The organism is Chryseobacterium sp. CCNWLW53 (assembly GCF_037083525.1).
GTDB classification, from domain to species: Bacteria; Bacteroidota; Bacteroidia; order Flavobacteriales; family Weeksellaceae; genus Chryseobacterium; species Chryseobacterium lathyri.
In genome coordinates, this window is sequence record NZ_JBAOJR010000004.1 from 576,717 (window position 1) to 634,387 (window position 57,671).

Consider the following 57,671-nt stretch of genomic DNA (forward strand, 5'->3'; position numbering starts at 1 on the left):
AGGTTATTGATGGCAATCTCCGAAGCAGATGCCGTACTGGTCGAGGTAAGAATATAAACTTTGCCCAATCCGAGGGCATTCGCACGCAGGGTATTGAAATCAAGCGCATTGGAATCATAACTTATCTGCTGGGCAAATGTCCGTTTGACTTCACCTCCGTTTTTGTTTCCTTTGTAAATAATAAATGGGGAGGACGAGGAAATTCCGGAAGGGATCAATGAGCACAGTGCCGCTGCTGAAGCGACTGATCCTCCATAATTGTAGCGGATATCTATGATGAGCTCCTGTATTCCGGCTGCTTTGAATGCGGCAAACTTCTGATTCAAAGCAGAAGTCATTCCGTCCGGGAAATCATAGATATAAAGATAGCCTGTCTTTTTACCGTTTTTTTCAAATATTTTAGATTCCAGAGGCTGTTCAAAAGAATACCCGTAATAGACCGTAATGTTTTTTTCATTTGCAACAGTGCCATTTTCCCACTTCCCAACCGTTAATTCTATGACCGTCTGCTCTTTAATTGATGACGTCAATTCTTCGGCATTGGCTGCAGTAATCGCTTTACCGTTGATCTTCGTGATCATCATCCCTCTTTCCAAACCGGAATTGAATGCCGGGGAGTTCTTCATAACAAGTTTTACGGTGGTTACAACGCTTCCATTAGCCAACTGTATGACGGCATAATCGAAGCCATACATATTCCGGACAGAACGCGGATAAGAAGAAGGGTCCTGAGTATCTACAGCAAATGAAAAACGGTCTTGTGAAGATAAAAGGCTCTTAAAAAAGTCCTTCACCGGTAGGTGGTAATCCGGTTTGGCAGGCATCTGATCTGCCCAGTAATAATACCTTCTCATGCTGTCCTGCACCCATTGGTTTACAGATTCCCTGCTCCCTTCCGGGAAACGCGGAACGCCCTCATCATCATTACGATTGCATGATAAAATAAAGATAGACATTGCCGCGAGCAGCAGCAGAAAACTAAAATATTTCTTCATAGAATTGCCCATCATTAAAGATAATCTGCCACGTCAATCTCTCCTTTAACAGTGAGAGCACCATTTTCCATTTTTTCCTGAAGAACGATAAGATTGGCTCCCATATCCTGTTTTATTTTCACTTTAATGATTTCAGTTCCCGTATACGGCACAGAGCTATCCGGTTTATACAGTTCAAGGTAGACAGGTGCTGTATTACTGAAAAAATTATAGATCTTTACCTCAGTAAAATTTTTCTTTCCAATATTGTCAAATTCGGCAAGCACTGCCCCATTTTCTCTTTTCAGAACCCCTTTCACATTGGAAAGTGAACTCCCAGAGTATTCACCAAGATTGGGAAAAATGAATTCAAAGCCTACTTTCCCCAGATTGATCTGCGGTTTAACAGCGGATGCCTGAAGAAAAATCCCTGGAAGATTGAAAAAATTCAGTGTTTTATAATCACTGATATTGTCGTAAGTAATATTGTAATGGGCAATTTCGGTACCCGTTTCATTGTTGTAGATCCCAAGCCTGTCCGTTTCTCCTTCATCCAGAACAAAATCAAGTCTGGTCTCTATTTTATTGGTATAAGAGGTATTTCCATCAATAGATATAGGTGTTCCGTTCAGTCTCAGCTGAATAACATCCGGCTTGGAATATCCTTTGATATTCACCTCAGCGGGCTTCTGTGATTTATCAAATGGCTGCATCACGCTGCTGTCTGAACAGGAAATAAGTAATGTAAAAAGTATGAATGCAATGAACTTATTCATTTATATTATTTTAAATTAAAAATCTAACTGAGAAAAATTGTCCCGCCCGGTGAAAGCACGGGACAACATGATAATTATAAAAAAACTAAGTTGGATATGTTTATGATCAAACGGTTTTGCGGGGAAGCATTAAACCTGTTTGATCTATTAAGTTTTCATGGTTAATTCCTGCAGAATATTCTGAAGGCTGGGTGGATAAACGTTATGGTTATTTTTTGATAAACTTCAGTTTTTCCGTTGTTTTTCCGTCAGAAACTTCAGCAAAGTACATTCCGGCCTGCAATGATGATACATTGAGAGATCTGCTGTATGACGCTGAAAGTACTTTCTGCCCGGCTACATTATAAATAGAAACCGCCGTCATATTTTCTTTAAAACCTGGATTTAATTGGAGCTGAAGGAATTCCTTTACCGGATTTTCTTCGATTTTCGTTACATTTTCTTTCTTCTTTATATCTTTTGTGCCTAAAAATGTGGAAGCATAAATCGCCATTTCATCGATATTGATATTCTGGAGATTATTACCGCTTGGCTTTCTGTTAGACCATATTCCTATATAAATCTTTTTGCCTGCAAAGGCTGAAAGATCAACAATACTTTCGTTAAACTGAGTCAGATCATTAGGAAAAGGATTCGCCACAGTTCCTGCAATGACGCTGTAAGGACTTGGAATATCATTTCCTCCTGCATCTACTGTCATAGCCTGGAAATCGGCCAATTCCGGAACCGGTTTCTGAGGGGTACTTACATAGATAAAAAGATCACGCCCTACATTGAAATGGGTTGTTCTCTGTCTTCCGATATAAGCGGCCAGGCTGATTGTTCCTGATGCGCCCTGCAGATCAATCGGCGGCGAAATAATCCAGTCGTTTTCAGTAGCAAAACCTGCAACATTTCCAGTTGGAACCAGGCTTACTGAATATCGGAGAACTCCTGCGGTTCCATAAGTAAGGGCATTGGTCCCGTTAAAATAAATATTCTGTCCCTGAACCCATCCGTTTCCATTATTGTTCAGATCATGAGCAGTCCATCCCTGAAGATCAGCGGGGGTATCAAAAGAATTGCTCCATACCAGAGACTGCGCAGCCGCCGCCTGTGAAAGCAATACAACAGATAATAAAAATAATTTTTTCATAATACAGATTATTAGAGATTAAAAAAAATAAAAGCAGGGAAAGACTTAGGATGCTTCCCCTGCATTTAAAATTATTCTACAATAGAGAAGTTATATTTCGTCCAAGTTCCCTGGAAGTCTCCACAGTTTCTAGGTGCCACGTTCCATGGTCCTACGTTGAAGAATGGCTGAGTCATTCCCCAAGCTGAAGCTGTACTTCCTACCAGTAGGTTGGCAGCAGGGATTCCTGCAGTTCCTGTACCTGTAACAGAAGTTGTAAATCCGTGTACTTTGATTGTGTTTAAAGTAGAAGCTGAAGACAGTTCAGAACCTGTTCCTTCTACTTTGATTCCTGTAGGATATCCTGTTACTACAGCATTATTCAACGTTAATTTTCCTGCTCTTCTGATGTGGATACCATTTTCATATAGTGGTCCGGAAGGCGTAGATGAAGAATATAACACATTAGTACGAGATCCTACGATAGTAAGATTGTTGATCACAGGATTTGTAATAAGCGGTGTAGCTGTACCCGTTGAGTTGTTATCCAGCTCAATACCGTTGGTATCGGAAACACCACCACTAAGACTGTGTGTAGAATTGTTGTCTGCCAAAGCAAGTGCACAAGTGATAGTTCCTGTGTATCCGTTGTCAAAATCAAAGTTATCATCATCCGGAGCAAAAGAAACAAGATTAGATGCATTCACAGTACCTCCGAAGAACTCGAAAGAGTCATCTTTCCCGTAAGATACCTGGATGTGATCTAAAGTAGTCCCGTTTCCTACAGCTCCCAAAGTAAGACCGTTGATCTCATTTCCTGAGTTTGGAGCTAAAAGATCGAATCCTGCAAATTCAATACGAACATACTTCAAGATTCCTGCGTTGTGAGCAGCATTGGTACCTCCGTAATAATAATCAGAGCCGGTTAATCCTTCGATAGTTTTCGTATCAGGTGTATTTGCAGGTGCATCTCCTAAAACAATCACACCACCAAAGTCACCAGGAGCAGCCGTTGTATTTTCGTCTCCATCTAACAGTTTATAACTTGTAAAAATAATCGGCTGTGTTGCTGTACCGGTAGCATCTATTTTACCAGTTTTAGAAATCACAAGAACTCCTGTAGGGGTATTCGTAGTGTTTGGTTTTGCTTTAATGAAAGTTCCCGGCTGGATAGTTAATTTAGCACCATTTTTTACGGTAACGATACCGTTGATTTCTACTACTCCGCTCCAGGTAGTGTTTGTAGTGATGTCACCACTTACAGAGGTTACCGGAAGTGAAGAAGCTGTAATATATTCAGCAGAAGCAGACTGCATTTCGAATGGTGTAGAAGAATCCGCCAAGTGATCATTTTGACAAGCAGTAAGAGATAATGCTGCAGCAGCAATTAAAGTTAGTTTTTTCATTGTTATAATTTTTAGTAGATCCAGTAATGTTATTTTTATAACCGGAAATTTTAATATTTAGGAATATCCGCCTCTATATTCCTGCGATTTGGTTTTATTTTCACCCTGCATTCCAGGAGGAGCTGTCCTGCCGGGGTTTCCCTGCTTATCCGCTGCTGTCCGGAAAAAAACAACGGCGTCCGGTTTTTATCTGACCCGGTACTGCTGTGCGCATCATCAGTATTGATCCGGCTCGTGTTCAGGATTCCGAAACCTGTACATTGCATCAATGAGCTCTTTTATTCTGTTTTTTATAATGTCTTTTAAAATGTATAATTCACGCTTAGGCCGAATATCCTTCCGCTATAAGCCCTGAACGTAATCTTGTCGATATCTTTATCATATTTGTCAGTGGCTCCCGGCAGAAGTTTCCACGCCTCCCTGTCTGTAGATATGTTGCTACCTCCGGATCCATTCGGCACTGAATAAGAATTGAAATTGTTATAAAACTCTTTTACCCTGTTGAAAAGGTTTCTGACATTAAACTTTACTTCCAGATTTTTGTCTCTCAGAAATTTATAGGAAAGCTGGGCGTCTGCTACGGCATATGGACGCTGTATTTCTTCTCCGTTATAATCATATCCTACCGTGATGTACTGATCTCCTTTGGCATTGTATAAAAAGCTGGCACCTAAACGGCCTCCATCATAGGTCATGCCTAAATTGTAGGCATAAGGAGTCTGTCCGTACAGTGGTCTTTCCACTTCATAAGTTTCTCCATTGTCTCCTGTCTTATACTGGTCTTTAAAAGCAATTACTTTTGTCGTGTTATAAGTAAAGTTTCCGCTTATAAAAAGTTTTTCCAGCAGGGATTCTTCAGCAATAAACCCCAGATTTTTCCGTACTTCCACTTCTACTCCTTTCAGCTTTGCATTTTTAGAGTTTCCGTTGTAAAGGAAGAGGTTTCCTTCGTTCGAAAGACGTCCTTCACGCTCAATAGGCCTGTCGATATCTTTGTAATATAGTCCGGCAGAGAATATTTCTCCAAGACCGGGAAACCATTCAAATTTAAAATCATAGTTTTTCACTACCGATGAGGTCATTTCCGTATTATAAATCAAGCCGTTGGCTACCGGATCAAAGTAAGGAAGCCCCGTTCTCTCATTGAATTGTGGACGGATTACCGTTTTATTGTAGGCAAGCCTTACATTGATTTTATTGGTAGGACTGTATGTAAAATTTACGGAAGGCATCCACTGCCACGGTTTATCATCTATCGGCTCTTTTTTAACCGTTTGATTATCTGAAAGATCTAATTGCTGAGAAATAAGGTCATACTTAAAATATTCTGCACGGACTCCCCAAACCAATCTGAACATATTTTTCCAACGGTTATCAAGCATGACATAAAATGCATTCTGGGTTACTTTTCCTTCATACCTGTCATTTTTGTACAGGGGTCTGGTTTGCCAGCCTATTCCTCCCGGAACATATTTAGAACCGTCAAACCACTGGGCCAAAGAACCATGCATGGTGATAAAGTTTTTTTCACTGTTTGGAACATCCCTGTTTTCATCCACCCTTAAAAAGAATTTCTCCTGCTGATTGGTATTATTTTTTATAACCCCTGCATATCCTAACTTAATATCATTTTTAAAATTTCCTTTGTCTATATTCCATTTAAGCGAAGCTCCATAGTTATAATCCGTTTCTTTGTTGGCGATATATCCTCTGTAGAAATTAGATCCCGAATTATAAATCCTGTGATAGTTAAGAATCTCGCTGCCAATGAAATCGTAAAGACTCAGATACTGGGTGTAGTCTTTGGTATCAGATTTCACTCCTGTTCTTGCAGCAAACCAGTTGATTTCGGCATTTCCAACTTTGTGGTTTCCCTCAAGCTTGTTCTGTAAAAGCGTCTGATAGATAGGATAATTGGTATTATCGGTATAAGGCTTGTCCAGATCCTTGATCTGTGAAGGATTATTATTGGGAATAATCCCGTTATAGAAATAATTATAGGATGCTTCGGCATTGGCAGCCATTCCGCTCCCTCCTGTATATTCATTCCAGCCGGTTATTCTGGTCAGCGTATTATCATAAATATGGGTGTAGGAATTACGGAAGGAGATTCTGTTTTTTCCCAGCTGTAATCCAAAATTCAGCATTCCTGCTAACGTCGAGTTGTAATTGTATGATGCTCCTTTATTTTTGAAATTGTAAAAAACAATAGGATCTGTTCCATTCGCCTGCCAGTTGGGATCGTATGGTGCTGTGGTGTCCAGCCAGTTTCCCCTTCCTGTATGATCGATGTCTAACTTATTTTGTTCATTTCTTACCGTAAATGCTCCGGCAAAGCCCCATTTATTATTATTTTTAAGGGCAAATGATCTTCCCAATGCTACCTGTACATTGGATCCCATATCTCCTGTGGTACTGAAGGTAGAAAAATTATCGTTTGTGAATCTTTTAGACTGCTCAAAAAACAAAGGATTATTCCAGTCTGTAGCTTCAAGTCCTTTGGGAAAATCTCTTGTACCATCATCATACCCGAAATAATCATATTTCCCACGTTTACGGGTCAGGAATTCTTTAAACGCCGACTGGTCATTATAGGAAGTCCCTACACTTACTGTGGTAAAGTTTTCGTTGGGAATATCTTTGGTTCTTACCTCAACATAACCTCCGGCAAAGCTGGCATTCATATCCGGTGTTGCCGTTTTACTTACTACAATGCTTTCCACCATGGCGGTAGGAATAATATCAAATGAGAAATTCTGGTTGTAGGCTTCTGTACTCGGAAGGTTGATTCCGTCCATAGCTGCTGTATTCCAGCGTTCTCCCATAGACCGAACCACTACATATTTGTTGTCTATGGTCGTTATTCCTGTTACTCTTTTAAGGGTTCCACCTACATCATTATCCGGTGTTTTGGCGATCTGCTCGGCGGAGATCCCGTCACTCATCTGGGCAGCTTTTTTCTGTTGGGCGAGAAGCCCGGCCTGCGTATCTGCTTTCCGGGTGCCGGTAATCACCACTTCCCGGATGTCCGTTATTTTGTCCGGAGCCTGTTTCATGGCAAATGAGACCGTATTGGTTTCATTAGTATTGACTGAAAGTTTTTCTACCCGAAGCGGACTGTATTTTGATGCTTTTACGGTTAAAGTATATATTCCTGAAGGCAGATCTACCACGAAATCTCCGTTATTATCTGTAAGTACAGTCTTTTTAGCAACTGTTACTTCAGCTCCGGCCACAGGATTTCCTACTTCATCCACAATCTTTCCGGTAATCCTTCCGTCTCCCGTTACCGAAATACCAGTTCCTTCATATTTTATTGAAATAAGATCTCCACGAAGGCGGAATGCTACCGGAAGCCCGTTTGTAATATCTTTAAGACAGTTATTGACAGAAGTATTTTCACATTTTACGCCTTTTACCTTCAGCTCTTTAATATCTATTTTAGAATAGGCCAGCCTCATTCCTGTTTTTCCGGCAAAATCTTCCAGAACCTCAATAAGAGGCCTGCTTGCAGGTACTGAAAATGATACTTTCTGAACCAGTTCCTGAGCTTCAGTTGCTACCGTAAAGAATACTGCCGCAACGGTAAGACCGCATTTCAATCTTTTCATATGTTCAATTTCTCTTTTAATAATTTATTTTCTTTTAGTGTTAATTCTATGTAGGTTATTTCTTCAGGGTGTATATATGATCTTCTTTGTGTACTTCAAGGCCCAATATAAAGGCCAGCGCTTCCATATTTTCATCGGCTGTACCTCCTGTGAAATCTGCCGTTATCCTCTTTTCTGCAGTTTCTTTAGGATATACGATCCTGATCTTGTAATTATTCTGCATCACATCTGCCACCTCTTTAAAGGAAACATCGTTGAAGCTTAATGATAAGAGTTCTGCTTTCTGTTTTCCTAATTTTTTTTCTGTTATAAGTGAAATCACGGCTGCGGTATGGGCTATCCCGAAATTGGTCCATTTCTGGTTAGGCTTCAGGTAAGAAACCGGGACTCCGGCATAGGAAACAGCAACTTTACCTTCATAAAGCTGTACAGATTTGTCATTCCCGGACTGTGAAATTTTAAAAACAGTTCCCAGGACTTTGGTACTGAAACCATCTGCATGTACAATGAAGGGATGGCTCTTTGATTTTGCTACAGAAAATATGGCATCCCCTTTCAGATACACTATTCTAGTGGAAGCAGGAAACGATTTATCTACTGTGAGTTCTGCACCGTTCAACAATGTAACCACAGAACCGTCTGCCAGGTAAACTTTACGGTTTTCCGAGCCCGAAGTATAGGTATCAGGTCTAAAGAATGCCGTATATAGGATTCCTCCTAAAGACAACAGAAGTATAATTGCAGCCGCAGCTGTGTATACATATTTTTTTAATGAATAGAGAGGAGCTGTCTGGACCGGCTTAATAAAATACATTTCGAGTGCAGATAAAACCCTTTCTTTGGATTCCTTCATATGGATTCTGTCCAGGTCTTTTTCTGTCCGGATTTCCCACTGACTCAAAATTTCTTTTTCTTTTTCAGAGATTTCCCCTTCGGAAACTTCCCTTTGCCAGAGCTTAAAAACAAAAGCTGCAGTATTCTTATTTTTTTGGCTTTTCATAAAATATTTCATGTATTCACAGATACTTCTATCTATAAGACTGTGAAAATGAAAAACTTCCCCAGGCGGTTCTTAATATTGTATTCACATTAAAACCAACTTGTTAACATTTTTAACCCATTCTACTGCTTTCTCAACATTTGATTCACATTTAGGGGATATCTTTCAGAAATAATTAATCTTAGAATCCCCAAAGTTCATAAAAAGTTAATTTTCCTTTAGGTAATTTTGTACCAACGATATGATGCTTACAGACTATACGATATTAAAGAAGATAAAATCAGGTGACCGTCCTGCATTCATGCTGTTCTATGAGCGGTATTGGGACAGTCTTTACCGTTTTGTTTTCACGAGGACGAGAGATAAAGAGATGTCTGAAGAACTGCTGCAGAACCTCTGGATAAAAATACTTGAAGACACCACTTCCATACAGACCGACGACACAGAAAGTGCAAAAGGCTACCTCCTGCGTTATCTTCATTACAGAATTATTGATCATTATAACAGCTCTAAAAAGGTTCCGTCTACCATTAGTATTGATGAATTTGACCCTACAGGCGAGATGAATATATCTGATACGGAATATTTTGAAATTCTTGAAGAAAACGAGATCTCTGCTTTATTATCTATGATTGATGAGGTGGTTTCACAGCTTCCCACGACGGAACAGAGCGTGTATGATATGAGAATCAGAAGAAATATGTCTGTTGATGAAACGGCAGAAGCTCTCGGCATCAGCAATAAGACGGTAAGTAATAAATTAAGCAAAGCTTTGGGGGAAATAAGAGAGCAGCTGAACCCGGAATACCAGTCTTCTAAAAAACTGGTATCTATCCTGATGCTGATGGAAATATTAACGAAGTATTGAATTGGGGAATGGAAGCCGGATGCCTGAAGAAGAAAGTTAAGCCATAGCAATCAATGGTATTAGCACTTCTTTTTCTTATTTTTTCCTCTTTCAGACTAAATTCCCTCCTGATCGGGTTTAACCAAAAGATTTTTTCTGTATTCTTTAGGCGTCATATTCCTGTGCTTCTTGAAAAGCCTTGACAGATGGCTTTCATCACTGAACTGGAGTTCATACGCGATTTCGCTCAATCGGACACTGCTGTATTTCAAATAGGTTTCTACCAGTTTCAGGCGGTAATCCAGCAGATAATCCTGATAGGAAATTCCTGTATGCTGCTTGAAGTATTCCCCGAAATAATTCTTTGAAATCCCGAAATGATCTGCTATGGAATGTATCCTGGTCTTCTCTTTATCTTTTACATGCTCCTGAATATAGGTAATAATTTTCATGATGGAGAAAGCTTTTACGTTCTGCTGCAGATCTGAGGTTTCGCTGTCAATGATATTCCGTGCTATAATATTCAACAGGATAGAAATACAGTTACGGATAATCAGATAGTCATCAGTTTTACGCTTATGCTCTCTGGTAATTTGTATAATGAGGGTTTCAGCAAAACGTTCATCATCCTTATTCCGGAATACACATCCTGCCCTTGCATGATAATTATTGCTTATATATTGGAGTTTATAAAGGTTTTCGCAGCTTTCTATACGGTCAGCTTCCAGTCTTATTTTATCAATAAACTCAATCGGACATTCTATAACGATCAATTGGGCATCATTACTTTCAAAATGGTACAGCTGATGCTGGGGAATAATAAAAAGCTTCGATTCCCCGAATGTAATAGTTCGTTCGTCATACGTGAGTGTTCCGCAACCCTTCAGAACATACACCAGTGAAAGAAAAGCTTTTGTTTTGAGAGCTATTCCTTCGCTGCAAAACCTGATTTCCTTTACATCAATGTGTTCAACCTGTAACATTTTCATGCTTGAATACTTATTTTTCCTCCAAAAGTACAATTTTACAGGTATAATAAGCGGCTAATTTTGTAGAAAAAATATGAATATCTATCCCAAACGATGGCAGGCACTTGGCTACCTCACAGCAGGAGCCTTTCTTTCGCCACTCGATTATTTTATAGTCAATATGGCACTTCCCTCCATTAAAAAAACTTTTAGTGCCAGTGATCATCAGCTACAAATGGTAGTTGCCATTTACGGGCTTACTTACGCTGCGCTTGTGGTTTGTGGGGGACGTCTGGGCGACTTATATGGCCGCAAAAAAATATTTACTTTGGGATTATATCTCTTTTTACTTTCTTCTCTTGCCTGTGCTTTCTCTCCAAATATTACACTTCTTATTATTTCACGGATGTTTCAGGGAGTTGGCGCTTCTTTTCTGGCCCCTCAGGTTCTGGCATCTATAAGGGTTTTATTCAACAGCAGCGAGCAGCCTAAGGCAGTCAGTATATTCAGTTCCGTATTCGGTTTGGCTTCTGTTGCAGGACAATTGCTAGGTGGATTTCTGCTTAATCTCCACTGGATAATATTTTCATGGGAAACGGTATTTTTAGTCAATGTTCCCGTTACGCTGCTTTGTATCGTAGGTATCCATTATACCATGGAGAATAACCGGGAAGAAAAAAGACAGAAAATTGATTATGCCGGCGCGCTATTGCTAATCACCTCATTATTAATGTTTATATGTCCTATTATTTTCGGACGGAAATACCAGTGGGCATGGTGGATTTTTGCGATTCTACTATCAGGACTTTTACTGTTGATGGCGTTTTACAGATATGAAGTTAAATCATTGCGTAAGAACAGGCCTGTATTGATAGACCCTACTCTTTTGCAGTACCACCCGTTTGTTCTTTGTCTCCTGATTATTTTCTTTTACAATTTCACATCAGGACTGTTTATCTGCTATCCGTATTATTTGCAGCAGTTCCTGAATTGGAACCCGGTAGATACAGGTCTTGCTATTATTCCCTACGGAATGGCTTTTTTTATCGGACCATTGCTTATTTCCAAAATAAAATATTCTTCACATATCATGGTTTACATTGGTTTGGGATTATTGATTTCAGGGTTCTCTTTAGCCTCAATATTCATTTATCTTCAGGAAAAACCTTCGATAGGAATGGATATCAGCTTATTTTTGGCCGGGCTGGGTCATGGTATTATCATGCCTGTGATGATGCGGGAAGCTATTGCATTAATAGATAGAAAAAAGGCAGGTCAGGCTTCAGGACTGATCAGTATCAGCATACAGATCGGGAGTGTAACCGGTGGTACCATTATCGGAACTGTGTTTTTCAGCACAATTGAAGTTCTAGGATTCCCGAAAGCCTTTGCCCTGGCTATTTTAATGATTGCAATCTTTCAGGTCGCAGGAATTTTCATCAATAAGAAGCTATTAAAGCATAAAATATTATGTTGAGTAGATTATATGTCATTTTTTTAATAACAATAATTATATACTTAAACTTATGAATAACACAGAAAAAATCATTACAGAAATCAATGGATTTCACAGAGATATTGAAGCTTGGTTTCGTGGAGAACAAGATCAAAACAAGCTTTACAAAAAGCTTCTGTCGGGATTTGATGCAGATTTCAGAATGGTTACAGGAAACGGCGATACTGTGACTTTGGCTACATTTTCAGAATGGCTTCCGGGAGCATACGGTAAATTTCCGGAACGCAGCATTGTCATTGAAAATATTGATGTTCAAATTACAGAAAGCCATGGACTGTCTTCGTACATTGAGATCCAGACAACCGGATCTGTAGTGACACGGCGGAAGTCATCAGCTGTCTTTGTGATACGGGAGGAAAAAGTATTCTGGCTTCATCTTATTGAGAATTGGATCTGATTTTTTAGGACGGGATTCTTGATTTTAGATTTTGGCTAAAGCCAGATGATCAAGGCATTTTTTTGTAAGCGGGCTAAAGCCCGCTCCTATTGAATTTTAATAACAAGATCTTTTATCTTTTATCTTTTATCTTTTATCTTTTATCTAAAAATCACTCACTAATTTTATACACACACCGCTGTCCACCGGAAAGAATATGACTTACTCTTTCCACCTGATACTCTTTGCCGATCAGGTTCCGGAAGTTGGAAAGCTCTGCCCGGCAGAATCCCTGACATTCGGTGGCCGCGGCACATATCGGGCAGTGGTTTTCTATGAGAAAATACTCATTGCCTTCTTTCGTCCATTCTGCCATATAGCCTTCTTCATTTCGGGCCTGTACCAGCACTTCTAACCGTTGTTCTAAGGATTCTGCTTTTACCAAAGCTTTTTCATAGCGTTCGTACGTATTTTTTTCTCTGTCATTGATCAGCAGATCCAATGCGTTTTCTCCCAACAAATTTTTTACAGACCTCAGGATCTGTACAGTTACGTCGGCATGGGAATCCGGAAACTGCGACAAACCTTTTTCCGTAAGAGTATAGTAGGTTGAAGGTCGTCCGACCCCTTCACTTTTTGCGACAGGCCGGATGAGTCCTTCCACAGCAAGATTCAGTAAATGCTTTCTTGCACCTTCTTTTGTTATGGAAAGCTCTTTAGAGATCAGAAGCGATGTCGCCTCCCCTCTCATTTTTAAGAACATCAGGATTCGGTCTGCTGCCGGCTTCTTCATTTTACAATAATTTAGTTGTTTTATTTTATACAACAAATATAGTCATTTTCTATAATCTTTAGTTTTATATATTAAATTACAGCTATTCAAGTGTTTAAAGTAAAATACGCCAATCCAATAAAACAACAATAAAGTTGTTTTATTAAAATATATGATTACCTTTGGAATACATTAATTAAAAAATAAAAGCAATGAGCACATTTACACTACCTCAGCTTCCTTATGCTTACGATGCACTGGAACCATTTATAGATAAAGAAACAATGACCATTCATCATCAGCGTCACCATCAGGCTTATGTAGATAATCTGAATGCAGCTTTGAAGGCGTCGGATGAAACTTCAGACGATCTGGATTCCATCCTTCAAAGAATCAGTGAATACAGCCCTGCCGTAAGAAATAACGGTGGCGGACATTTCAACCACTCATTATTTTGGGAAATTCTCTCTCCACAACCTCAGTTAAACCCTGAAGGAAAACTGGCAGAGGTTATCATCTCCACTTTTGGAAGCCTTGAAAACCTTAAGGCTGAAATGAAAAAAGCAGGTCTTGGACAGTTTGGATCCGGATGGGTATGGCTGTTTGTAAAATTTAACGGTTCTCTGGCTGTGGCCTCTACTCCCAACCAGGATAACCCGATGATGGATATCCAACAGGTCAACAGAGGTTTTCCGATTCTTGGAATTGACGTATGGGAACATGCTTATTATTTAGCTTACCAGAATAAGAGAGCGGATTATCTGGATTCATTCTGGTCTGTTTTAAATTGGTCAGCCGTAGAGAAAAAATACGAAGAAGCTCTTTCAAAAATTAAATAACTAACTTTAATATTGATTACAAAATCAATTATGGATCAGAAAATATTCATCAATAAAGCGGAAGCCTCCGGAATCATTGCCCTTGATCTCTCAGACTACAGACCAACTACAGAAATTATGGAACTGGATATCAAAGATCATCTTTTCATGGGAATGATTGTAAAGGAAAAGGAATTTAAGGAATCCATTGCTGCCGTAGACTTTTCTGTATACAACGAAAAAGCTGTAGCAATTATTTGTTCTACGGATGCTATTATTCCGCCCTGGGCATTGATGATGTTAATGGAAAAATTATCTCCTTATGCCATTTATGCAGATTTAAATAATACAGAAACGGTTCTGCTGGATCTTTGGAAACGCCGCCTTATGTATGCAGATCTGAGATCATATAAAAATCAGAAAGTTGTTGTCCGGGCAAAAGCTGATCATGATCCTTCTCTGTACTTATTGGCAGCCGGACTTTTGAAACCCTTGGTCAAAACTTTGATGTATGGTGAAATAGGTCTTCCGAAAGTAATCTTTAAAAGTTAAAAGCAATGAAAGCACTTATATTAAACGGTTCTTTAGAAAAAAGACCTGAATCTACTTCCGGACGAATTTCCCGATACTTTGCAGAAAGGCTGGAGCAATCAGGCTTCCAGACAGAGATCTTTACATTGGCAGATTCGGGAATTCCACTTTTTGACACTGCCCTTACTAAAACTCCTTTGGCTGTAGAACGCATGTGCCAGCTATTTTTGGAGGCAGATATTCACTTCTGGTTAGCTCCGCTTTATCACGGCAGTATTCCGGGAGTAATGAAAAACTGTCTGGACTGGCTTGAAGTTACAGCCAATCATTATCAGCCTTATCTCACGGATAAAACGGTTGGCCTGGTTTGCTGGGCAGATGGCCTGCAGGCTATGCAGGGCATTAATACTATGGATGCGGTTGCAAAATCTCTGCGGGCATGGCCTCTTCCTTTCAGTATACCTATTATCAGATCAGCATTATTTGATCCGGAAGATCCGGCAAAAATATCTTCTTTATATTCTGCTAAATTTGATCAGATGATCGGCATTGCAACTACGAAGAGAATAGGAAAGATATAGTAAAAATTATAACCCATTGTTTTTTCATTTAAGTTATGTTTAGACGGAGATTTCTCGGGCTATAACAAGTCAGGAGAAATCTCTTTTAAAATCTTTTTAAAAAAATATAATATGGCTATTACAATAACCGATGACTGCATTAACTGCGGAGCCTGTGAACCCGAATGTCCTAATTCAGCAATCTATGAAGGCGCTGTTGACTGGAGGTGGCAAGATAAAACAAAACTTTCCGGAAAAGTGATCTTTCCGGATGGAGCGGAAACAGATGCAGGAGCTTATCAACAGGCTTATTCGGACGACGTTTACTATATTGTTCCGGGAAAATGCACAGAATGTAAAGGATTTCATGAGGAGCCGCAGTGTAAAACGGTATGCCCGGTAGATTGCTGTGTAGATGATCCTGAGCACCGTGAAACCGATGACATTTTATTCAGCCGCCAAAAATTCCTTCACTCTTAAGATAAGTGAACACATTAATTAGAAACCAATATAAAAGCGGGAATAAACCCGCTTTCATTTTATGACTTGTTTTTAGAAAACAAAATATCTCAGCTTATAAGGCTTTTATTTCATTATAAATTTTCTGTGTGACAGGCGTCTCAATACTCAATTCTTTTCCGAAATTCAAAACGGCACCCCCTAATAATTCAAGTTCATTATTTTCTTTTCCGGAGTTGACGTCAAGTTGTAGAGATGTCGGAGTTTCAAAAGGAAATGTAGCTGCTTTTTCAAATGTTTTCTGAATAATATCTTCATCCAGAGCAATCCTTTTTTTGTCAGCGATCCTTTTAATTTCTCTCATGATTTCAGAAGCTTCAATTCTCTGATTTTCATCTGTGCATACCATTCCAATGGAAGAATTATGTTTAGCTGTCACCAGTCCGAAACTGGCAATGAAAATATATTTCGTCCAAATATCTGCCAGTGAATTATCTTTAAAATCAAAATCAATTTTACTTTCTTTCAATATATCAACAATCCAATCCACATCCGCAGAAAAATGTTCAGGATCTCTTCCTACAATCATTTTTCCTGCTTTTCCTTTATGCTCTACAATTCCTTTTTCTTTGATATGGGAAGCTACATAGAGACAGGTCGGCAGAATAACGTTATCAGGAATTATTTTTCTAATTCTTTCGTAAATATCCGCACCATTCATCATGGGAAGCAGTACTGTTTCGCTGCTGATCACCTCTTTAAGCTGCTGGCAAATATTTTCCAGGTCATATTCTTTTACACAGATCAATAGTAAGTCTGCATTTTTCACATCACTGATATTCTGCTCTATGGCATCAGGATAAGTATGATCTACAGGGTGCTCAGGCGAGAGAAGAACCAGTCCGTTTTCTTTTACCTTCTGATAGGTTTCTCCTCTGGCTACAAAACTGACTTTATATTTTTTGGAAGACTCATTTTCCTGGTTGATTTTAAAACCGAAATATCCGCCTACTCCACCCAATCCAAGCACTGCAATATGTTTTTTGCTCATAAATTTATTTTTAACAAAGATGAGATCCAAATTCTAATATATCACTTGACAAATGAAAAGAAATTAGATTTCAGATTTCAGACATGAGACCTGAGACTTTTATTAATATTAGAAAATGTCAATCGTTAATTTTGCTTTGCAAGTGAATAGTAAATGATAAAGTCAAGGAACCAGCAACGTTATTTTAACCAGCAACTCAATACACTCCTATACTCTCAAACCCAAAAACCCTCCAACTCTAAAACCTGTACGGTTACATTTTATGAATATCTCTTCTGATGCGGCTTAATGAGCTGTCTTTAATTCCCAGGTAAGAAGCGATGATCTTCAGAGGAACAAACTGGAAAATATCGGGATGCTTTTTCATCAGATTAAAATATCTGGTGGAAGCTTTCTGGCTGGCCATTTCGATCAAGCGGTCATGAATGCTGTAATAATTAAGAACAAAAAGAAGCCTGCTGAATTCTCTGAATTCCGGGATGTTATGAAAGTTGTGCTGTACATTTTCCAAACCTGTTTCCCAAAAAGAACATGCAGTAATGGTTTGGTATGTTTCTTTCGCAGGCTGCTGTCTGAAAAACGACAGAAAGTCGTTGACAAAACAGGGCGCTGCATAAATATTAGTCGTGATTTCTTCATTATCCTCATTAAGGATAAAGGAACGGACATAGCCTTTTTCCAGGAAATAGGTTTTGGTACTGATCTCATCTTTATTCAACAAAACTTCATTCGCTTTGAGTTCAAAGTGACTGAATGTCTCTGTGATTTTTCCAACCACTTCTTCTTTAATGTCAAATAAGGAATGGAAATAATTATTAATCGGGGACTTATTCATTATAATAAAGTACTGCAGTAAGGATCAAAATTAAGCAAAATCCGGAACAGTTCCTTTATGAATCAGTTTTATCAATAAACCGTATCGATACAATGTGTGTGACAACTGAAAAAAAATAAAGAGATTTGTATCTTCGAATATTCAACATTCAAAAATTATTAATATTGAAAACTCAGCCCGTTATTGCAGTTCTGTTTCCAGGAGATATGGGAACCCAAATAGCAAAAGCATTTATAAACCACAACTTTAAAGTTATCACTGCAGGAGAAGGAAGGTCGGAAAGAACATTACAGAATATAAAAGAATTAGGAATTATTGATACTCATTCTCTTCAGGATACTGTTGAGCAGGCTGATGTTATCCTTTCGCTTACCAGCCCGGAAGGAAGCCTGAAAGTAGCGGAAAGCATTATTTCCTGTCTGGAAAAAGCTTCAAACTGCCCTCTCTATGTCGATTTAAACTCTAATACTCCAGCTCTTGCCGCCACTATTGAGCAACTATTTTTGTCAATAGATATTCCATTCGTGAATGGAGCAGTAATGGGAGCTTCCAAAGATATTCCTGACCATGCTGTATTGGTGGTGAGCGGTATGTACAGAAATTTGTTTATCAATCTGTTTGCTCCTGTTTTTAAAATAAAAGATGCCAGTGAAAAAACAGAGGCAGCATCAGCATACAAACTCTTATTTTCTATGGTGAATAAAGGAATGAACGCCTTGTTTTTTGAAACCATGACTGCAGCAGCCCATTTCGGAATCCTGGATGAACTGAACGAAAGTCTTCAGGAATTCCTTCCGGGAACCTATCAGGACCTCATGAAAACAACGCCTACCTATCCTCAGCACATTGTGAGAAGGATTGATGAAATGAAAGGTCTGGCCGAAATGCTGGAAAGTGAAAATCTCCCTAACATCATTGCTTCCGGAACTGCGCAAACCTTTGAAAGGGTTTTAGAATCTGGTATTTTTGAAAATGAAAAACCTGAAGGAGTCATAGAAACGCTGCAGAATTTTAAAAAACTATAATTGAGATTTAGAATTCTTCCCAGCCTTCATTCTGCGGGTCATATTTTGCAAATTCACCCGTATCTGTAAACTCAGATGCAGTCATTCCTACTTCAAAAATGGAACTTTCACTCAAATTTGCATTGAAATAAAGGCCTTTATCGGTAAGTAAGGCATTTCCAAAATCTTCATTAGGATGGCTGAAATGAATTCCCGTTTCATCTTCTCTTACCAATGCATATTTATACTTTAAAAGGCGTTCTTTCAATCCCGCTATCTGTTCTCCCGTGAATGGAACAAGATTTTCTTCACGGTCAAAAAAGCTGTCGTCATCGGCGGCCTTCTCTTTTTCTTTTGTTTCAATGCTGAATAACTGGATATTATAGCTCATGAGGGATATGTGATTATACGTTTGCCAATATAATACTTTTATAGGTATCTATACGGTCTGTTTCTTTAAACATATTACAGAGAATGATTAATTCATCTGTACCATACTCGTCCGCTTTTTCCCGGAGCCTCGCTGAAATATTTCCCGGTGTATCTGTAATGATATGATCCAGGATTTTAAAAAATTCTTCTTCATCTTCACTTCCCAATATTCTCTGTTCAACTGTTTCTGAGGGAAGAAGTGCTTCCGGCGCCTGTATATGCCTTGCCTGCAGAAACTGATAAGCCATTCCGTAGGCATTGTATTGAGCTGATTTCAGATCTTCTGCTACAGATACCGCAACAGCCACCTGGAGCGAAGGAACCGGACTGTACTGGTTTCTATCGAATTCGCTTAAATAAGTTTCGGTACTTTTCGTCCCCTGATCATTTCTCATAAAATCAGCATATGAATACCCCACGCCATGTTGAGCTGCTTCCCTGGCAGATTGAATTCCGGAGCCAAGCCATAGGATTTCAGGCAGGTGGGTAAGGCCTTTTGGCTGGGCAATAAGCCCTTCATAGACTCCCTTTTCTTCTTTAATGTATTGTATGATCTCTTCAAGTTTAGTTTCCTGACTGGATAAAACAACGGGGCGGTGGTTATTCAATGCGGATACGGCATCTTTTAATCCTCCCGGAGCTTTCCCCAAACCCAGAACAAACCGTTCCGGATAAAGACTTTCCAGCATTTTGGCCCATTCTGCGATCTTGTAGGCCGAATAATTTTTCATCATGATCCCTCCGGTTCCTACTTTGATTCGTTCAGTTTTGCTTAATATGATGGCAGACAGAATTTCAGGACTTGAACTTCCGTATGCTTCCACTCCATGATGTTCGGAATAGATGACACTATGAAATCCTGCTTTATCAGCAAACAGCGCCAGATCAATGCTGTTCTTCAATGCCTGTAGTGAACTGCCCCCTTCAATGGTCGGAGATTGGTCCAGGATCCCTAATTTCAATTTCATGCCTGCTGTTTTACTTTTAATTTAAAACTAAATATTTACCGATTGAACACTTATACTTTTGAAGATGAACATGAGTTCCTGAAAACTTTTTATAAAAATACCAAAAATTTAATGATCTGTTAAAAGCATCCTTCCTGTTTATTGATAATTTTGGGCAGATTTAAACTGGCTATGTTGTACATTTTAATGGTTGTTATCCTGCAGGCTGTAATTACGCTGGCTGTCTTACTCTGTCTTGCCAAGAACAGAAAGTCTTTCCACAATATGCTATTGCTCTACATTGTGACCGTAGTAGTGGATATGGGCTATGAATATTTCATCATCCAAAGATTCGGCTATGAATCTATTCTTTATGAAATACCGGGCAGTCTCAGAGTTTTTAAGGGTTTGATATTTCTGTACATTACTTTTTATCTGATTAATTTCAAACACCGGGACAAACTGAAATACCTGCTCTACCCTTTCTCCCTGATCGTTCTCATCCATACCTTTGGATTGTCAGCAAAGCTATTCGGTTACAAAGAAGGAGATCTGATTATTGGTTTGTACTCAAAATATTTTGCCAATTATTATATTCATTATTGGACAGGAAGTCTTTTCATCTGTATTGTTCTATTGTCCCTGTATCAAAAAAAGATCGAAAACCCTTTTATAAAAAAATTCCGGCTATTTTTATCTTTTGTGTTAGGGAGTGTTTTGGTTTTCTGGTCAAGCTACAAATTAGGGCTGGATATTCTTCTGTTTCAAAAAATGTATAACCTTTCTTTTTTGATCCAGTTCGCCTGGATATTGTACGTTTATGTTTTAACGTACCACGAACAGCAAAAGAAAGACACCCTTATAGTCCCTGAAGAGCCCCTTTTTAAGGAAAAATACCAGTACAAAGATCTTTCTAAAATAGATTTTGAGAAGGTAAAATCTTCCATAGAGGAATTTTATGACAAAAGCATTATTTATCTGGATGAAGACTTTACCCTGGAGCAGCTTTCACAGTATTTATCTATTTCCAGAACTGATCTTACCATTACGTTCAGCCAATATCTTTCTTCCAACTTTCATGAATATACCAACCGTAACCGTGTTTTACAGTTCAAACGCATGCAGGAAGAAGAGCCTGATTCCAATGTTACAGACCTAGCCTACCAATGCGGATTTAAGTCCAAATCTACCTTTTACAAATATTTCAAAAAAGAATTCAACTGCCTGCCAACAGATCATGTTTTATAACGTTCAAATACTATATTACAATTATTTAACAAACGTAAATAATTGAAAATAAACACGTTAAATAACGTGCAAATCTAAACAAGTCTGTTAAAATTTAAATGAACTGAATTCTTTCTCAGGGAAAACATCTTTGTGCAAAATTTATAAAATGTTACGAAGAAGATTTTTTTTAACCACTGCAGCTGGTTTTTTTCTCGGGGGCCTTGCGATAGCCCAAACCACAGTCCATGGCATTGTGACCGATCAGCAGGGAAACCTGCCTAATGCTTTAATCTATATAGAAAATAAAGCAGAAAAAATCACGTCGAATACGGACGGGTCTTTTGTATTAAGCAATATTCCTGACGGAAATTACAGACTGATTATTGAATATACAGGCTATGAAAGTATATATTTACCTTTTATAGTCGCTGATAAGAAGGCGGTTGATCTTGGCTTGATCAGCCTAGGCGAAAAAAAAGCGAAAGAGAATGCCATTCAGGAAGTAGTGGTCACCAGCGCTTATAAAGCGTCACAGGCCCGGGCTATTACCATGAAGAAAAACTCTAACACCATTACGGAAGTTCTGAGTGCAGATGCTATCGGGAAATTACCGGACCGTAATGCTGCAGATGCGGTACAGCGTATGCAGGGAGTCTCCATCGAAAGGGATATGGGGGAAGGGCGTTTTGTTGCCGTGAGGGGTACTCCGGTTCAATGGACTTCTTCCACATTGAATGGCAGCAGAATGCCGAGCGCAAGTGGTGATAATGCCAACAGAGGAGTCCAGATGGATATCTTCCCTTCTGAGCTTATACAAAGTGTACGTTTATCCAAAGCACTGACTCCTGATCTTGATGGCGACGCTATCGGCGGAAATGTGGATTTCATTACAAAAACATCCCCCAACAAAGAAACACTGGCCATAAGTACTGCTACCGGATATGTAAATATGTCCAAATCTCCAACGTTTAACTCTTCCATCGTTTATGGAAATAAAATTACGGAAAAGCTGAAATTCATTTCCTCTGCGGTGATATGGCAACGGTCAAGTGCCATAGACCAAATGCGGAATATTTTCAATTATGGTTTAGCAGATCAGACAGCATCCTATTCCATCAATCAGTTACAGCTTCGTGATTATCTGGCAGACAGAAGAACTTTAGGGTTCAATTACGCAATGGACTATGACATCAACAGTAAAAATAAATTGTACTTCAAAGGACTCTACAGTCAATACAAAGATGGACAGTCTGTCCGGGAAACCTATTTTAATTTTGACTCTAAGAATGTAACTCTTCAGGCAAGACATGCCGATTATCTTACCGATTTATATTCCATGCAGGTGGGTGGGAACCATCAGGTTGGCCAGCGTTTAGAAATAGACTGGTCTTTGTCTAAAGCCAGATCAAGTTTTAAATTTAATTCTCCGGAAAATTTAGACGACCATGACAGAGGCTACCCGATCATCAATTTTGTGCAGCCTATGACCTATGGAAACCTGGCTTCTGACGGCAGAAAATACTTTGCCATGGATGCTCCAGGCGGAACGGGTGATCCGGCAGACTTTACCTTACCTCATAATCAGAGCCCGGTTTCTGCCAACCAGCTAAAACTGAATCAGGTGATCCTCAGCCAGAATCGTAACAGCGAAACCGATCTTCGGGGTCAGGTGGATCTGAAATATACCGTTTCGGAGCATTTTAAACTTCAATTCGGAACAAAATTCAATAATAAAGAAAAAGTAGTTGATGCTGCGGTATTGGTTTGGATGCCGAAATCAGCACTGGGTATTCCGGGATCTCCGTTAAGCTATATGAGCCAGTTTGAACAGACACCTTTTCCATTTAAAGGAGGTTTTATGAATCCTATCGGTAATCCTTATCAGTCAGTCATGATCAACCAGATCACTAACGGACAGATCGACCAATTTTATAATGCCGACACCCAAAATATTCTGGGACTGCAGCAGGTAAGCGGAAAGAACAGCAATTCCAACATGACCAGCTCCTACAGAGGAACAGAAAATGTGTGGGCCACCTATGTAATGGGCACATGGCGGGTCAATGAGAACTTTCAGCTGGTGGGCGGTGTAAGAAATGAATATAATGATATTTCCTTCTACGGCAAGAAAGTAGTTTCCGATAAGTCCGGAACTGTGGCAGAAGATATTAAAGACGGGAAAAAATACAACCTATTTCTGCCTATGATCAATATGAAATGGAAATTGACCAAAGACCGGATACTGAGAGCTGCATACACCAGATCTTTTGCCAGACCTGATTTTAATGACCTCAACCCGGGAACTATTGTCAATGATCTGTCCAATACTGTTGTCCAGGGAAATACTCAGCTGAACCCCACTTTTTCCAATAATTTCGATCTGATGTTTGAAAACTATTTCGGAAAACTTGACCTTGTCACCGCCGGAGCTTTTTATAAGGACATTACCGATCTGATCTACAAAGACCAGTCTATCCTTAACATCAATGGACTTCCATACACCTTTACCACTCCTAAAAATTTAGAAGGGGCAAAACTCTACGGCTTTGAAATCGGAATCTCCAAACGATTTGAAAGGCTTCCCGGATTTCTGAAACATCTTGGTTTTGAAGGAAATTACACCTATATCAATTCCGAAATGAAAATGCCAGTTTATGAAAACGGAAAACAGACCGGAACCATGAAAACGACCATTCCCAATCAGGCCAAGCATATTTTTAATACCATATTATTTTTCGAAACCAGTAAGCTCATGCTCCGTTTGGCTGGAAATTATAAGGGAGATTACGTCAGCGAAATAAGAACAGCTGCCGGTCCCGATCATTATCAGCATTTTGATAAAAACTTTACGGTAGATGCTTCTACATCGTACAGCATCAATAAAAATATCAGACTGTTTGTAGAGCTGAATAATATTTTCAACGAGCCCAACCGGTATTATATGGGAGAAAAATCCAGAGTTGAGAACCTCTCCTATTCCGGAATAAGAGGCCAGCTTGGTGTTAATTTCAATTTTTAATAATACAAAATAATTATCCACTTTATGAAAAAGTATATGTATACTGCTGCAGTAGCTGCAGCCTCACTATTCCATGCCCAGGAAAAATGTAAAGACATCAGAATTAACCAGATACAGGTACTGGGAACTCATAATTCCTATGCAGAACCGGTAGATCCCAAAGTATTGGATCTGGCAGCGCCTATTATCAAAAATCTGATGGCAAAATACAGTTCAGGAATGTCCTCTGAGCAGAAAGCTAAATTCCAGGAATACCATCCTAACGGAATGGATTTTACAGAGGCCCTCAATTATAATCATCCCGGTTTTACAGAGCAGCTTAATGCCAATCTCCGTGGCCTTGAGCTGGATGTTTACTATGATCCGGACGGCAACCGCTTTAATCATCCGGCATCCTACCGCGTCTTAAAGGAGAAAGGCGTAAAAGATCTGGCACCGCACAATACCAAAGACCTGGACCAACCCGGATTTAAGCTTCTGCATATGGCAGATATTGATTTCAGATCGCATTATCCGACGTTAAAAGATGCTCTTAAGGAACTTCGGAAATGGTCGGATCAGCATCCTCAGCACACGACCCTATTTATTATGGTGGAAGCCAAGGACTCCGGATTTCCTATTTTCCCCAATTCTACCCAGGTTTTACCTTTTACCCAAAAAGCTTATGATGATCTGGATCAGGAAATTTTACAGTATCTGGGGAAAGATAAGATCATTACTCCTAAAGAAGTACAGGGCAAGTTTCCTACACTGCGGGAGGCTGTCGTTCATAATAACTGGCCAAAAGCAGAAGACAGCAGAGGAAAATTCATATTCATGCTGTTACCGGGAAGTGCAGGAACTCAGTCTACTAAAAACAGTCCTTATCTTATTGACGGTTCTCTGGAAAAAAGACTAATGTTCATGGAAAGTGAGCCGGAGGACAGTTTTGCAGCCTTTATTTTAAAAGATAATGCAATTGTACGGCAGCAGGACATTCAGGCTCTGGTGAAGCAGGGATTTATGGTACGAACAAGGGCTGATATTGAAACCTATGAAGCCAAAGTCAATGACCTTACCCGATCAAAAGCAGCCTTCAGCAGCGGTGCACAGGTTGTTTCTACAGATTTTTTCCGGCCCGGAAATGTTTATGGAACATCCTATTTTGTAAAACCTCCCCAGGACAAAGATTATATCCTGAATCCTATCAATGCGGATTGTCACTAAACCTAATGAAGCATCTTCAAAATTATATTTGAGGATGCTTTTTATTTATCAACCAAGATAGGTTCTACTTTATTGCCACTTCTTTTGGATGTGTTAACGATGTGATCCTTGCCTTCGCATAACTAATCTGTTCTTTTTCTTTCTCAGAATCCGGTTTATTTTTCAGATACAGATTATAGTAAGTTACTGCATTTTTAGCCTGTTTCAGGTTGAGGTCATACAAAAGGCCCAGACGATAGTAGATATTGTTACTGTTTTTAAACATCAGGCCTCTTTTGTAGGCTTCCAGAGCATCTGAAAAACGATTTTTGGATTCATAAATTCCTCCCAGAGCGGTATAATAAAGTGCTGTATGATCGGAAATACCCTCATCAATGGTCTTTTCAGCATATATGGCAGCCTGATCATATTCCTTAAGCTCACGGTAACTTAAAGCCATAAAATACAGAGTCCCTTCATTCTGAACCCCAAGATCTTCCAAGGTTTTAAAAAGTGATATACACCTTTGATAATCTTTTAAATAAAAATAAGCCTGTCCCATTTCATTGATCACGTTGACATCTGTATTTTTATTTAAAAGATTTTCTCCGGTTTCAACAACCTCTTTGTATTTGCCCAACAGGTTAGCTATCGGAAGTTGAGCCTGCTGCAACGTAAAATTATCCTTATCTGCACCAATAGCTGTTTCAAGGACATCATAAGCCTGCTGATATTGTTTGATTTCCCGGTAAGCCACAGCAAGATCGTAAGCAATATCCGGCTCTGTACGGTTTAAGGCATTTGCTTTTTTGAGGTATTGTAATTTGGACTCAGGAGTATCTCCAAAACCAGCTAACTGTTTGTACGCACTGAAATTAAGGCTGTCCAGCTGAATAATTTCCAAAAGATACGCTTTAGCATTCGCTGCATTCCCTCTCTTGGAATTGATACTGGCCAGGCTGAATAAAACCGGAAGACTTCCCGGTTCTACAGCATTGACCTTTAGATAGTTTTTCTCTGCTTCCGGAAGTTTTCCGGACATCATATTGCAATATGCCATCTGCGTCAGAGCTTTTACATCTTTTGTATCTTCAGGATATACACTCTGCAGATATTGGGCAGCTTCAGCATAACGCTGTGATTCATAATATTCAAGAAGTTTTTCCTTATCAATCATCTGAGCATTGATCCCTGAAATGGTAAAAATAAAGAAGCATATAAAGATTGGGAATTTCATTATTGTGATTTATAACTAAATTATCAGTTATTTGGATATTTTCCAAATTTTAAACTAAAATTATTCACAAAATAAAGATTTATACAGGATTGAGTTAAAATTGATCACTTAAGTCCAATTTCTTGTAATTTAGTTTTTTGAAAAATTATAACAGAAGTATACTTCTATGGACAACGAATTCTACTGTAAATTTATTCAACCGGACCCATCACTGGACAGCTTTGTAGAAAATATAGGGATGTTTCATAATCCTGCAGTTGAAGCAAAAGAAGTGGTTATACTCCCTGACGGAAGGGTCGATTTATTTTTTATGCGATCCGGCCCGAATGAACCGTTCAATGTTTTTCTCATCGGATTAGAAACTGCACCTGAGCAGAGAAGTATTCCTTCCGGCACGTTTGCTTTTGCCGTCAGTTTCCGTCCTCTTGCCGTGGAATATATCCTCCATACTTCCATTGCAGACCTGATCAACAGTGGCAAGAATCTTCCTGATGATTTTTGGAATCTGAATGATGATGATCTTAAAAATCTTGAAACATTTACTCTAAAAATAACAGAAAAAATAACAGAACTACTGCCGCAAACCGTTGATGAAAGAAAGCACAGGCTTTTTGACCTCATCTATGCATCAAACGGCGAAATGAGCGTGAAAGAACTTTCAGAGAAAACAGGCTGGAGCAGCAGACAAATCAACCGTTACTTCAATCAGCAGTTCGGACTTTCTTTAAAAGCCTACTGCGGTATTCTGCGTTTCAGAGCCTCTTTAGGCCATATTGCGGAAGGCAAGCTATTTCCTGAACTTAATTTTACAGATCAGACGCATTTCATCAAAGAAATCAAGAAATTTTCAGGGGTTGTCCCAAAGGAATTGTCCAGGAACAAAAATGACCGATTTATACTATTATCCGTATTGAAACAAAAATAATTTTGCATCAGTAAAATTAAAATTATAATACAATGTTAGTAGAAAATAAATCAATAGCCATAGTAGGTGCCGGGCCGGGAGGATTGACGCTGGCAAGACTTTTACAGCTTAAAAATGCCAATGTAAAGGTATATGAAAGGGATCTTAATAAAAACGCCCGGGTTCAGGGTTCTCCGCTTGATATGCATGAAGGATCGGGAATGGATGCCATCCGAAGTGCTGGTCTCCTGGATGAATTTAAAAAGAATTACCGTCCCGGAGCAGACAAAATGCTGATCGTAAATGAACACGCAGAAATCATATTCACCGACCACGAAACAAAACCTGATGAAGATTTTGGTAACAAGCATTTCCGTCCGGAAATAGACCGCGGACCATTGAGAAACATGCTTCTGGAATCTCTGGAACCTGAAACAGTGATCTGGGACAGTCATTTTATTGCGATGGAACCTAAAAATGGAGGCTGGCAGCTGCAATTCAAGAACGGTTTTTCGGCCTATGCGGATATTGTCATTGCTGCCGACGGTGCCAATTCTAAGATCCGCCCTTATCTTACAGACCTGAAGCCGATCTATTCAGGAATTTTAATGCTTGAAGGCAATGTATATAATGCAGAAAAAACGGCTCCGCATATCAAAGAACTGATCAGGGACGGAAAGATAATGGCTTTTGGAACTCATAAAAATCTGCTTATGGGCCAGAAAGGAAGTGGCGATCTTGGATTTTATGCAAGTTTCAGAACCAATGAAAACTGGGCTAAGGAAAGCGGTCTGGATTTCTCTGATCAAATGCAAATACTGGAATGGTTTAAAAAAGAATATGCTGAATGGAGCAGCATCTGGTACGAGCTTTTCGAAAATGCCTCTGTCCCTTTTATTCCGCGTCCTATTTATTCTATGCCTCTGGATCAGTCATGGGAAACAAAACCCAATCTCACCCTGCTTGGAGATGCAGCTCATGTAATGCCTCCGTTTGCAGGAGAAGGAGCCAATATGGCAATGCTGGATGCATTGGAACTGAGTGAATGTCTGACATCTGATCGCTTCACTACTCTGGAGGAAGCCATCAGTCATTATGAAATTCAGATGCGCAAAAGAGCTGCTGAAGCCACAAAAGAATCCCTGGAAAATGGTGACAGAATGCATTCCAAAACGGCATTAGATGATATGCTGGAATTTTTCAGCAGTCATTAAAATAAGTTAATTTTTCCGGGCTTTTACAGATCGGAGACTTCCAGCTCATCAAAGTTTTTGACCTCTGAAAGAGCCATATTTTTTTTAGCTATTTCAGTCAGTGAGCATGCGCTTTATGAATTTTAATTCAGAAGAATATTCCGGTAAAAAGTTTTACATATATTTGAAATCAGGGAAAGCATCAATCGTTTTCCATAATAAATATATTCTAACAACTAAAAAACAGACATGAAAAAAGTAACAGGAATCGGAGGTATCCTTTTCAAATCGAAGGATCCAAATGCAATAAATGAATGGTATAAAACCCATCTCGGCCTTGAAACAACTCCCTACGGAACCAGTTTTGAATGGCGTGAAAGTGAAGATACTTCTAAAAAAGGACTTACACAATGGGCTCCTTTTACAGAAACTACCAAATATTTTGAACCTTCTACGAAAGATTTCATGATCAATTACAGAGTGGAAAATCTGGAGGCATTGGCAGAGGAATTAAAAAAGGAAAACGTTACGATTCTGGACACTATCGAAACTTATGATTACGGAAAATTCCTGCATATTCTGGATCTGGAAGGAAACAAGATTCAATTGTGGGAGCCGATTGATTAGTTGTTGTTTAAATTTATTTAAGAACAAACAATCATATATAAAATTAAAAGTCCGGTATAGTCCGGACTTTTTCTTTGTTAAGTTTTTTAAGGCATCTATTGGGTCACTTTGATCATTGCCCAGGTAATCTGATCTTCTTTTTCTTTTGAATAGGCAGAATCGAAAGGTTGCATCACATCGAACAAATATTGATAGAAAGGAGTGATCTTTTGTACATTTTCAGATTCCTTTATCGCCTTTTCTTTACCCATCTGCTGAAGATCTTTGAGGAAAGTGTTGAACTTCTTATCAATTGGTTCTATAGATTTTACCAGATAAGCATATGCCTTTTCATCCTGTCCCAATTTCTTATAAGCATCTGTAACAGCAGCTACCACAAGAGAATATTCCATTGGTTTGGATCTCATCTGTCTTCTTGCAAAATTTTGATCAGCCGGTGAAAGACTCAGATAGTAATCGTACTCTTCAAAAATACCTTTTTTCAGGATTTCTGCCAGCTGCAGACCTTTCTTCTCCTGTCCTGCAATGATATATCCGGTGACCATAGAGCTCAATGAGCGGGGATCATTGTATTTTTCAGCAGGAATTTCTTTTGAGGCAAGGTCTAATAATTCTATAGCTTTAGCTTTCTGTCCTTTTAATGCCAATGCTGAAGCGGCCCTTCCGGCCGTCATTCTGTAGCCCATAATGTTTGAGGTGGCTGCTTCATCATAATGAATATTCAGGTCTTTAAAATTTCCCCATCTGAAGTTTTTCACAACATTATAAAGTGAGTTGACCTCTACCCTGCCCATATCACCATCCAGGTTTGGAGCTGTATGAATAGGCACTAATTTGTAGCTGAAACCTTCAAACTGAAGATATTCGTCAAGATAAAAGATATTCTCGCTGTCGTAGATTCCTCCTGATGAGAAGTTGATGGGACGTTTCCAGTCGAAATTGGCCAACATATCCAGCATCATGAGGTTGTTTTTATAAAGCGTGTTTCCTTTATAGGTAATCATGATCTGGTTCACTACATCCGGAAGATCTGCCTGGGTGATAATTCCTGCTTTTAAAGCATTTTCTTTATTAACCGGAAGAATGAACTTGTTTACCGGAAGAATATTATATTCCGCATATTTTTCTTCACCGAAGTACATTTTCAGAAGCTCATCTTTTTCAGGAGATTTAAACTTTAGAAAGTTGATTGCTTCCTTCAATGTCAGTGAATCCTGTGTAAGGTATTTTCTGAAGGCTCCGAATTGCGTATCAGGGACCCCCTGTTCTTTCAGCATAGAAAAAATTCCTTCCCAGTCTTCTTTCTTCATCATGTAGATCTGGTCGTTTACACCGTCTCTGTAGTCCTCGTGAGTCAGTTCACTTGGAATTCCTGCCGCATTGTATGTTTTTCTCTTTACCTGATCAATATACCATGGAGTCGCCAACAAGGTGAAATTTACGGTTTTTACATCATCGCGGAACCGCTCTGTTTCCTGAATAGCCCACACAGGGAAGGTATCGTTGTCCCCATAGATAAAAATGATATCATCTTTAGACAGTGATTTCAGGAATGAATAGGCATAGTCGCGCGCTGCTGATTTTTTGCTGCGGTCATGCGGCGTATAGTTCTGGAATCCCATCATAAAAGGGACACCCAATAAAACTACTCCTAAAGCGATGTTTGCTCCGTTTGATTTTATCTTAGACTGGATAAACCATAAAATGGCTCCTGCTCCAAGGCCAATCCATATTGCAAATGCATAAAAGGATCCCACCATCGCATAATCTCTTTCCCTTACTTCAAAAGGCTTCACGCCTGTGTAGAAAACAATTCCGACACTTGTTAAAATAAATAATGAAAGCAGTGCATAGAATCTTCCAAAGTCCCTGTTAAGCTGGAAAAAGAAACCGATCAACCCTAAGATTAAGGGTAAAAAGAAGAATTTAACCTTACTTTCATTCTTGAATTTTGCAGGCATTTTATCCTGGTTCCCAAGCAGTGCATTATCGATGAAAGGAATTCCGGAAATCCAGTTTCCTCTTGTATTCTCCATTTTACCTTCAAGGTCGTTCTGCCGTCCCACGAAGTTCCACATCAGGTATCTTACAAAATAATACCCATTCTGGAATGTAATGAAATAATCCATATTCTGAGCCAGTGAAGGCTTCTGAACATTGATCAGGTTGTAAGGTTTCACTTTCAGGTAATCAGCTGCCGTAATGGATTTGTCTTCATATTTAGCTCTCAGTTCATCAAAAATCTGTTTTGCCTCAGGATTGTCTGCCACATCTTCATTGGCATAATTGAAGGTAAAGTCAGGAGCTCCGTACATAGAAATGTAGTTTGCCATTACGTCTTTATCTTCATTAAACATTCTCGGCATTAAGCTGATCTGAGACTGGCTGAATGTATAATTGAATCGGTCCCCGGTTTTTCTGTAAGTTCCGGTTTTTTCATCTTTTTCATAGATTTCTCCGGTTTTCTTCGTTTTGAAGCTTCCGTCTTCATTTTTCTCAATTCCGTTGGCATCAAGGAAAGCAGTATAGTTTTGACCGTAAATAGTTGGCCAGTCACCGTACTGCTCCCTGTTGTAATAATCCAGCATACCAATGGCAGTATCAGGATCATTAAGGTTCATTGGTGGATTAGCATTCGCTCTGATAGGAATAACCATCCAGCATGAGAATCCAATGATCATATAAACCACTGACAGTGCAGCCGTCTGATATATATTTTTCTTTGCTCTTCTGGCATATTTAATCAGGAGATAAGATATTACAACCATCAGAATAAATGCTACTATCGTTCCTGAATGGAAAGGAAGTCCAAGCCCGTTCACAAAGAATATTTCCAGTCTTCCGAACATCGTCATGATCAATGGGAAGATAATTTTGAAAACAATGATCAGGATTCCCAGTGTGATTGCGTTGGCCCAGATAAAGTTTTTCCAGGTAAATTTATAATTTCTTGCATAGTATACCAGACATACCGCCGGAACTGCAAGCATCCCCATCATATGAACCCCTACAGAAAGCCCCAATACAAAGAAAATAAGGATGATCCATCTTTCGCTGTCTTTCGCCAGGTATTCATTTTCCCATTTGGTAATGAGCCAAACGAGTAAAGCAATAAACATAGAAGCCATGGAATATACCTCTCCTTCTACAGCAGAAAACCAGAATGTATCTGAGAATGTAAAGCATAATGCTCCTACTGCTCCTGCAAAAAGAATGGAGATTTCCTGGTGTTTTGTAATTTCATCAAAATCCTTGTTCAGCAGCCGTCTTACAAAATGGGTAATCGTCCAGAACAGAAATAAAATCGTCAGCGCACTGAACAATGCAGACATCGCATTAATTACGATAGAATAATTTTCACCTTTCCCTAAAGCAAAAATGGCTGCCACGGCACCCACAATCTGGAATAAAGCAGCTCCGGGAGCGTGCGTTACTTCAAGTTTTACAGCTGAGGAAATGTACTCGCCGCAGTCCCAGAAGCTAAGATAATGTTCCATGGTGGAGAAATAGGTAATCAGTGCGATAACGAAAATCACCCATCCTAAAACAGTGTTCCATTTTTTAAAAGACCAGTTCTTCATAAACTATGTAGTTTCAATACATAGTAAGACAACCCAGATTGGGGAATTATTACATAGTCATTAAAAAACTTAATATCATTAAATAGATTTAAGATTGTACTCCAAAAAAAATTACTCAACTCTGAATTTTCTGTTTTTACAGTCTACCGTCAGTTTATGATTCAGGAAAAGCTTATTCCCTATCATTCCCTGCATTCCGGAGGTTTTCATTAAAAGGTTCTGCATCTTTGAGGTTCCTTCTATATAGGTCACTTCCGAAAGCTTAAGGTTGCGGTTTCCAATCTTGATTATTTGGTCGGCAGGTGCAGAAATAACCGTTAAAATATTTCCCCAGGAATTTCCTTTTTCTTTTTTGACATTCCCGTTTGAGATTCTGTATTTGTCCCATTCTTCCCTGTTGGTAATAAGCTCGTATCCGCTGGTCCCTGAATCGTAAAGCAGTTTCAGATTTTGATTTCCCAGTTCTGAAGGAAACAATATTTTACGCTTTTTAAATTCAAAGGCTTCAAAACCTTTTTCATTTATATTCTCAACAAATGAACATACCGTGTTTTTAAAATCCAGAATCATAATCCGCTTTTCCAAAAGGTCTGTTCCGATAGTTCCAATGATATGAACCGTTTCGGTATTATCAGGATGTATTGCCCTCCCATAATTTAACAGTTCAAAACGGTCAGACGTTATACTCATATTTCCTATGCTGAACTGCAGTGAAATCTGGTTTTCCTGTTTTTGAGACGGAATCTGATTCTGAAATTTTTCCCGGAGAGATTCTATGGATTTTTTGTAAAACAGCGTCGTTGGAGATCCGGAATCCAGCTGCATATAAAATGTTCTGTCAATACCTTTGAATTGTACAGGAAGAAGAACTGCCACATGAGCATTTCCTTCGGCAGAGTCCCATCGCATACCTATATTTTGTGCAATACCTGAAACAGCCAGATTGTTTTCCGGTGGTGTAAATTTTTTATCAAAATATAAGTAACCACCCAATAATATCAGGACAGTACATACGGCAACCGATAATGCAATTTTCTTAAAGATTTTCATACTTCAATTTTCTGCAAGATTCAGCATTATTGTTTGATTTTCCTGCAAAAACAATATGACAAGTTTACGTCATTTGTACGACAACAGCTATAAAAAACTGGTTTTCAATTTGATACATAAATCGTTTTTTGTATTCAAACAGATACCATTTTTAATAATTACAAACAGTTTGGCACAGAGAAAAGCAATTAAAAAGACCAGAAAAAGTGGAATCTTCACTGCCAATAGTTTCTGGATGAACGGACTTATGATCATTAAAACAGAGACAGCAACTGCCAGAATGATTTGAACGCTTACTATATTTTTACCAAGCTCTTTACTAACCGGATCTTCGGTTTTGTAAGTTAAAATCAAAGGGAATATAACTCCCCCAAACGGAATAATAAGCCCCAGCAGGGCAGAAAGATTAATTAATTTTGCTCTATCAACAGAGGATTTTTCTTCATCTGCAGAGATCAGATTTTCAGGATCTGTTTCCAGAATACCGGCAATAGCTTTCAGGGTAAATCCTTTAGGAACAGTTCCTGCTTCAATGCGCTGAACCGTCCGTAATGAAAGGCCTGACTTTTCGGCAAGTTCGGCCTGGGTCATATTCTTCCCTTCTCTCAAAATCTTAACCTTGTTTTTCATTGGGTTATTAATTTTAATAGCTTTTGTCAGACTTTAACGTTAATTACTTCTTAGCTCACCAATTTCTTTTACCAGCTTTGGATACATTTTCTGTAAATCCGTTCCTCTTTTCGGTTCCCGGTTCATGCTGCGTTCCATGCCGTCGTAATCGTTTTCAGGATATAATTCGTATACGGTGTCTTTTATAATGGATTCTTCATCGTCGTGATTTTGGGCATACGCCTCATCAGCAACATACAGCAGACCTTCTGCCCAGCAGTCTCCGATATTAAAACTGTATTTTCCACTTACGAACGACTGAATATCAGCTTTTATATCTTCAAAGAAGTCTTTTCCCTTCAGCAGCAGCCAACATCTGAAATAGATAAATCCATCATCAGAAAGATAATCATCAAAGACATATATTCCATTTTCATTCTTAAAATCACCCTCCAGAATGATTGAGAGTTCTGCAATTTCAGCGGTATAAAGCTCACTTAGTTTTTCCTGAAGCGTTTTTTCAAAAAGTATCATTCTGTCTTTCCCAAATTTGGACAAATAATCGGTCAGATTCTCAATATGCTCATCAATATCATATTCACTCCAGTGGGCTTTTTTATATTTGTTGGATTTGTCAATGGCTTCCCAAAAATAAATATCGGCTTTTTCGTTATCCGAAAGCTCCGCTTTTTGTGGGATTTCATCATTTTCCTGAATTTCTGTATAGCCTTTTTTTATTTTTTGAGCAATCAGTTTTTCAGATTCCTGAATGCATTCGCTTTCATCGGCATATTCTTTAGCTGTTTCCCGGCCTTTAGTTCCGGTTTTTCCAAAAGATATTTTCTGTACTTTTCCGGAATACTCAATATTCCAAAATTTGTCGGATAGCTCTTTTTGGTTGATAAAGTTCCTTTTCATAAAAAATTGTGATGGTATTTTCTTAAAGTAGTGAAACTACAAAAAATTGTGGAATCAAAAAAGAATAATCCCTTAATGATAAACGTTTTCAGTGAATTTTAGTACGTTTTTTAGCTGAATATCTTCCTGAGAATTAATAGGTGTTATTCAGTCCTCCATCTAAAGGAATACTGGCTCCGGTAAGATAAGATGAATATTCCGATGCCAGAAAAGCAGCCAAATGACCATATTCTTCGGTTTTACCCAGTCTTTTCATCGGAATTTTATTTTCTCTGGCTTTTTTTATTTCTTCCTGAGATTTGCCTGTCTGCTGCGACTCGTGACTGATCAGATTCTGAATACGCTCCGTATCAAAATATCCTGTCAAAATATTGTTGATCGTAATCTGATGCTGTGCCACTTCATTGGATAATGTTTTTGCCCAGGCAATCACGGCTGAACGGATGGAGTTGGAAAGGGATAAATTATTGATCGGCTCTTTGACAGATAATGAAGAAACATTGATGATACGCCCATTTTTCTGTTTGATCATATGTGGCAAAGCCAGTAGAGTTGTCTCACAAACCGTTTTAAAAAGCAGATCAAATGCTTTTTGATAGTCGTCTACATTTTTATCCTGTGCCAGCCCCGGTTCCGGGCCATTGGTATTGTTAACCAGGATATCTATAGAGTTATTGCTGAAATATTCGGAAATAATCCTTCTGTATTCTTCAAAATTAGAAAAATCGGCCACCAGATACTGATGCTTCTGACCGGAATTGATTACAGGCAATGAAGATGCCATCTTTTTAAGTTTTGCTTCATTGCGGGCCATTACAGTTACGTTAGCTCCGCATTTGGCCAGCTCCAATGCTATTCCTGCACCGATTCCCTGGGTAGCAGCTCCTACTAAAGCATTTTTTGAAAAAAGTTCAATATTCATAAGTGGATCATTATTGAGGATTATGGGTATATAAATGTAGCAAAAAAGCTTGACATCCTGAGCCAATAAAACGCTAATTACTGATTATACGAGAAAGTATTTTACCTGGGTAATGCAGGAGGCAGCACTCTTTCCGGCTTTGTGGATAAAGTCCTTAGAAATGCTTCCAGTTGAGTAATTTCTTCATCCGTAAGATCCAGCAGCCTTACAAAACCTGATTTTTCAGAAGTAAGTGCTATTCCCTGATGAACTGTTGACCGTTTTTGGGAATGTTCAGGGTTTCCTCTGCTATAAAACTGGATCACCTCCGTTAGGGTGGCCATAGAGCCGTTATGCATCCATGGTCCTGTTCTCGCGACTTCACGCAGTCCGGGTACGCGGAATTTCCCGGCATCTTCCGGTTTTTTGGTCACCAGATACCGGCCCAGATCTTCTTCTTTCGATCCCAATGAAGAAGTTCCTACATTTTCAAACTGATTGTTGGAAAAATAACCGGAGCTGTGGCAGTTCATGCACTGGGCTTTGGTCCGGAAAAGATGCAGTCCCATCAGTTCATCATCAGAATAGACATCTGCTTTCCCATCAATGAACTGATCAAATTTAGAAGTTCCGCTCTTTATGGTTCTTTCAAAAGCCGCTATTGCCTTGGAAATCCTGTCTTTTGAGACCATTTTATCTCCAAATGCTTTTTCAAATAATATTTCATAGCCTTTAATCTTTGCAATTTTTCCGGCTGCAAGATCAATGTGCCCGTTCATTTCTCTTTCATCACGAATCGGCATTTCGGACTGTTCTTCAAGGGATGCAACGCGGCCGTCCCAAAATAATGACCGCGCATAAGCTACATTCAGGATGCTCATTGCATTTCTGGTACCAAGCTGCCTGTCGTGCCCAAAAGAGAAGGTTCGGTTATCACACCATCCCAGTTCAGGATCATGGCAGGAAGCGCATGCGATCTGATTGGATTGGGAAAGCCGCGGGTCGTAGAAAAGTGTTTTTCCCAGCAAAGCTTTATCTTCAGAATAGGGATTATCCCCAGGGAACTGAATTTCAGGCAGATGTCCTATTTCAGAAAAATAAGGTCCAGCTTGCGGATCCAGAATTGGTTTCGGCCATTTTGAAGGGTCTCCGGAAGAATATAATTTCCTCAGTTCCACAAGGAATGAGGATTTTTTCCTGATTTCCTTTTGAACATTATTGCTGAAACAGTTATTCAAAAGAGACACCGTAAGAAATGTAATTAATATCCAGCTCAGGACATTCTTCATGAATATTGGATTTTGGCAAAAATAGGGAATCTCTTAAATACATTTCAAAAATTGATAGGAAGATTCTGTTTTTCATTTTACATACAGCAAGTTTTACAAAAAGTTCTTATGAATCTCTCTGTACAACTCTCCATATGCCTGGACAAGCTCCTCTAAACTAAATCCGCGGTTCAAACCACTTGTATTCGGTAAGACCCAAACCCGGCATCCACAAAAATCTTCGGGTTGTGAACCCCATGGAATTTCTTTTTTCCCTGAAAAATATTTATACGCTGCCTTACCGAGAAATACAATATATTTTGGCTGAAATTCCGTCATTTTTGTTTTAAAAAATTCCAGGGAGCCGTCGAACTCCTCTTTTGAAAGCTCATCGGCACGGGATGTTGCTCTTGCTACAGCAGTAGTAAGCCCATATCCGAAATCTAAAATACTTCGATCATTTTCAGCTTCGATCTGGTACGGAGTAAATCCTGCCTGGTGCATCACTTTCCAGAACCGGTTGCTCTTTCCGGAAAAATGGTATCCTTTTTCAGCAGATTTTAAACCGGGATTGATTCCACAAAAAATAACGGTGAGATTTTTGGCAATGATATCTTTCAACATGTTAAAAGCAGGTATAATTTATTGGTCTACAATTCTCTATGAACAGCAAGATAATATTTATTTTAAAATATCCAATGATCATCTTCGTTGCAGCTGATTATCAATAAAAAAATCATTAAAAAACAATTGTGGCATAAATATTATTGTATATCATATAAATACACCAGATGGAAAACATGTTACAAAATATAGAACTGATACACCGGTATTTATCTATTAGTATAACACACCAGTTTTACTCAACCGTTGATTTGGAAGGTGAATATACCTTTACACAGAATATCGTATCTAAAAAGACCATCATTGCCTCTACATTTACAAACAAAATACTACTTTATCCTAAACTGAAATTATTTTTAACCGCACTGATTACTGAAATCAATAACGGAAATTGCACCGTTGACTTTATCCGTGAAAAAATCAAACATTTTGAGGAAATAAAGTATCTGCCAGTCAAAAGAATTATTTAAACAAAAAAAATCCTTACAGATGAAGTAAGGATTATTCTATAATTCTAATATTATCGCATTTTATACGATTCCTACTAGTTTAGTTTAGTTTATTTATTGCTGTAAATATTTAGCTACTTTTTCTTCCAGATCATCAAGGTTGAATGGCTTAGCCACATAATCATCAGCCTGAGCTTCCTGTGCCAGCCTCACAATGTCATTGTTGGCTGTTACATAAATAACCGGGATTGACCTGAACTCTTCATGACTTTTCAGAAGCTGGGTTGCCTGAACTCCTCCAATTTTCGGAATCCAGTTATCCATGAGAATAACATCTGGCTGAAACTGCGAAACTTTTTCCAAAATATCATGAGATGTTTCTGAAATTTCGACCTGATATCCATTCTCTTCAAAAATGATGGTAATGATCTCTAAAATAGTGGTATCATCATCAAAAATCAAAATCTTCTTTGCGCTCATATTCTTTCTATTTAAATCTTAGGGTTGTTATACTGTATTTTTTATAATTGATTGATATAGTCTGCCAGATTATCCGGTGTAATGATTAAATCATAGGCAACTTCCTGCAGCGCATGCTTAGGCATATACTCTACCTCGGCCGTCTCCGGTTCCTGAATCCAGACTTTTCCTTCATTTTTTTTGATAAATCCCAAACCTTCCACTCCATCAGCATTGGCTCCTGACAGCAGAACGCCCACCAGGTTTTTTCCATACACTTCCGCAGCAGATTTGAAGGTTACATCGATGGATGGCCGCGAATAGTTCATTTTCTCTGAAAAATCCAGTGACATCATATTTTTGTTCTCGAACAGAAGGTGATAATCTGCAGGAACCACATATACTTTATTATTCTGAATTTCTGTTTTATCATCCACTTCCACCACTTCAATGGAAATGAACTGCTGCAGCAGTGTCTGCAGGATATTGGTTGAATAAGCCTTACGGTGCAGTATCAGAACAATAGGGAAACTGAGCTTATCTTTCAATTTTTTAAGCATTTCAAGAATGACCTGCAGACTTCCTGCGGACCCTCCTATGACCACTAATTCTGTTTTTGTATTTTCTGTTTCCATGATCATGTTTTACATATGCTCTGTTTTCTTCCAGATGCGCTGGTCATCTACCTGATGGTAATTCCTGTCAAGTTTGGAAAATCTAAGGGTTTCTTTTGCTCCCAGTGCGAGATAGCCTAAATTTTCAAGACTGTTATCAAAAAGTTTAAAGACACGCTCCTGCAGTCCTCTGTCAAAATAGATCAGTACATTTCTGCAGATGATGAGCTGAAAACTGTTAAAAGAGCTGTCCGAAACCAGGTTATGAGTAGATAGAATTAATTTTTCCTGTAAGCTTTTATCAAATCTCACACTGTCATAGTTCGCGGTATAATAATCTGAAAAATCTTTTTTGCCCCCGGATAAAATGTAATTCTCCGAATAGGTTTTCATCTGCTGCAAAGGGAAAACGCCTGAACGCGCAGTTTCCAAAACGGACGGATTAAGATCTGTACCATATATCAGTGACTTATGGTAAAGATTGGCTTCTTTAAGCAGTATAGCCATGGAATAGGCTTCTTCACCGGTCGAGCAGCCGGCTACCCAGATCCTGATCAGCGGATAGGTCCCGAGCTGTGGTAAGATCTTTTCTCTGAGAGCTTTAAAGAAATGGGGATCGCGGAACATTTCTGTAACATTCACCGTTATTTCTTCTACAAAGCGCTTCAGGTATTCCGGATCGTTAAGAATGGTATACCTGAGCTCTGCAAAGCTGGTAAATCTGTCAATCAGGCAGATGCGGTTTACCCGACGCTTAAAAGAAGCTCTGCTATACTCTGAGAAGTCATAGCCGTACATCTCATAAACATCTTTTATGAGGTATTCTACTTCTTCATCTTTTACAATACTGGGCTCTAACATTTTATGGAAGCTTTTCTATGGCTGCGATCAGCTGGTCTACATCAATAGGTTTTGATACGTAATCCTGAGCTCCGGCATCAAGACATTTCTGACGGTCTTCCGGCATTGCCTGTGCTGTAACAGCGATTACAGGAATCTGACTGATAGACGGCGTATTTCTGATCATCTTTATGGCTTCATAACCGTCCATTTCAGGCATCATCATATCCATAAGGACAATATCTATTTCATTTTCTTTTAAAATCTGAATAGCTATCTGAGCGCTGATACAGCTTTCAATCTGATATCCACGGGATTTCAGGGTGAGTTTGAGTGCAAATATATTACGTGGATCATCGTCCACAATTAAAATTTTCTTATTCATCATTTAACTTTCATATAACCAGACACGCAGTAAGGACAATAACTGATCAATATCCACAGGTTTCGATATATAATCTGAGGCTCCGGCCTCGATACATTTTTCACGGTCTCCAATCATAGATTTTGCTGTAATGGCAATAATAGGAAGTCTTGTAAGGGCCGGCATTTTCCTGATTTCTTTTATGGTTTCATAGCCATCCATTTCAGGCATCATCATATCCATTAAAATAACGTCTATATCTTTATGTTCTTTAATCTGCTGCAGGGCATGTTTTCCATCCATAGCCACAACTACCTCAACTTTATATTTTTCTAAAGCCTTGGTCAGAGAGAATATATTACGGACATCATCATCGGTAATCAGTATTTTTTTACCGCTCAACACTTCAGTCAATGATCCTAGAACTTTGTTTCTTGCTGTTTCAACAGAGTTATTTTTTTCTTCCACCAAATGCAGGAACAAACCTACTTCATCTAAAATCCGTTCGTAAGAATGGGCGGTTTTTACGACAATGGAATCTGCATACTGCTTGATCTTAAGCTCTTCGGATTTGGACAGACTGTGCTCTGTAAAAATAATGATGGGCAGGTTTTCCAGTCCTTCATAACTTTTGATAGATTCAATGATCTGGTATTCATTCCCTTTTGAAGCTTCCAGGATGACGCAATCCACATGAGATGACGTCAGGGCTTTCACGCTGTCTTCTACATTATTTTCTACGGATAAGGAAATATTGAAATTACTCAGGAAGTAAGCCAGTGCACTGGCATGTTTAGCATTGTTTTCAACAATTAGGACCTTTTGAGGAGATTTCAGAAGAGCTTCTTCAATTTTCCTGAAAACATCGGTCATTTTATCGAGTGCCATCGGCTTATTAATGAAATCAATGGCCCCTTTCATCAGACTTTCTTTCTCAAGCTGCAATACGGACATCATATGTACCGGAATATGCCTAGTTGAAGCATTGGATTTAAGCTCATCCATCACCTGCCATCCATCTTTTACCGGTAGCTGAACATCGAGCAAAATAGCCTGTGGGTGGTACTGAACGGCTGCCGATAATGCGTAATCTCCTCTTACCACTACTACCCCCTTGTATTGGTTCATACGGGCATATTTGAGTAAAGCTTTTGCAAAATGAATATCGTCTTCAACAATTAAAATTACCTTATCCTGTGCAGTTATTGCATCCCGGTCATCGTCTATAGCTTCCGGAATCGGCAATACTTCTACCGGTAAGGCTGGCTGGGATTCTGTATCTTCTAAAATATTCTGAATCACTTCAACATCTTCACGGATGATATCCACCAAATGCACGTCGGTTTCAGGCTGAACTGTTTCAGCCACAGCTTTTACAGGAATAATCAGACTGAATTCGCTGCCTTCATTTACTTTACTTTTCAGGGTTAATTCTCCTCCAAGCAGTCTGGCAATTTCACGGCTTATGGATAATCCCAATCCTGTCCCGCCAAATCTTCGGCGTGTAGAGCCGTCCGCCTGCTGAAATGCTTCAAAAATAATAGCCTGCTTTTCTTCCGGGATTCCTATTCCGGTATCTTTTACAGTGAAAACAATAAAGTTTTTATTTTTAGGATCTTTTGCGATGTTCAGCGTAATGCTTCCTTCTGATGTAAACTTCAAAGCATTTGACAAAAGGTTACGCAATACCTGGTCTACTCTAAGCCTGTCGGTCTCGATTGTATTTTCGACATCATTCGTTATCTGAATATCAAATCTGAGTTTCTTTTCCTGAACAACGGGATTGAATAAGTTTTTCAGATCTTTCACCACATCATCAATCGCTACATCCTGATATTCCAGTGACATTTTGCCTGATTCTATTTTAGCCAGGTCAAGAATCTCGTCAATAAGGGTCAGAAGGCTGCTTCCGGAGCTCTGAATAACTTTTGCAGATTCTACTTGATCTTCATTCAGGTTTTCATCAGGATTTTCGGCCATTAATCTTGAGAGGAGAAGAATTGAATTTAGCGGAGTCCTCAGTTCATGAGACATATTGGCTAAAAATTCGGATTTATATTTGGTGCTTAAGGCAAGTTCTTCAACTTTTTTCTGGATTTCGCTGTTTCTTTCTGCAATCAGGTGATTTTTTTCTTCAAGCATTCTTGAACGTTCTTCCAGTTCGGCATTGGCCTGCATCAGTTCTTCCTGCTGTACTTTCAACTCTTCTTCAGACGCCTGAAGCTTTTGTGTCTGGGCTTCCAGTTCGGTATTCAGATTTTCCAGTTCGGCATGTTGCACCTGCAATTCTTCTGATTGAGCCTGGGTTTCTTCCAGGAGCTGCTGTTCTTTTTCGCGGCCTTTGGCAGCATTTAAAGCAATTCCGATATTGCGGCTGCTTTCAGCAAAATAATTAATTTTGTCTTCATCAAAATCTGATGTTGATCCTAATTCCAGTATCCCGATACAGTGGCCGTCTGCATGAACCGGAAATAATAATATGCTGTTAATTTTTATTCTGCTGCTGGCAAAGCTTACGGCAAAATCATCTTCCCGAAGGTTATTATAAACCTGCATTTTTTCATTGGCAAAAGCCTGGCCAACCATTCCTTCCCCCGGTTCGAAAGTTTTTTTCATTGTACTTTCCAGACCGAAAGCTGTACTAAGCTTAAGTATTCCCTCATCAAACAGATATAAAGCACCGTTGATGCATTTACTATATTCTACAAGCTGGTTTAAGGATACATCAGAGACTTCCTTCACGGATTTATTGCCTACCAGAGATTCATTGAGCAAGGCTAATCCTTTCTGACGCCAGTCACTTTTATTGATCTGATCAAATGACTTTTTCAGGGAATCGGTCATATGGTTCAGGGAATCTACCAGATCTCCAAGATCATCCTGCGAATGATCTACTGCTTTCTGGCTGTAATCTCCATTGGCCACCCTGTTCGCGATCTGCTGAACAGCACTTACACGTCTGCTTATTTCCAGATCTTTTGATCTCAATTCTTTTTCTAATTTGTCTCTCCGGATCAGATCTGCTCTCAGCTTAATATAAAAAAACAGGGTAACAATTACTGCTGATATTGCCGAAACAATAATAAACATAACAGTTGTACCGGATGAGCGGTTGAGATCTTTATTTTTAATTTCAAGCTGGCTTTCTTCGTATTGTACAAAATCGCGGACGATCTGGCGGCATTTGTCCATATAGCTTTTGCTCAACAGGATCTGCTGCTGGGTCATTATAATACCATTCCGTCTGTTGTGGACAAACTGCTTTAAATTGTCAATATTATTGTTAACATTTTTTTCCAGGTCATTTAAACGCTGCTGCTGTTTTGGATCTGAGATATCTAAAGATTTTGCCCGTTCTATCGCTTTAGAAAATTCGCTTAAACTGCGGTTGTAAGGTTCCAGGAAATTTTCTCTTCCTGTAAGCTGATAACCTCTGTTTCCGGTTTCGGCATCCAGCAGGGCAACAAGAACGTCTTTTACGGCCGTTATGGATCTTCTGCTTTGGGAAAGGCTTTCACGATGATCCATCTGTTTCTGAATGCTCAGATAAGATGCAACTGAACTCGCAATCAGGATCAGCAAAGATAACCCGACCCCAAACTGAAGATTTCTGATTATTTTTTTAGGCATGAGAAATTTAGTTTAAAGGTAAAGTGAAATAGAAAGTAGAACCTTCTTCTACTTTACTGGATACTCCTATGGTTCCGTGGTGCTGTTTGATGATTTCTGAACAGATGAACAATCCGATACCCATTCCCTGAAACTGCAGTGAGGATTCTTCTACACGGTAAAATTTGCGGAATACGGCGTCCTGTTTAAAGTCCGGAATTCCTATTCCGAAATCTGTGACACTTACTTTTACTTCCTGCTTTTCTTGGTCTACAAACGTAGTGACTATAATCTGATTATTCTGAGGAGAATATTTGATGGCGTTGGTAAGGAAGTTAATGAGAACCTGTTCTATGCGTACCTCATCTAAAGGAATCAGTATATCCGGATTTATACCATGCCGTTTTATCTTGACTTTATTTTCGTCATGGGTCTGGATAATGGTTTCAACCGCATTGCTTATAATGTTTTCAAGGCTGGTTGGCTTTTTGTTGATTTTAAGCTTTCCGTTTTCTATTTTGGAAACGTCCAGCAGATCAGTAATCAGGTTATTCAGTTTTTCAATCTGGTCCTGGACCTTGTTCATAAAGCCTGCTTCAGCACTTTGCTTATCTAGTTTTAATTTACGGTCCAAAAGCTGGACATAAGCTTTTATACTGGTCAAAGGTGTTTTCAGCTCATGACTGGCAATACTCAGGAATTCATCTTTTTCTTTTTCTACTTTTTTCTGATCATCAATATCGGTAAAGGTTCCTACCCAGTTTTTTATTACATTTCCGTCATTCACCGGGGTTATTCGCAGGAGATGATATCTGTATTCTCCGGAATCCACTTTCTTTATCCTGGCCTCGAGCTCGAGTGCCTGGCTCTTTTTGCGGCAGCGGTTAAATTCTTCTCTGATATTAAGGTCATCGGGATGCACTTCGGGAAAATCCACATCTGTATCCGAGTATTGATACCACTTGCAGTTGACAAATTCTATATTCCCATCTTCATTGAGTGTAAATGCAATCTGCGGAAGTGACTCAAGCATGAGCTGAAAGTGATCGATCTGGGATTTCATGGTTACCTGTGATTCGCGTCTTCCTTTAACTTCCAGTTCCAGACTCTGCTGTGTCTTTTTCATGGCAAGATTCTGCTCCTGAAGACTGTAAAAGGTTTTCACTTTAAGCAACAGAATTTCAGGGTCTACCGGTTTTGTGACGTAGTCTTTTCCTCCTGAGGCATATCCGCGGGTTATAAACTTCTTTTCGGTATTGACTGCGGATAAAAATATAATGGGAACTTCTTTTGTTTTGCTATAATCAGCTAATGTTTCTGCGACTTCAAATCCATCCATGCCCGGCATCTGCACATCCAAAATAATCAATGCATAATTATTTTTTATGGCCTTTCCTAATGCTTCTTCTCCGGAACTGGCTGTATCTACCTGAAAATCTTTAGATTCCAGCAGTTTTTTCAATGAATAAAGATTGCTTTGGTTATCATCAACAATTAAGATCATAAAATGAATCAGTACTTGGGGTTTATTTTATATTTAAGTCCCGCCAAAAATACTCACAAAATTTCGAAAAACATTGATTTTTTTATTCATTTTACGTCTACATACCACACGTATATACTTATAAATCAATTTTTAAAAAAAATAATATGAAAATTTTATTATATTCAAAAAAAAGCTTTAAATCTAATACTTAAATGATACCGGACAAGTGAACATATACGGCGAATTCCAGGTGATCCGATGTTTATTAACAGATTTGACCTTCATAAGGCCAAGAGCACTGACTATATAATTTTTTAAACTATCGGTCTGTGCATTGGCATTGATATGAAATAAGGATAAGAAGGCCTGTGATCAGAAAGTAAAATCGTTTCATTGTATAGAATCAATTGAAATACGGCAAAAATAATCCTTTTCACAAATGATCATACAACAAATGAAATACGACCTAAAATTGTTATCATCTGTTTGTTCGGTTACTTTAGGAATAATTAAAATAAATGATCTCCCAAAACCGCTCTCATTTCCTTCACAGATTTTTAAAACCTCACCACTACTTTCCCAACCGTCCGCCCGGTTTCAATTTGCTGATGTGCCTTAGCCATTTCTTCAAATTCAAATACATGGGAGACATAAGGTTTCAATATACCTGCTTCCAGTAAGGACGCAATCTGCTTCATATCGATCCCATCGGAATAGACAGACATAAAATAACAGGCATGTAGTTTTTTTTCACGGGCTCTTAATTCGTCATCTTCCGTATGTCCTGACGGTAATGTGACAATGGTTCCAAATGGTTTTAATACCTGTACTGATTTTTGAAAGTTTTTGCCTCCAATGGATTCAAGAACAAAGTCTAAATCCCTGAGTACTTTTTCAAAAGAAGTTGCATGGTAGTCGATATGCTCATCAGCCCCTTGTTTTAATACGAAATCACGATTGGACAATGAAGATGTACCAATGACATAGGCGCCCCTGTATTTTGCTATTTGTACAGCAAAATGTCCCACGCCACCCGAAGCAGCATGGATAAGCACTTTATCTGTTGATCTCAACTTACCGTAGCTGTTAAATGCCTGCCATGCCGTTAAAGCCGCCATGGTACTTGCGGCAGCTTCTATGTGAGTGATATTCTTCGGTTTTAAAGTGAAATGTTCGGCCGGAGCTGCAACATATTCTGCATACCCTTTACCGTGTCCCACGAAATTGACCATCCCAAACACTTCATCATCAATGTGAAATTGCGTGACCTCACTTCCGACTTCCACCACTTCTCCAGAAATGTCCCAACCTAAAATCAATGGATTATATTGTGCGAGTTCTTTTGCCAGCGGAGCATGTCGGCTTCGTACTTTGATGTCTACCGGATTAATGCTTACAGCTTTCACCTTAATCAGTACTTCATTTGTTTTTATTTCAGGTTTTTCTATGTTTTTATAAATAAGGCATTCAGTTCCTCCAAATTTTTCCAACACGATTGCTTTCATAGTACTTCTTTACTGTATTAATTTTACAAAAATAGACTGGAAAACAGAGTAAAAAAAGGTACATTTAAAGCTTATTTGGGTATCTTTACGATATGGCAAAAGAAAACATCCATCAGCCACTTGAAGTATTCTACGAAAAAGTGAATGATTGTCCTCTACGTGACAGGCAGTTCAATTTTTTCGAATTTGTATACGTCATTTCGGGCACGGGAAATCACACTGTGAATGGAAATAAGTTTTGGTATTCTGCAGGAGATCTATTTCTCATAACACCCAATGACTGTCATGCATTTGATCTTGAACATACCTGCGAATTTATAGTGATCCGTTTTGGAGAAAGCTATATCCGGGAATATCAATGGAAAAGTATAGACCATATAGAATGTCTTTTATACTATGCATCCCATATACCAGGCTCGGTACTTGTTAATAATGATGACAGAAAAATGGTTGATTTAGGGATACAAAACCTACAGCAAGCTATTAAAAATCAATCTATTTACAATGAAGACCTCATCCGACATTTTGTGAATGCTGTTATCGTAATCGCTGCAAGGAATATGGCTATGATTCAGCCAAGGTTGATCACACTCAATGCTGGCAGCCGTATTTTGCAAATTCTGGATTACATTCAGAAACATATAAGCCGTCCTCAATTTTTAAAGATTAGCGTAATTTCTGAAAAATTCGGGTTATCCCCTACCTATCTTGGCAGCTATTTTCGTAAGCAATGCAATGAATCTATACAGCAGTATATCTCTTCTTACCGCATCCGGCTGATAGAGCACAGATTACGTTTCAGTGATAAAAGAGTTCATGAAATAGCCGATGAATTTGGGTTTGCTGATGAAAGCCATATCAATAAGTTTTTCAAGCGACATAAGGGATTGAGTCTTAAAGCATACCGAGTGGGAATTAAATCATTAAAAGATTAAAATACATTTTAAATGATCACTCTGGAAGTCCGTTTTAAGCACAATTATGTCTTAATCAGCTTTTCAGCCAGTTTAAGCATTCCGTAATCTGTCTTTTACTGATAAATACATCTGAATTGATTTCAGGAGCCGGAGAAAGTTTTAATTCTACTTTTTGACTGGAATGCTTGATAATCTCAACAATAGCATTTTTATTGATGATAAATTTGCGGTTGATCTTAAAAAACAGATCCGGATTCAGCTTATGGATGATATCTTTAATGGTATCATCATAAATATAGGTTTTGCCATCGTTGGTGGTCAGAAACAGGTATTTTCCGGAAGCAAAGAAATAAGCGGTCTGATGTTCGTCTATTGATTTCAGTTTATTTCCCTCGCGTACCATGAAATGATTCATTTTCCCGGGATTTTCCGGCTGACGTAAGGTGGAAATAGATTTGAGGACGGGTTCGGGATCAAAATTGGACCGTATGGAAATGAATTTCTGTAATGCTTTATGCAAATCCTCCTCTTCAAAAGGTTTCAGAAGATAATCTATGGTAAAATGCCTGAAAACACGTATTGCATATTCATCAAAAGCAGTGATAAAAATAATGGGTGTAAAGAGTTCCACCTGTTCGAAAATCTCCAGACTCATGCCGTCCCCCAGGTGAATATCCATAAAGATAAGGTCAGCAGAATGGTTTTCGAAGAAGTCTATGGCCTGTCTTTTTGAACGGAGAATCACGGTTTCTGTGACAGGGACTATGGTCTGCTTATCCAGCAGATCCCTGAGATAATTAACAGCCAGCAGTTCGTCTTCTATAATGGCGATTTTCATAACCTCACAAAAGTACGAAAAAACCGCTTAAACTATTACGTTCAAGCGGTTTCAGAGGATGTTAATATAAATGTTTTATAAATTCGGATTATTCTTCTTGGCACTCATAGGATATTCTATGGTATATCTCGGGTCATTCTGCTGAAGAATATATTCTACACCGTTGACGATATGAATAATTTTTTTCTGGTCTGCTCTTCTCAGATCAAACCATCTGTGGCCTTCGAGAGCAAACTCCCTGAATCTTTCGTCCAGAAGATAGCTCATGAACTGTGAGGCATTCATTGGACTGATCTCGTTCTGAACTGCGGTATATCCTGCAGGAGTATATCTGTTGGCTAAAACTTTCAGCAATGCTTCTTTGGCTTCATCAAGCCTGTTGAGCTTTAATAATGCTTCAGATTTTATAAAGTATAATTCAGCTGTTCTGAAAGAGACCCTGAAATTATTACTGCCTCCTTTAATCACTTTATACCTATTGTTATTTTTTTCAAAATAGATTCCAAATCTTTTGTCTGTAACGGAATTATATTTTGAAATCAATTCCGGAGAGGCAAAAATTACATTTTGAACATTAGTATTCAATGGATTATCTAGCGCCAGGATAGATTCCACGGACGCATAATGATTAGGTGCCGTATTGCTGGTATTTAAATTACTTAATTCTCCTTTTACAGCCAATACCGTCTGTGCATTATACAGTGCTTTATTCCAGTCTCCCTGATAAAGAGCAAGTCTTGCATTAAAAGCAATCAGAGCATTTTTAGAAAATTTATAGTTAGCACCGGCAGCCTGCTGCTGTTCTACCATAAGACCCTCCGCTTTTTCCATATCTTCATGAATCTGATTGTAGACTTCCTGTACGGTAGAAGGTTTTAATACTGCTTCCATGTCAGCTTTTAAACTGATAGGAACTCCCCTGTCCGCGGAAGCCGTAGCAGTATTATAAGGTTTTGCATACAAATTAACCAAATCAAAATAGGAATACGCACGCAATGCATAAGCTTCTGCCAGAATCTGATTTTTTTCAGGAGAATCTTTCATGGTCTTGCTGCCTTCGTTGATCGCCTGGTTCAGGTAGAAGATTACCGTGTAAAAATCTGCCCACTGAAATTCTTTTGTTTCAGCATCATAATTGCTGTCCTTCCACATAGCCAGTTCACGATAGTAAGGGAAATCACTGGTATTTTCATCTATTACCATCTCATCTGTACGAAGGGCAGAAAGGGATTTATGAATAGGATATTTGGAATAGGCGGATGTCAGTATTTTTCTGTAATCTTCAACGCTAACCGGAATCACTTTCCCTTCAGGCTGTATATCCAGAAAGCGGTCACAGCCGATACTTGTAAAGCTGATGACTGCCAGAGCAATGAATGTAGTTATTTTTCTCATTTTTTCAAGTTTTAAAAAGAAACATTAAAGCCAATTGTCACTGATTTGGCAATAGGCTGCGCATAAATATTACCATAGGTTTCGGGATCAAAATATCCTTTATACCCGTTACTGAATACAAACAGGTTACGCCCTTCCACACTCAGTCTCAGACTGCTGATTCCCATAGGATTCGTGAATTCTTTAGGAAGTGTATATCCTAAACGGATACTGCTGATTCTCAGGTAACTGATCTCTTTTGCCCATATATCAAGCAGACCATAGGTGTTGTTCGGGCTATCGGTAAGCCATTTGTTCCCCATCCATCCCGGGTTGCTTTCCATATCAGGACTTGTTATGGCCGGAAGTGAAATTCCTGCTTCGTAGATCTCCCTTGTATAATTTCTTCCTCTGTCCAAATTCATTCCTCTGTAAGAAGGGGACCTCATCACCGTCTGTTTAAAGTTGAAAGCTGCTGAAACAGTCAGATCGAAATTATGTACTTTAAAGGTGTTTATAATACCCCCGGTAAATTTAGGATCCCTGTCTCCAACGTAGGTAAAAAGGCCTCTCATTTCTTCAGCGGTAAGCTTTGTTCCGACCAGCTGCCCCGGAAGGAATTCTTCATACACATCATAGAGTTTAAAGAAATCCTCAATTTTCACCTTTTCGTTTCCTTTCCAGAACATAGGGTTCCCGTTCTCATCCATCCCTGCCGTTTTCAAAGCAAATACAGCATTTACAGGAAGTCCTTCCCTCGAAGGAAGCATTGAATTCTGACGGGGCTGCTCAGTAATGACGTTACTTTTATTATGAGCAAAATTAATCGTGGTTGACCATTTGAAGTTTTCATTATCGATATTTCTCGTAGAAACTGCCAATTCAAAACCTTTGTTCGTTAAACTTCCCCAGTTCATCATCGTATAATTGAATCCTGTTTCAAGAGGTGTTTCTCTCATACTGATCATATCTGTTCCTTTTCTGCTGTATACATCGGCAGTAAGGTTGATACGGTTTTTAAACAATCCCAGATCAAGTCCTAGATTCACATTGGTGGTTTTTTCCCAGCGGAGCTTATCATTCGGAGCCGTGATTACATTAATAATTTCTTCTTTTGTTCCGGGAAGAATGTTGGCTTCTCCGTATTCACCGATAAAAAACGGAGATGTATTACGGTCAATATTTCCCTGTAAACCATAGGAAGCCCTTAATCTCAGATTGGAAATAAGAGGTACATTCTTCATAAAGTTTTCCTTTGTCACCAGCCAGGAACCAGAAACTGCCCATATTGGCAGGTACTTGTACTTTTTATTGACTCCAAAAAGATTGGTCCCATCATATCTCACACTTCCGAAAAATGTATATTTCTGATCATAAGTATAAGAAGCCGTAGCAAACATAGAAGCATAAGCGTTCTCTACCGTAGGCATTTCACGATAGGTTTCGTATTTTTTATCTCCTGCATAATCAGAGTTGGGAAATATGATCGGGGTTCCTGTTTTGGTAAGACTGTTAAAACCAAAAGCTCTGGTAACCGTAGTATTATCCTCTGTTTTACGGATTTCAGTTCCGGCCATCAAATCAATCTCATGCACCGAATTAATTCTTGTGCTGTATAACCCCTGTAATTTCCAGTCGTATTGAAAGAAATCATTGTTCCAGTTTTGCTTAATATCTCCGGCAGGCAGGAAATAACGGTAGGCACCATCTTTATAGTAACGGGTTCCCTCTTTCATCTTTCTGGTAAAGTAGGTTTCCTGTCCGGCGTATTTTTCTGTCTTATTGGTATCATACTGAATGCCCAGCTGTGAAGTAAACCTGAGGCTTTTGGATGCTTTATACTCTAAATCCAATATCGCCTTTAATGACTGATTCTTCAGGGTATACTCTGTATTTTCTCTTTCTTCAAGAAAATTGAAAGGAATATAAGTATCCGCAAAACCGTCGATATCTTTGTCATAGTTATAACTTCCATCCGGATTGAAAGGATTCATATACGGATTGGCATTTCTTGAATAATTAACCGGGCTTGCTGATGCGTCTGCATCTGTCATAAACGACTCTTTCTCGCTGCGTGTTCCAAAAACAGAGATTCCTGCATTCAGCTTATCACTTATTTTGTAATTGTTCTTTAAAGTAAGGTTATATCGTTCAAAACCCGTTCCTATGGTGGTTCCCTCTTCATCATAGTATCCCAGTGAGAAATAATAATCCGAACGGTCACTGCCTCCTGAAAGGCTTAATCCGTATTGCTTGTTGATGGCATTTCTATACAACAGTTTCCCCCAATCCGTATTGTTATTTCTTAAACCATCGATCTGCTGACGGGTAAAAGAATTCAGTGCACCCAAACCTCCGTTTCTGAAGGCATCAAGCTGACTGTTTTTCATTAAAATTCTCATGACTTCACCTTTATCCGCACGATAAGTCAGGTCTGCGCGGCTGGCAAGCATCAATTCGAGATCAACTTTTTCAGAGGCATTCAACAGGTTGAGTCTGTCGAAATCAGGGCGTGCCGTCACGAAAGTATCTGCTGAGAAATTCAGCTTCATCGTTCCTTTCTTTCCTTTTTTTGTTGTAATGGAAATCACACCGTTTGCAGCTCTGGCGCCATAAATGGCTGTAGCTGCTGCATCTTTCAGGATGGTAATATCTTCAATATCGTTAGGATTAAGTCCGGCAATAGAAAAATTCTGAAGCTGGTCAATATTGTCTTTATCACTGAAATTCGGCACATCATTTCCTTCTAACGGAAGACCGTCAACTACCCATAACGGATCCTGTGGACCGGAAAGGGAAGCCGTTCCTCTGATTCTGATTTTTGCAGGGCTTCCCGGAGCTCCTGTTTCCGGTGTTACTACAACTCCGGCAATCTGTCCTGCCATCATCTGATCCACACTGGCAACACCGGCCTGGCTGATATTATCCATCTTCACCGTTGAAACGGCAGAAGTCTGCTTGCGTTTTTCAATTTTCTGGTATCCGGTAATGATAACTTCCTGAATTTTGTTTTTGTCTGTAACTTCAGGAATCAGTCTTACTGTATAATTAGTCTTGTCTTCACTGATCATGATGATCCTGGATTCATAGCCGGGATAGCTGATCAGTACAGACTTGGTATCTGCAGGAATTTCAAGGATGAATTTTCCGCTTTTATCAGTTACCGTACCTACTGATACGCTTTCAATAATTCCTTCAAGGTCGGTTTTGGTGGAAACGGACTGTGTTTCTATTTTTACAGATGCTCCTACAATAACACCAGAGGTATTTTCGTCTTCAATTTTTCCTGTAATAGTTTTCTTTTCCTGGGCCAACGCAATCTGAGCCGCCAAAAGAGGTAAAAGTATTAGAGTTTTTTTCATAGCTGATTATTTGTTTAAAGCCTCTTTTATCCGGATGATCAAGTCTGCGTAATGAGCCCTGGAAGCTTCATCTCCTTTATTGTTAGTTTTATATAGTAAGTTCAGTACTTTCTGGAGTTCTGCTCTTTTATAAGTGGTTACTTCAGATACTCTTTTCATGGATGAATAATTGATATTCCTAAGGCTCTGATCTTCTCCATGGAAGTTGCAGATCATCGGAACGTTCAGCGTATTTTCAACCTTTAGAGCTTTTACAGCTGTTTTTTCAAATAGCTTATTGACGGAAACGATTAAAGCATCCACATAATTTTTCTGGGTCATCTTTTCAAGGATGGTTAAACTTCCTTTTTTGCTGAAAATGGCCGCACGAACCTGGTTGAATAAATTTTCTACGGTGTAGATTTCTTCTTTTGAACCTGAAACTTCATGTTTTAATTCATTTTCGATCATTCTGAGCAGTCGGTCATCCATAAACAGGGAGTAAATATTCCCATATTGCATTCCTCTCGCTAAAGTATAAGGAGTCTGCTCGAACGGTCCCATCGGTGAGTTTTTAACCGGATAGGTTTTCTCTGTAATCGGATTGAAAAACAGCCACTCCGGAAGTTCTATTGCATTTTTAATGAGATAATCGACGGCTCTTTTCTGAGTTTCAGCAGGTACTGCCTCATAGGCTTTTTTATTGCTGCCAAAAACCGTCTGATTCAGATAAATGCCTCCTACATTGGCCATAACATGACCTGTGTAGAGATCCCACTGCCCTATTACTCCCAGATACAGCTTTCCGGCATCTGTATAGCTTTTTCCGTCTTCATAGGTCCATGTTAAAAGGTTCTTTACAACAGTCTTCAAGTTTTTGATCCCGTATTCACCGGCTTTCATGGCATCATCGCCCAGGTCTTCAGACTGTGAACGCGGATCGATGGTTTCCAGGTAATTCTGCTGTTCTCCATAGAAATACATGGGATCATCCTGGTGTTTTTCTATTAAATTCCTGAGTGCTTTTTTCTCGGATATTTCGTCCGGATACCAACGGTACCCCCATTCAATAGCATATTTATCATAGACACCGATTTTTGGAGTAATGGCCGTAACCCCATCTTCCGGCTGGGCAACGTAATTGTACCGTGCATAATCCATAATGGAAGGCGCTGTTCCACCCATTTTATCAGTGAATTCTTTTGAACGAAGTGACTCTACAGGGAATGCGAAGGACGCTCCCATATTGTGCTTCAATCCAAAGGTATGCCCCACTTCATGGGAGGATACGAAACGGATTGCTTCCCCCATATGCTCATCACTGAATGTATTTCCCCTGGCTTTTGGATCTATCGGTCCTGTCTGGATTCTCATCCATTCCTGAAGGGATGTCATCACATTATGCCACCATATGATATCCGATTCAATGATTTCACCACTTCTCGGATCCACTACCGACGGCCCCATCGCATTGGCCTTAGGTGAGGCAGCATATGTGATCACAGAATATCTTACATCGTCAATATCAAAATCTTCATCTTTTTCATCGGGCATTTTGGCGATAACGGCATTTTTAAAGCCTGCTTTTTCAAAAGCGACCTGCCAGTCATAAACGCCTGCAATGATCTTTTCACGCCATTGTTTTGGTGTTGATGGGTCTATGTAGTAAATAATCGGTTTTTTAGGTTCTACCAGCTCCCCTCTTAAATATCGTTCTTTATCTTCATCTTTGGGTTCAAGCCTCCATCTGGTAATGAGCTGCTTTTCATCCATTTTCTGCTGACGGTCGTTGAATGTCCAGTGCTTTTCACTGAAAAATCCGACTCTTGAATCAGCTGTTCTCGGCTGCATCGGTATTTTGGAAAGCAAAACGAGGTTGGTAGTAACTCCAAGGGTTACCGGCAGATCTACGCCTCCTTCGTTTACAGATGTCGTCAGTTGGGACTTCACCACAAGGTTCTGAGGAAAGGTTTTTACTTTTTCTATATAGGAAAGGTTTGATTTTACGGATCCCCCAAGACCTACATTGGCCAGAACATCATTGAAACTTTTCTGATTTCCGTCAAAGATTTTATTTACTTTAATGGCTACAGAGGTAGAATCGTTGTTTTGGGCTTCAATATCAAAAACCTCAATCACAGATTCTGAAAAGTTATCTTTAACAGATCTTGTAATGGCGTCATTTTTAGGTGATGATACCTGTGGAACCACAGTTTTCACCCAAACTTTTTTGGCTACAGTGTCCCGATGAAAGGAAATGACTTTGTTTTCATAGTTCATTCCTTTATTGAGACCGGCTTCGTTTACCTGCATCGGGACCTGTGACAGTTTATTGACTACCAGAAACTGACGTCCCATCAGGCTGTCAGGAATTTCAAAATATACATCTGTTTTTACCTGAATGGTATTAAGAAGCCCTTTTTTGTAAGTTCCTTTTTTGATCAGATCATCAATTTTCTTTGCTTTCTTTGATGAAGAGTCTGTTTTTTCTGATTTTTCTTTATCTGTTTTTAAAGTGTCTTTTTTCTGTGCAAGTGCTGCCGGTGAGGCTAAAGCGAGTCCTAAGTACAGTGCCAGCCTGTAGTTCTTCATTAAAATAGTCCTATTCATTCCAAATTATTAGATATCCCATGTTTCTGCCGCAAAACTATAGGTAAAGAAATAATATCAACATTAATAGGGAGTGAGAGGTGTATTTTTGGGAGTGAGTGGATTTCATTTTTTATTCCAATAAGGGTAAAAAACATACGAAATATTCACCATCTACTGAAATATTAACAGAATTATTTTTAAAATAATCATAAACCTGATTCAAATAATCAATTCCGAATTTCTCGCCCTGAACCTTTTCTTCTGTCTTTGGCTGCCATGTATTTTTAATACTAATACCATCATGTTCTACAGTAATGATAATGTCCAATGGATGATCTATGGTAGCAATATTATGTTTGATGGCATTTTCCACGACCATCTGAAGAGAAAGATATGGAATCCGCTTTTCGAGACTTTTTTGGTCATTGATGACGAGATCAAAAGTAAGTTCCTCATCAAACCTGCTTTTTAAAAGATCCATATACTGCTGAATAAAACTGATTTCCTGGGCAACAGGAACGATATTTTCTTTGGGAGGCACAATAAGATACCGGTAAATCCTGGAAAGATTCATGGTGAATTTCTGTGCATTCTCTTTGTTGATCCCGATGAGCATATAAAGAGAATTCAGGGAGTTGAACAGGAAGTGGGGATTGATGTTATTTTTAAGCTGCTGAAGCTGGTGCAGGGCTTCTGCTTTGTGCATTTTCTCGTTATCCACCAGCAGGAGATTTTTTTCAGACTGGATCTTTTCTTTTTCTCTGTATGCCAACGCTGTGGATCTTTGGAATAAGATAAAAACGGTAACAATAAGAAAAAGAGCTGCAAGAAAGATATACACGGTGTAGGTCTTTGTTTTATTGACACTCTCATCTATCAGGAAGTTCACGTGATTTACGACGGCGTATCCTTCGAAATTATCGGTCTTCAGTGGTTTTAT

The 57,671-nt window shown here is 39.0% G+C and carries 49 protein-coding genes (2 of these 49 cut by a window edge); 16 read left to right on the forward strand and 33 right to left on the reverse strand.

The window, feature by feature from the left end; genetic code table 11:
- The 7 genes from V6R96_RS15660 to V6R96_RS15690 form a co-directional block, all read right to left on the reverse strand.
- Window positions 1–995 carry the 5' portion of a S41 family peptidase gene (locus V6R96_RS15660; RefSeq protein ID WP_336379208.1) on the reverse strand. Its footprint begins 355 nt before the window's first position, so only the first 995 of its 1,350 coding nucleotides appear in the window; the start codon lies at window positions 993–995; the stop codon falls past the left edge of the window.
- A gap of 14 nt (window positions 996–1,009) precedes the next feature.
- On the reverse strand, window positions 1,010–1,750 hold the full coding sequence (locus V6R96_RS15665) for a hypothetical protein (RefSeq protein ID WP_228452725.1): 741 nt from the start codon (window positions 1,748–1,750) through the stop codon (window positions 1,010–1,012).
- A 208-nt stretch (window positions 1,751–1,958) separates the two neighbouring features.
- Window positions 1,959–2,885 carry a T9SS-dependent choice-of-anchor J family protein gene (locus tag V6R96_RS15670; RefSeq protein ID WP_336379207.1) on the reverse strand — a complete coding sequence of 309 codons (927 nt, stop codon included), beginning with the start codon at window positions 2,883–2,885 and terminating at the stop codon, window positions 1,959–1,961.
- 71 nt (window positions 2,886–2,956) lie between these two features.
- Complete coding sequence (locus V6R96_RS15675; RefSeq protein WP_336379206.1) at window positions 2,957–4,270, reverse strand: hypothetical protein; 1,314 nt, start codon at window positions 4,268–4,270, stop codon at window positions 2,957–2,959.
- Between the two features lie 50 nt (window positions 4,271–4,320).
- Window positions 4,321–4,536: a hypothetical protein gene (locus V6R96_RS15680; protein ID WP_111959720.1), complete on the reverse strand. Its 216-nt coding sequence runs from the start codon at window positions 4,534–4,536 to the stop codon at window positions 4,321–4,323.
- Between the two features lie 36 nt (window positions 4,537–4,572).
- Window positions 4,573–7,881: a TonB-dependent receptor gene (locus V6R96_RS15685; protein ID WP_111959718.1), complete on the reverse strand. Its 3,309-nt coding sequence runs from the start codon at window positions 7,879–7,881 to the stop codon at window positions 4,573–4,575.
- 55 nt (window positions 7,882–7,936) lie between these two features.
- Window positions 7,937–8,881, reverse strand: a complete 945-nt coding sequence (locus V6R96_RS15690) for a FecR domain-containing protein (protein WP_336379204.1) — start codon at window positions 8,879–8,881, stop codon at window positions 7,937–7,939.
- A 241-nt stretch (window positions 8,882–9,122) separates the two neighbouring features.
- Between V6R96_RS15690 and V6R96_RS15695 the strand changes: the two genes are divergently transcribed.
- Window positions 9,123–9,749 carry an RNA polymerase sigma factor gene (locus V6R96_RS15695; RefSeq protein ID WP_111959714.1) on the forward strand — a complete coding sequence of 209 codons (627 nt, stop codon included), beginning with the start codon at window positions 9,123–9,125 and terminating at the stop codon, window positions 9,747–9,749.
- A gap of 95 nt (window positions 9,750–9,844) precedes the next feature.
- Here V6R96_RS15695 and V6R96_RS15700 read toward each other — a convergent pair whose 3' ends face one another.
- Window positions 9,845–10,717: a helix-turn-helix transcriptional regulator gene (locus V6R96_RS15700; RefSeq protein ID WP_336379203.1), complete on the reverse strand. Its 873-nt coding sequence runs from the start codon at window positions 10,715–10,717 to the stop codon at window positions 9,845–9,847.
- A gap of 73 nt (window positions 10,718–10,790) precedes the next feature.
- On the opposite strand from V6R96_RS15700, the gene V6R96_RS15705 reads away from it, so the two are divergent.
- Together V6R96_RS15705 and V6R96_RS15710 are read left to right on the forward strand one after the other, a co-directional pair.
- A complete protein-coding gene (locus V6R96_RS15705; RefSeq protein WP_336379202.1) occupies window positions 10,791–12,173 on the forward strand; it encodes an MFS transporter in 1,383 nt (460 codons plus the stop codon).
- Window positions 12,174–12,222: 49 nt separating this feature from the next.
- Window positions 12,223–12,609: a hypothetical protein gene (locus V6R96_RS15710; RefSeq protein WP_336379201.1), complete on the forward strand. Its 387-nt coding sequence runs from the start codon at window positions 12,223–12,225 to the stop codon at window positions 12,607–12,609.
- A gap of 151 nt (window positions 12,610–12,760) precedes the next feature.
- Here the strand turns inward: V6R96_RS15710 and V6R96_RS15715 are convergent, their stop codons facing one another.
- Window positions 12,761–13,381 carry a metalloregulator ArsR/SmtB family transcription factor gene (locus tag V6R96_RS15715; RefSeq protein WP_336379200.1) on the reverse strand — a complete coding sequence of 207 codons (621 nt, stop codon included), beginning with the start codon at window positions 13,379–13,381 and terminating at the stop codon, window positions 12,761–12,763.
- A gap of 191 nt (window positions 13,382–13,572) precedes the next feature.
- On the opposite strand from V6R96_RS15715, the gene V6R96_RS15720 reads away from it, so the two are divergent.
- The 4 genes from V6R96_RS15720 to V6R96_RS15735 all read left to right on the forward strand — a co-directional run bounded on the left by V6R96_RS15720 (window position 13,573) and on the right by V6R96_RS15735 (window position 15,749).
- Window positions 13,573–14,199: a superoxide dismutase gene (locus V6R96_RS15720; RefSeq protein ID WP_111959704.1), complete on the forward strand. Its 627-nt coding sequence runs from the start codon at window positions 13,573–13,575 to the stop codon at window positions 14,197–14,199.
- A gap of 30 nt (window positions 14,200–14,229) precedes the next feature.
- The gene (locus V6R96_RS15725; protein WP_111959702.1) at window positions 14,230–14,730 is read left to right on the forward strand and encodes a DUF2480 family protein; all 501 of its coding nucleotides are present in this window, start codon (window positions 14,230–14,232) and stop codon (window positions 14,728–14,730) included.
- 5 nt (window positions 14,731–14,735) lie between these two features.
- A complete protein-coding gene (locus tag V6R96_RS15730) occupies window positions 14,736–15,290 on the forward strand; it encodes an NADPH-dependent FMN reductase (protein ID WP_111959700.1) in 555 nt (184 codons plus the stop codon).
- Window positions 15,291–15,401: 111 nt separating this feature from the next.
- Window positions 15,402–15,749: a 4Fe-4S dicluster domain-containing protein gene (locus V6R96_RS15735; RefSeq protein ID WP_223559848.1), complete on the forward strand. Its 348-nt coding sequence runs from the start codon at window positions 15,402–15,404 to the stop codon at window positions 15,747–15,749.
- 94 nt (window positions 15,750–15,843) lie between these two features.
- Here V6R96_RS15735 and V6R96_RS15740 read toward each other — a convergent pair whose 3' ends face one another.
- Together V6R96_RS15740 and V6R96_RS15745 are read right to left on the reverse strand one after the other, a co-directional pair.
- Entirely contained in the window at window positions 15,844–16,779 is a 936-nt protein-coding gene (locus tag V6R96_RS15740; protein ID WP_223559849.1) for a ketopantoate reductase family protein, read from the reverse strand.
- Between the two features lie 253 nt (window positions 16,780–17,032).
- Complete coding sequence (locus V6R96_RS15745; RefSeq protein WP_336379199.1) at window positions 17,033–17,614, reverse strand: Crp/Fnr family transcriptional regulator; 582 nt, start codon at window positions 17,612–17,614, stop codon at window positions 17,033–17,035.
- Between the two features lie 164 nt (window positions 17,615–17,778).
- Here V6R96_RS15745 and V6R96_RS15750 point away from each other — a divergent pair, with 164 nt between their 5' ends.
- Window positions 17,779–18,639 carry a DUF1932 domain-containing protein gene (locus V6R96_RS15750; protein WP_336379198.1) on the forward strand — a complete coding sequence of 287 codons (861 nt, stop codon included), beginning with the start codon at window positions 17,779–17,781 and terminating at the stop codon, window positions 18,637–18,639.
- A 7-nt stretch (window positions 18,640–18,646) separates the two neighbouring features.
- On the opposite strand, the gene V6R96_RS15755 is transcribed toward V6R96_RS15750, so the two are convergent.
- On the reverse strand, window positions 18,647–19,009 hold the full coding sequence (locus V6R96_RS15755; RefSeq protein ID WP_336379197.1) for a hypothetical protein: 363 nt from the start codon (window positions 19,007–19,009) through the stop codon (window positions 18,647–18,649).
- Window positions 19,010–19,022: 13 nt separating this feature from the next.
- Entirely contained in the window at window positions 19,023–20,018 is a 996-nt protein-coding gene (locus V6R96_RS15760; protein ID WP_336379196.1) for an MsnO8 family LLM class oxidoreductase, read from the reverse strand.
- A gap of 171 nt (window positions 20,019–20,189) precedes the next feature.
- Here V6R96_RS15760 and V6R96_RS15765 point away from each other — a divergent pair, with 171 nt between their 5' ends.
- From V6R96_RS15765 to V6R96_RS15775, 3 genes are all read left to right on the forward strand, one after another.
- Window positions 20,190–21,245: a helix-turn-helix domain-containing protein gene (locus tag V6R96_RS15765; protein WP_336379195.1), complete on the forward strand. Its 1,056-nt coding sequence runs from the start codon at window positions 20,190–20,192 to the stop codon at window positions 21,243–21,245.
- 148 nt (window positions 21,246–21,393) lie between these two features.
- Window positions 21,394–24,246, forward strand: a complete 2,853-nt coding sequence (locus tag V6R96_RS15770) for a TonB-dependent receptor (protein ID WP_336379194.1) — start codon at window positions 21,394–21,396, stop codon at window positions 24,244–24,246.
- A 24-nt stretch (window positions 24,247–24,270) separates the two neighbouring features.
- Window positions 24,271–25,452, forward strand: a complete 1,182-nt coding sequence (locus V6R96_RS15775; protein ID WP_336379193.1) for a Ca2+-dependent phosphoinositide-specific phospholipase C — start codon at window positions 24,271–24,273, stop codon at window positions 25,450–25,452.
- A gap of 64 nt (window positions 25,453–25,516) precedes the next feature.
- Here V6R96_RS15775 and V6R96_RS15780 read toward each other — a convergent pair whose 3' ends face one another.
- Entirely contained in the window at window positions 25,517–26,668 is a 1,152-nt protein-coding gene (locus V6R96_RS15780) for a tetratricopeptide repeat protein (RefSeq protein WP_336379192.1), read from the reverse strand.
- A 166-nt stretch (window positions 26,669–26,834) separates the two neighbouring features.
- Here V6R96_RS15780 and V6R96_RS15785 point away from each other — a divergent pair, with 166 nt between their 5' ends.
- The 3 genes from V6R96_RS15785 to V6R96_RS15795 all read left to right on the forward strand — a co-directional run bounded on the left by V6R96_RS15785 (window position 26,835) and on the right by V6R96_RS15795 (window position 29,392).
- Window positions 26,835–27,593 carry an AraC family transcriptional regulator gene (locus V6R96_RS15785; RefSeq protein WP_336379191.1) on the forward strand — a complete coding sequence of 253 codons (759 nt, stop codon included), beginning with the start codon at window positions 26,835–26,837 and terminating at the stop codon, window positions 27,591–27,593.
- Window positions 27,594–27,625: 32 nt separating this feature from the next.
- A complete protein-coding gene (locus tag V6R96_RS15790) occupies window positions 27,626–28,786 on the forward strand; it encodes an NAD(P)/FAD-dependent oxidoreductase (protein ID WP_336379190.1) in 1,161 nt (386 codons plus the stop codon).
- 228 nt (window positions 28,787–29,014) lie between these two features.
- Window positions 29,015–29,392 (forward strand): VOC family protein, encoded by a 378-nt coding sequence (locus tag V6R96_RS15795; protein ID WP_111959672.1) that lies wholly within the window; start codon window positions 29,015–29,017, stop codon window positions 29,390–29,392.
- Window positions 29,393–29,487: 95 nt separating this feature from the next.
- Here V6R96_RS15795 and V6R96_RS15800 read toward each other — a convergent pair whose 3' ends face one another.
- The 7 genes from V6R96_RS15800 to mug all read right to left on the reverse strand — a co-directional run bounded on the left by V6R96_RS15800 (window position 29,488) and on the right by mug (window position 38,343).
- Window positions 29,488–32,973 (reverse strand): DUF2723 domain-containing protein, encoded by a 3,486-nt coding sequence (locus V6R96_RS15800; RefSeq protein ID WP_336379189.1) that lies wholly within the window; start codon window positions 32,971–32,973, stop codon window positions 29,488–29,490.
- A gap of 111 nt (window positions 32,974–33,084) precedes the next feature.
- A complete protein-coding gene (locus V6R96_RS15805; RefSeq protein ID WP_336379188.1) occupies window positions 33,085–34,023 on the reverse strand; it encodes a hypothetical protein in 939 nt (312 codons plus the stop codon).
- 87 nt (window positions 34,024–34,110) lie between these two features.
- Window positions 34,111–34,653 (reverse strand): helix-turn-helix domain-containing protein, encoded by a 543-nt coding sequence (locus V6R96_RS15810; protein ID WP_223558879.1) that lies wholly within the window; start codon window positions 34,651–34,653, stop codon window positions 34,111–34,113.
- Between the two features lie 39 nt (window positions 34,654–34,692).
- On the reverse strand, window positions 34,693–35,550 hold the full coding sequence (locus tag V6R96_RS15815) for a DUF4240 domain-containing protein (protein WP_336379187.1): 858 nt from the start codon (window positions 35,548–35,550) through the stop codon (window positions 34,693–34,695).
- A gap of 133 nt (window positions 35,551–35,683) precedes the next feature.
- The gene (locus tag V6R96_RS15820; protein ID WP_116013973.1) at window positions 35,684–36,472 is read right to left on the reverse strand and encodes an SDR family oxidoreductase; all 789 of its coding nucleotides are present in this window, start codon (window positions 36,470–36,472) and stop codon (window positions 35,684–35,686) included.
- A gap of 101 nt (window positions 36,473–36,573) precedes the next feature.
- Window positions 36,574–37,740: a cytochrome c peroxidase gene (locus V6R96_RS15825; protein ID WP_336379186.1), complete on the reverse strand. Its 1,167-nt coding sequence runs from the start codon at window positions 37,738–37,740 to the stop codon at window positions 36,574–36,576.
- A 93-nt stretch (window positions 37,741–37,833) separates the two neighbouring features.
- Entirely contained in the window at window positions 37,834–38,343 is a 510-nt protein-coding gene (mug, locus tag V6R96_RS15830) for a G/U mismatch-specific DNA glycosylase (RefSeq protein WP_336379185.1), read from the reverse strand.
- 167 nt (window positions 38,344–38,510) lie between these two features.
- Between mug and V6R96_RS15835 the strand changes: the two genes are divergently transcribed.
- A complete protein-coding gene (locus V6R96_RS15835) occupies window positions 38,511–38,813 on the forward strand; it encodes a hypothetical protein (RefSeq protein WP_336379184.1) in 303 nt (100 codons plus the stop codon).
- A 93-nt stretch (window positions 38,814–38,906) separates the two neighbouring features.
- Here V6R96_RS15835 and V6R96_RS15840 read toward each other — a convergent pair whose 3' ends face one another.
- The 7 genes from V6R96_RS15840 to V6R96_RS15870 form a co-directional block, all read right to left on the reverse strand.
- Window positions 38,907–39,272, reverse strand: a complete 366-nt coding sequence (locus V6R96_RS15840; protein ID WP_111957457.1) for a response regulator — start codon at window positions 39,270–39,272, stop codon at window positions 38,907–38,909.
- Between the two features lie 41 nt (window positions 39,273–39,313).
- A complete protein-coding gene (locus tag V6R96_RS15845; protein ID WP_223558873.1) occupies window positions 39,314–39,886 on the reverse strand; it encodes a chemotaxis protein CheB in 573 nt (190 codons plus the stop codon).
- Between the two features lie 9 nt (window positions 39,887–39,895).
- Entirely contained in the window at window positions 39,896–40,726 is an 831-nt protein-coding gene (locus V6R96_RS15850) for a protein-glutamate O-methyltransferase CheR (RefSeq protein ID WP_336379183.1), read from the reverse strand.
- Window position 40,727: 1 nt separating this feature from the next.
- A complete protein-coding gene (locus V6R96_RS15855; RefSeq protein ID WP_167409425.1) occupies window positions 40,728–41,093 on the reverse strand; it encodes a response regulator in 366 nt (121 codons plus the stop codon).
- Window positions 41,094–44,699, reverse strand: coding sequence for a response regulator (locus V6R96_RS15860; protein ID WP_336379182.1), 3,606 nt, complete (start codon window positions 44,697–44,699; stop codon window positions 41,094–41,096). It abuts the gene before it with no gap.
- Between the two features lie 7 nt (window positions 44,700–44,706).
- Window positions 44,707–46,182 carry an ATP-binding protein gene (locus tag V6R96_RS15865; protein ID WP_111957463.1) on the reverse strand — a complete coding sequence of 492 codons (1,476 nt, stop codon included), beginning with the start codon at window positions 46,180–46,182 and terminating at the stop codon, window positions 44,707–44,709.
- Window positions 46,183–46,721: 539 nt separating this feature from the next.
- Window positions 46,722–47,669 (reverse strand): NADP-dependent oxidoreductase, encoded by a 948-nt coding sequence (locus V6R96_RS15870; RefSeq protein WP_336379181.1) that lies wholly within the window; start codon window positions 47,667–47,669, stop codon window positions 46,722–46,724.
- Window positions 47,670–47,761: 92 nt separating this feature from the next.
- On the opposite strand from V6R96_RS15870, the gene V6R96_RS15875 reads away from it, so the two are divergent.
- Window positions 47,762–48,604, forward strand: coding sequence for an AraC family transcriptional regulator (locus tag V6R96_RS15875; RefSeq protein ID WP_336379180.1), 843 nt, complete (start codon window positions 47,762–47,764; stop codon window positions 48,602–48,604).
- A 55-nt stretch (window positions 48,605–48,659) separates the two neighbouring features.
- Here V6R96_RS15875 and V6R96_RS15880 read toward each other — a convergent pair whose 3' ends face one another.
- From V6R96_RS15880 to V6R96_RS15900, 5 genes are all read right to left on the reverse strand, one after another.
- Window positions 48,660–49,424 (reverse strand): LytTR family DNA-binding domain-containing protein, encoded by a 765-nt coding sequence (locus V6R96_RS15880; RefSeq protein WP_336379179.1) that lies wholly within the window; start codon window positions 49,422–49,424, stop codon window positions 48,660–48,662.
- Between the two features lie 75 nt (window positions 49,425–49,499).
- Entirely contained in the window at window positions 49,500–50,819 is a 1,320-nt protein-coding gene (locus V6R96_RS15885) for a RagB/SusD family nutrient uptake outer membrane protein (protein ID WP_336379178.1), read from the reverse strand.
- An 11-nt stretch (window positions 50,820–50,830) separates the two neighbouring features.
- Complete coding sequence (locus V6R96_RS15890; RefSeq protein ID WP_336379177.1) at window positions 50,831–54,160, reverse strand: SusC/RagA family TonB-linked outer membrane protein; 3,330 nt, start codon at window positions 54,158–54,160, stop codon at window positions 50,831–50,833.
- A gap of 6 nt (window positions 54,161–54,166) precedes the next feature.
- A complete protein-coding gene (locus tag V6R96_RS15895; RefSeq protein ID WP_407934761.1) occupies window positions 54,167–56,749 on the reverse strand; it encodes a zinc-dependent metalloprotease in 2,583 nt (860 codons plus the stop codon).
- 112 nt (window positions 56,750–56,861) lie between these two features.
- A protein-coding gene (locus V6R96_RS15900) for a histidine kinase (protein ID WP_336379176.1) crosses the window boundary here: on the reverse strand, window positions 56,862–57,671 show its 3' portion. The gene runs 777 nt beyond the window's last position; only the last 810 of its 1,587 coding nucleotides appear in the window; its start codon lies off the right edge, out of view — the gene reads right to left on this strand; it ends in the stop codon at window positions 56,862–56,864.

Excerpts from the sequence above, each read along its gene's own strand:
- V6R96_RS15665 (WP_228452725.1), bottom strand. The coding sequence starts at position 1,750 with ATGAATAAGTTCATTGCATTCATACTTTTTACATTACTTATTTCCTGT.
- V6R96_RS15670 (WP_336379207.1), bottom strand. The coding sequence starts at position 2,885 with ATGAAAAAATTATTTTTATTATCTGTTGTATTGCTTTCACAGGCGGCG.
- V6R96_RS15675 (WP_336379206.1), bottom strand. The coding sequence starts at position 4,270 with ATGAAAAAACTAACTTTAATTGCTGCTGCAGCATTATCTCTTACTGCT.
- V6R96_RS15680 (WP_111959720.1), bottom strand. The coding sequence starts at position 4,536 with ATGCAATGTACAGGTTTCGGAATCCTGAACACGAGCCGGATCAATACT.
- V6R96_RS15685 (WP_111959718.1), bottom strand. The coding sequence starts at position 7,881 with ATGAAAAGATTGAAATGCGGTCTTACCGTTGCGGCAGTATTCTTTACG.
- V6R96_RS15690 (WP_336379204.1), bottom strand. The coding sequence starts at position 8,881 with ATGAAAAGCCAAAAAAATAAGAATACTGCAGCTTTTGTTTTTAAGCTC.
- V6R96_RS15695 (WP_111959714.1), top strand. The coding sequence starts at position 9,123 with ATGATGCTTACAGACTATACGATATTAAAGAAGATAAAATCAGGTGAC.
- V6R96_RS15700 (WP_336379203.1), bottom strand. The coding sequence starts at position 10,717 with ATGAAAATGTTACAGGTTGAACACATTGATGTAAAGGAAATCAGGTTT.
- V6R96_RS15705 (WP_336379202.1), top strand. The coding sequence starts at position 10,791 with ATGAATATCTATCCCAAACGATGGCAGGCACTTGGCTACCTCACAGCA.
- V6R96_RS15710 (WP_336379201.1), top strand. The coding sequence starts at position 12,223 with ATGAATAACACAGAAAAAATCATTACAGAAATCAATGGATTTCACAGA.
- V6R96_RS15715 (WP_336379200.1), bottom strand. The coding sequence starts at position 13,381 with ATGAAGAAGCCGGCAGCAGACCGAATCCTGATGTTCTTAAAAATGAGA.
- V6R96_RS15720 (WP_111959704.1), top strand. The coding sequence starts at position 13,573 with ATGAGCACATTTACACTACCTCAGCTTCCTTATGCTTACGATGCACTG.
- V6R96_RS15725 (WP_111959702.1), top strand. The coding sequence starts at position 14,230 with ATGGATCAGAAAATATTCATCAATAAAGCGGAAGCCTCCGGAATCATT.
- V6R96_RS15730 (WP_111959700.1), top strand. The coding sequence starts at position 14,736 with ATGAAAGCACTTATATTAAACGGTTCTTTAGAAAAAAGACCTGAATCT.
- V6R96_RS15735 (WP_223559848.1), top strand. The coding sequence starts at position 15,402 with ATGGCTATTACAATAACCGATGACTGCATTAACTGCGGAGCCTGTGAA.
- V6R96_RS15740 (WP_223559849.1), bottom strand. The coding sequence starts at position 16,779 with ATGAGCAAAAAACATATTGCAGTGCTTGGATTGGGTGGAGTAGGCGGA.
- V6R96_RS15745 (WP_336379199.1), bottom strand. The coding sequence starts at position 17,614 with ATGAATAAGTCCCCGATTAATAATTATTTCCATTCCTTATTTGACATT.
- V6R96_RS15755 (WP_336379197.1), bottom strand. The coding sequence starts at position 19,009 with ATGAGCTATAATATCCAGTTATTCAGCATTGAAACAAAAGAAAAAGAG.
- V6R96_RS15760 (WP_336379196.1), bottom strand. The coding sequence starts at position 20,018 with ATGAAATTGAAATTAGGGATCCTGGACCAATCTCCGACCATTGAAGGG.
- V6R96_RS15765 (WP_336379195.1), top strand. The coding sequence starts at position 20,190 with ATGTTGTACATTTTAATGGTTGTTATCCTGCAGGCTGTAATTACGCTG.
- V6R96_RS15770 (WP_336379194.1), top strand. The coding sequence starts at position 21,394 with ATGTTACGAAGAAGATTTTTTTTAACCACTGCAGCTGGTTTTTTTCTC.
- V6R96_RS15775 (WP_336379193.1), top strand. The coding sequence starts at position 24,271 with ATGAAAAAGTATATGTATACTGCTGCAGTAGCTGCAGCCTCACTATTC.
- V6R96_RS15780 (WP_336379192.1), bottom strand. The coding sequence starts at position 26,668 with ATGAAATTCCCAATCTTTATATGCTTCTTTATTTTTACCATTTCAGGG.
- V6R96_RS15785 (WP_336379191.1), top strand. The coding sequence starts at position 26,835 with ATGGACAACGAATTCTACTGTAAATTTATTCAACCGGACCCATCACTG.
- V6R96_RS15790 (WP_336379190.1), top strand. The coding sequence starts at position 27,626 with ATGTTAGTAGAAAATAAATCAATAGCCATAGTAGGTGCCGGGCCGGGA.
- V6R96_RS15795 (WP_111959672.1), top strand. The coding sequence starts at position 29,015 with ATGAAAAAAGTAACAGGAATCGGAGGTATCCTTTTCAAATCGAAGGAT.
- V6R96_RS15800 (WP_336379189.1), bottom strand. The coding sequence starts at position 32,973 with ATGAAGAACTGGTCTTTTAAAAAATGGAACACTGTTTTAGGATGGGTG.
- V6R96_RS15805 (WP_336379188.1), bottom strand. The coding sequence starts at position 34,023 with ATGAAAATCTTTAAGAAAATTGCATTATCGGTTGCCGTATGTACTGTC.
- V6R96_RS15810 (WP_223558879.1), bottom strand. The coding sequence starts at position 34,653 with ATGAAAAACAAGGTTAAGATTTTGAGAGAAGGGAAGAATATGACCCAG.
- V6R96_RS15815 (WP_336379187.1), bottom strand. The coding sequence starts at position 35,550 with ATGAAAAGGAACTTTATCAACCAAAAAGAGCTATCCGACAAATTTTGG.
- V6R96_RS15820 (WP_116013973.1), bottom strand. The coding sequence starts at position 36,472 with ATGAATATTGAACTTTTTTCAAAAAATGCTTTAGTAGGAGCTGCTACC.
- V6R96_RS15825 (WP_336379186.1), bottom strand. The coding sequence starts at position 37,740 with ATGAAGAATGTCCTGAGCTGGATATTAATTACATTTCTTACGGTGTCT.
- mug (WP_336379185.1), bottom strand. The coding sequence starts at position 38,343 with ATGTTGAAAGATATCATTGCCAAAAATCTCACCGTTATTTTTTGTGGA.
- V6R96_RS15835 (WP_336379184.1), top strand. The coding sequence starts at position 38,511 with ATGGAAAACATGTTACAAAATATAGAACTGATACACCGGTATTTATCT.
- V6R96_RS15840 (WP_111957457.1), bottom strand. The coding sequence starts at position 39,272 with ATGAGCGCAAAGAAGATTTTGATTTTTGATGATGATACCACTATTTTA.
- V6R96_RS15845 (WP_223558873.1), bottom strand. The coding sequence starts at position 39,886 with ATGGAAACAGAAAATACAAAAACAGAATTAGTGGTCATAGGAGGGTCC.
- V6R96_RS15850 (WP_336379183.1), bottom strand. The coding sequence starts at position 40,726 with ATGTTAGAGCCCAGTATTGTAAAAGATGAAGAAGTAGAATACCTCATA.
- V6R96_RS15855 (WP_167409425.1), bottom strand. The coding sequence starts at position 41,093 with ATGATGAATAAGAAAATTTTAATTGTGGACGATGATCCACGTAATATA.
- V6R96_RS15860 (WP_336379182.1), bottom strand. The coding sequence starts at position 44,699 with ATGCCTAAAAAAATAATCAGAAATCTTCAGTTTGGGGTCGGGTTATCT.
- V6R96_RS15865 (WP_111957463.1), bottom strand. The coding sequence starts at position 46,182 with ATGATCTTAATTGTTGATGATAACCAAAGCAATCTTTATTCATTGAAA.
- V6R96_RS15870 (WP_336379181.1), bottom strand. The coding sequence starts at position 47,669 with ATGAAAGCAATCGTGTTGGAAAAATTTGGAGGAACTGAATGCCTTATT.
- V6R96_RS15875 (WP_336379180.1), top strand. The coding sequence starts at position 47,762 with ATGGCAAAAGAAAACATCCATCAGCCACTTGAAGTATTCTACGAAAAA.
- V6R96_RS15880 (WP_336379179.1), bottom strand. The coding sequence starts at position 49,424 with ATGAAAATCGCCATTATAGAAGACGAACTGCTGGCTGTTAATTATCTC.
- V6R96_RS15885 (WP_336379178.1), bottom strand. The coding sequence starts at position 50,819 with ATGAGAAAAATAACTACATTCATTGCTCTGGCAGTCATCAGCTTTACA.
- V6R96_RS15890 (WP_336379177.1), bottom strand. The coding sequence starts at position 54,160 with ATGAAAAAAACTCTAATACTTTTACCTCTTTTGGCGGCTCAGATTGCG.
- V6R96_RS15895 (WP_407934761.1), bottom strand. The coding sequence starts at position 56,749 with ATGAATAGGACTATTTTAATGAAGAACTACAGGCTGGCACTGTACTTA.